The organism is Corynebacterium sp. MSK032, assembly GCF_030232065.1.
Taxonomy (GTDB): domain Bacteria; phylum Actinomycetota; class Actinomycetes; order Mycobacteriales; family Mycobacteriaceae; genus Corynebacterium; species Corynebacterium jeikeium_D.
This window is the reverse complement of sequence record NZ_JASPJR010000013.1, coordinates 1-57,671: the sequence shown is the minus strand read 5'-3', so window position 1 is coordinate 57,671 and position 57,671 is coordinate 1. Positions and strand designations below refer to the sequence as shown.

At 59.9% G+C, this 57,671-nt stretch carries 52 protein-coding genes (1 of these 52 running past the window's edge); 12 read left to right on the top strand and 40 right to left on the bottom strand.

Annotated elements, in window-relative coordinates; translation table 11 throughout:
• Window positions 1-66 carry the 5' end (the start) of a YkvI family membrane protein gene (locus tag QP995_RS08480; RefSeq protein ID WP_016422008.1) on the bottom strand. It extends 1,116 nt beyond the left edge of the window, so only the first 66 of its 1,182 coding nucleotides appear in the window; the start codon lies at window positions 64-66; its stop codon lies off the left edge, out of view.
• Between the two features lie 99 nt (window positions 67-165).
• Window positions 166-822, bottom strand: coding sequence for a peptide-methionine (S)-S-oxide reductase MsrA (gene msrA / locus QP995_RS08475; RefSeq protein ID WP_016422007.1), 657 nt, complete (start codon window positions 820-822; stop codon window positions 166-168).
• Between the two features lie 102 nt (window positions 823-924).
• Here msrA and menE point away from each other — a divergent pair, with 102 nt between their 5' ends.
• Genes menE through QP995_RS08460 form a run of 3 tightly spaced genes read left to right on the top strand, consistent with a single transcriptional unit; the run spans window position 925 to window position 4,196 of the window.
• Window positions 925-2,073: an o-succinylbenzoate--CoA ligase gene (gene menE, locus QP995_RS08470; protein ID WP_016422006.1), complete on the top strand. Its 1,149-nt coding sequence runs from the start codon at window positions 925-927 to the stop codon at window positions 2,071-2,073.
• 56 nt (window positions 2,074-2,129) lie between these two features.
• The gene (locus QP995_RS08465) at window positions 2,130-3,026 is read left to right on the top strand and encodes a 1,4-dihydroxy-2-naphthoate polyprenyltransferase (RefSeq protein ID WP_016422005.1); all 897 of its coding nucleotides are present in this window, start codon (window positions 2,130-2,132) and stop codon (window positions 3,024-3,026) included.
• 9 nt (window positions 3,027-3,035) lie between these two features.
• Complete coding sequence (locus QP995_RS08460; protein ID WP_016422004.1) at window positions 3,036-4,196, top strand: alpha/beta fold hydrolase; 1,161 nt, start codon at window positions 3,036-3,038, stop codon at window positions 4,194-4,196.
• Here QP995_RS08460 and QP995_RS08455 read toward each other — a convergent pair.
• Entirely contained in the window at window positions 4,193-4,552 is a 360-nt protein-coding gene (locus QP995_RS08455; protein WP_016422003.1) for a DUF4229 domain-containing protein, read from the bottom strand. The two genes, QP995_RS08460 and QP995_RS08455, sit on opposite strands and share 4 nt — an antisense overlap.
• Before the next feature lie 193 nt (window positions 4,553-4,745).
• Here QP995_RS08455 and QP995_RS08450 point away from each other — a divergent pair, with 193 nt between their 5' ends.
• A complete protein-coding gene (locus QP995_RS08450; protein ID WP_016422002.1) occupies window positions 4,746-5,012 on the top strand; it encodes a hypothetical protein in 267 nt (88 codons plus the stop codon).
• Here QP995_RS08450 and rfbA read toward each other — a convergent pair.
• The 17 genes from rfbA to QP995_RS08365 all read right to left on the bottom strand — a co-directional run bounded on the left by rfbA (window position 5,009) and on the right by QP995_RS08365 (window position 23,795).
• Window positions 5,009-5,884, bottom strand: a complete 876-nt coding sequence (gene rfbA, locus QP995_RS08445) for a glucose-1-phosphate thymidylyltransferase RfbA (protein WP_016422001.1) — start codon at window positions 5,882-5,884, stop codon at window positions 5,009-5,011. The genes QP995_RS08450 and rfbA overlap by 4 nt on opposite strands.
• A gap of 20 nt (window positions 5,885-5,904) precedes the next feature.
• The gene (locus tag QP995_RS08440) at window positions 5,905-6,594 is read right to left on the bottom strand and encodes a dTDP-4-dehydrorhamnose 3,5-epimerase family protein (protein WP_016422000.1); all 690 of its coding nucleotides are present in this window, start codon (window positions 6,592-6,594) and stop codon (window positions 5,905-5,907) included.
• A 102-nt stretch (window positions 6,595-6,696) separates the two neighbouring features.
• On the bottom strand, window positions 6,697-7,689 hold the full coding sequence (gene rfbB, locus QP995_RS08435) for a dTDP-glucose 4,6-dehydratase (protein ID WP_284853103.1): 993 nt from the start codon (window positions 7,687-7,689) through the stop codon (window positions 6,697-6,699).
• A gap of 52 nt (window positions 7,690-7,741) precedes the next feature.
• On the bottom strand, window positions 7,742-8,752 hold the full coding sequence (gene ccsB / locus QP995_RS08430) for a c-type cytochrome biogenesis protein CcsB (RefSeq protein WP_016421998.1): 1,011 nt from the start codon (window positions 8,750-8,752) through the stop codon (window positions 7,742-7,744).
• A 172-nt stretch (window positions 8,753-8,924) separates the two neighbouring features.
• On the bottom strand, window positions 8,925-10,613 hold the full coding sequence (gene resB / locus QP995_RS08425; RefSeq protein ID WP_016421997.1) for a cytochrome c biogenesis protein ResB: 1,689 nt from the start codon (window positions 10,611-10,613) through the stop codon (window positions 8,925-8,927).
• A gap of 14 nt (window positions 10,614-10,627) precedes the next feature.
• On the bottom strand, window positions 10,628-11,488 hold the full coding sequence (locus QP995_RS08420) for a cytochrome c biogenesis CcdA family protein (RefSeq protein WP_042389096.1): 861 nt from the start codon (window positions 11,486-11,488) through the stop codon (window positions 10,628-10,630).
• A gap of 23 nt (window positions 11,489-11,511) precedes the next feature.
• Window positions 11,512-12,126, bottom strand: a complete 615-nt coding sequence (locus QP995_RS08415) for a TlpA disulfide reductase family protein (protein ID WP_016421995.1) — start codon at window positions 12,124-12,126, stop codon at window positions 11,512-11,514.
• Window positions 12,127-12,181: 55 nt separating this feature from the next.
• Complete coding sequence (locus QP995_RS08410; protein WP_016421994.1) at window positions 12,182-12,892, bottom strand: histidine phosphatase family protein; 711 nt, start codon at window positions 12,890-12,892, stop codon at window positions 12,182-12,184.
• 7 nt (window positions 12,893-12,899) lie between these two features.
• Window positions 12,900-14,246 carry a glutamate-1-semialdehyde 2,1-aminomutase gene (hemL, locus tag QP995_RS08405; RefSeq protein ID WP_284853102.1) on the bottom strand — a complete coding sequence of 449 codons (1,347 nt, stop codon included), beginning with the start codon at window positions 14,244-14,246 and terminating at the stop codon, window positions 12,900-12,902.
• A gap of 35 nt (window positions 14,247-14,281) precedes the next feature.
• Entirely contained in the window at window positions 14,282-16,873 is a 2,592-nt protein-coding gene (locus tag QP995_RS08400; RefSeq protein WP_016421992.1) for a heavy metal translocating P-type ATPase, read from the bottom strand.
• Window positions 16,874-16,892: 19 nt separating this feature from the next.
• Entirely contained in the window at window positions 16,893-17,273 is a 381-nt protein-coding gene (locus tag QP995_RS08395) for a hypothetical protein (protein WP_016421991.1), read from the bottom strand.
• Entirely contained in the window at window positions 17,270-17,914 is a 645-nt protein-coding gene (locus QP995_RS08390; protein ID WP_016421990.1) for a hypothetical protein, read from the bottom strand. Before QP995_RS08390 ends, QP995_RS08395 begins: the two co-directional genes overlap by 4 nt.
• Before the next feature lie 45 nt (window positions 17,915-17,959).
• Complete coding sequence (gene hemB, locus QP995_RS08385; protein ID WP_049172406.1) at window positions 17,960-19,018, bottom strand: porphobilinogen synthase; 1,059 nt, start codon at window positions 19,016-19,018, stop codon at window positions 17,960-17,962.
• A gap of 47 nt (window positions 19,019-19,065) precedes the next feature.
• A complete protein-coding gene (locus tag QP995_RS08380; RefSeq protein WP_259803913.1) occupies window positions 19,066-20,733 on the bottom strand; it encodes a bifunctional uroporphyrinogen-III C-methyltransferase/uroporphyrinogen-III synthase in 1,668 nt (555 codons plus the stop codon).
• A 204-nt stretch (window positions 20,734-20,937) separates the two neighbouring features.
• Window positions 20,938-21,870: a hydroxymethylbilane synthase gene (hemC, locus tag QP995_RS08375; protein ID WP_049190547.1), complete on the bottom strand. Its 933-nt coding sequence runs from the start codon at window positions 21,868-21,870 to the stop codon at window positions 20,938-20,940.
• Window positions 21,871-21,885: 15 nt separating this feature from the next.
• Window positions 21,886-23,328, bottom strand: coding sequence for a glutamyl-tRNA reductase (locus tag QP995_RS08370; protein WP_350309319.1), 1,443 nt, complete (start codon window positions 23,326-23,328; stop codon window positions 21,886-21,888).
• Window positions 23,329-23,552: 224 nt separating this feature from the next.
• Window positions 23,553-23,795 carry a glutaredoxin family protein gene (locus QP995_RS08365; protein ID WP_016421985.1) on the bottom strand — a complete coding sequence of 81 codons (243 nt, stop codon included), beginning with the start codon at window positions 23,793-23,795 and terminating at the stop codon, window positions 23,553-23,555.
• 164 nt (window positions 23,796-23,959) lie between these two features.
• On the opposite strand from QP995_RS08365, the gene QP995_RS08360 reads away from it, so the two are divergent.
• Window positions 23,960-25,084 (top strand): HAD family hydrolase, encoded by a 1,125-nt coding sequence (locus QP995_RS08360; RefSeq protein WP_016421984.1) that lies wholly within the window; start codon window positions 23,960-23,962, stop codon window positions 25,082-25,084.
• A gap of 238 nt (window positions 25,085-25,322) precedes the next feature.
• Here the strand turns inward: QP995_RS08360 and QP995_RS08355 are convergent, their stop codons facing one another.
• The 5 genes from QP995_RS08355 to QP995_RS08335 form a co-directional block, all read right to left on the bottom strand.
• A complete protein-coding gene (locus QP995_RS08355; protein WP_003855542.1) occupies window positions 25,323-25,424 on the bottom strand; it encodes a 30S ribosomal protein bS22 in 102 nt (33 codons plus the stop codon).
• Between the two features lie 242 nt (window positions 25,425-25,666).
• Window positions 25,667-25,858, bottom strand: a complete 192-nt coding sequence (locus QP995_RS08350; protein ID WP_005509751.1) for a helix-turn-helix domain-containing protein — start codon at window positions 25,856-25,858, stop codon at window positions 25,667-25,669.
• Between the two features lie 263 nt (window positions 25,859-26,121).
• The gene (gene proC, locus QP995_RS08345; protein WP_016421983.1) at window positions 26,122-26,931 is read right to left on the bottom strand and encodes a pyrroline-5-carboxylate reductase; all 810 of its coding nucleotides are present in this window, start codon (window positions 26,929-26,931) and stop codon (window positions 26,122-26,124) included.
• A 102-nt stretch (window positions 26,932-27,033) separates the two neighbouring features.
• The gene (locus QP995_RS08340) at window positions 27,034-28,437 is read right to left on the bottom strand and encodes an Rv0497 family membrane protein (RefSeq protein WP_016421982.1); all 1,404 of its coding nucleotides are present in this window, start codon (window positions 28,435-28,437) and stop codon (window positions 27,034-27,036) included.
• Window position 28,438: 1 nt separating this feature from the next.
• Complete coding sequence (locus tag QP995_RS08335; RefSeq protein ID WP_161798518.1) at window positions 28,439-29,377, bottom strand: Ppx/GppA family phosphatase; 939 nt, start codon at window positions 29,375-29,377, stop codon at window positions 28,439-28,441.
• Window positions 29,378-29,411: 34 nt separating this feature from the next.
• Here QP995_RS08335 and QP995_RS08330 point away from each other — a divergent pair, with 34 nt between their 5' ends.
• A complete protein-coding gene (locus QP995_RS08330) occupies window positions 29,412-30,344 on the top strand; it encodes a DUF3109 family protein (RefSeq protein ID WP_016421980.1) in 933 nt (310 codons plus the stop codon).
• Between the two features lie 51 nt (window positions 30,345-30,395).
• Here the strand turns inward: QP995_RS08330 and QP995_RS08325 are convergent, their stop codons facing one another.
• The 5 genes from QP995_RS08325 to mshA all read right to left on the bottom strand — a co-directional run bounded on the left by QP995_RS08325 (window position 30,396) and on the right by mshA (window position 35,158).
• Complete coding sequence (locus tag QP995_RS08325) at window positions 30,396-31,091, bottom strand: response regulator transcription factor (protein ID WP_016421979.1); 696 nt, start codon at window positions 31,089-31,091, stop codon at window positions 30,396-30,398.
• A 3-nt stretch (window positions 31,092-31,094) separates the two neighbouring features.
• On the bottom strand, window positions 31,095-32,402 hold the full coding sequence (locus QP995_RS08320) for a sensor histidine kinase (RefSeq protein WP_016421978.1): 1,308 nt from the start codon (window positions 32,400-32,402) through the stop codon (window positions 31,095-31,097).
• Window positions 32,403-32,532: 130 nt separating this feature from the next.
• Complete coding sequence (locus tag QP995_RS08315) at window positions 32,533-33,279, bottom strand: phosphoglyceromutase (RefSeq protein ID WP_016421977.1); 747 nt, start codon at window positions 33,277-33,279, stop codon at window positions 32,533-32,535.
• A gap of 71 nt (window positions 33,280-33,350) precedes the next feature.
• Window positions 33,351-33,836, bottom strand: a complete 486-nt coding sequence (locus QP995_RS08310) for a type III secretion system chaperone family protein (protein WP_048732346.1) — start codon at window positions 33,834-33,836, stop codon at window positions 33,351-33,353.
• Between the two features lie 59 nt (window positions 33,837-33,895).
• Window positions 33,896-35,158, bottom strand: coding sequence for a D-inositol-3-phosphate glycosyltransferase (gene mshA, locus QP995_RS08305; protein WP_172620248.1), 1,263 nt, complete (start codon window positions 35,156-35,158; stop codon window positions 33,896-33,898).
• Window positions 35,159-35,417: 259 nt separating this feature from the next.
• On the opposite strand from mshA, the gene QP995_RS08300 reads away from it, so the two are divergent.
• A complete protein-coding gene (locus QP995_RS08300) occupies window positions 35,418-37,253 on the top strand; it encodes a long-chain-fatty-acid--CoA ligase (RefSeq protein WP_083295712.1) in 1,836 nt (611 codons plus the stop codon).
• Window positions 37,254-37,566: 313 nt separating this feature from the next.
• On the opposite strand, the gene QP995_RS08295 is transcribed toward QP995_RS08300, so the two are convergent.
• Entirely contained in the window at window positions 37,567-38,742 is a 1,176-nt protein-coding gene (locus tag QP995_RS08295) for a UDP-N-acetylmuramate dehydrogenase (protein ID WP_070549788.1), read from the bottom strand.
• Window positions 38,743-38,827: 85 nt separating this feature from the next.
• Here QP995_RS08295 and QP995_RS08290 point away from each other — a divergent pair, with 85 nt between their 5' ends.
• The 3 genes from QP995_RS08290 (at window position 38,828) to purU (ending at window position 41,122) form a co-directional block, all read left to right on the top strand.
• Entirely contained in the window at window positions 38,828-39,325 is a 498-nt protein-coding gene (locus QP995_RS08290) for a DUF2505 domain-containing protein (protein WP_049189515.1), read from the top strand.
• A gap of 103 nt (window positions 39,326-39,428) precedes the next feature.
• Window positions 39,429-40,199 (top strand): LmeA family phospholipid-binding protein, encoded by a 771-nt coding sequence (locus tag QP995_RS08285; RefSeq protein ID WP_049189514.1) that lies wholly within the window; start codon window positions 39,429-39,431, stop codon window positions 40,197-40,199.
• Window positions 40,200-40,216: 17 nt separating this feature from the next.
• Window positions 40,217-41,122 (top strand): formyltetrahydrofolate deformylase, encoded by a 906-nt coding sequence (purU, locus tag QP995_RS08280; RefSeq protein WP_284853101.1) that lies wholly within the window; start codon window positions 40,217-40,219, stop codon window positions 41,120-41,122.
• 180 nt (window positions 41,123-41,302) lie between these two features.
• On the opposite strand, the gene QP995_RS08275 is transcribed toward purU, so the two are convergent.
• The 9 genes from QP995_RS08275 to QP995_RS08235 form a co-directional block, all read right to left on the bottom strand.
• Complete coding sequence (locus QP995_RS08275; protein ID WP_016421969.1) at window positions 41,303-41,659, bottom strand: DUF2516 family protein; 357 nt, start codon at window positions 41,657-41,659, stop codon at window positions 41,303-41,305.
• Window positions 41,660-41,738: 79 nt separating this feature from the next.
• Window positions 41,739-43,088 carry a DUF445 domain-containing protein gene (locus QP995_RS08270; protein ID WP_070549781.1) on the bottom strand — a complete coding sequence of 450 codons (1,350 nt, stop codon included), beginning with the start codon at window positions 43,086-43,088 and terminating at the stop codon, window positions 41,739-41,741.
• Window positions 43,089-43,278: 190 nt separating this feature from the next.
• Window positions 43,279-43,677, bottom strand: a complete 399-nt coding sequence (locus QP995_RS08265) for a hypothetical protein (RefSeq protein WP_016421967.1) — start codon at window positions 43,675-43,677, stop codon at window positions 43,279-43,281.
• Between the two features lie 40 nt (window positions 43,678-43,717).
• Window positions 43,718-44,467 (bottom strand): succinate dehydrogenase/fumarate reductase iron-sulfur subunit, encoded by a 750-nt coding sequence (locus QP995_RS08260; protein WP_016421966.1) that lies wholly within the window; start codon window positions 44,465-44,467, stop codon window positions 43,718-43,720.
• On the bottom strand, window positions 44,467-46,485 hold the full coding sequence (locus tag QP995_RS08255; protein ID WP_016421965.1) for a fumarate reductase/succinate dehydrogenase flavoprotein subunit: 2,019 nt from the start codon (window positions 46,483-46,485) through the stop codon (window positions 44,467-44,469). Before QP995_RS08255 ends, QP995_RS08260 begins: the two co-directional genes overlap by 1 nt.
• A 19-nt stretch (window positions 46,486-46,504) precedes the next feature.
• Entirely contained in the window at window positions 46,505-47,245 is a 741-nt protein-coding gene (locus tag QP995_RS08250; protein ID WP_049189509.1) for a succinate dehydrogenase cytochrome b subunit, read from the bottom strand.
• 414 nt (window positions 47,246-47,659) lie between these two features.
• Entirely contained in the window at window positions 47,660-50,275 is a 2,616-nt protein-coding gene (locus tag QP995_RS08245; RefSeq protein WP_070604907.1) for a glycoside hydrolase family 65 protein, read from the bottom strand.
• A gap of 15 nt (window positions 50,276-50,290) precedes the next feature.
• A complete protein-coding gene (locus tag QP995_RS08240) occupies window positions 50,291-51,064 on the bottom strand; it encodes an HAD family hydrolase (RefSeq protein ID WP_179078196.1) in 774 nt (257 codons plus the stop codon).
• Between the two features lie 272 nt (window positions 51,065-51,336).
• Window positions 51,337-53,547: a malate synthase G gene (locus QP995_RS08235; RefSeq protein WP_049192971.1), complete on the bottom strand. Its 2,211-nt coding sequence runs from the start codon at window positions 53,545-53,547 to the stop codon at window positions 51,337-51,339.
• 1,015 nt (window positions 53,548-54,562) lie between these two features.
• Between QP995_RS08235 and aceA the strand changes: the two genes are divergently transcribed.
• Window positions 54,563-55,855, top strand: a complete 1,293-nt coding sequence (gene aceA / locus QP995_RS08230) for an isocitrate lyase (RefSeq protein WP_016421960.1) — start codon at window positions 54,563-54,565, stop codon at window positions 55,853-55,855.
• A 214-nt stretch (window positions 55,856-56,069) separates the two neighbouring features.
• The gene (ramB, locus tag QP995_RS08225) at window positions 56,070-57,494 is read left to right on the top strand and encodes an acetate metabolism transcriptional regulator RamB (protein ID WP_038629316.1); all 1,425 of its coding nucleotides are present in this window, start codon (window positions 56,070-56,072) and stop codon (window positions 57,492-57,494) included.
• Window positions 57,495-57,671 lie beyond the last annotated feature (177 nt).

Here is a 57,671-nt window from a genome sequence, read left to right as displayed (position 1 = left end):
CGCAAAGCCCGCGCCGACGACCACGCCGACGAAGGCAAATGCAACGCGCAGTACTTGCTTCACCACAAGGGTTCACTCCTATTCGACTATCTGATTGATATAACCACCTTACTTTTCTCAGTGAGTTTTACTAATCGCGACTGACCGTTCTAAAAAGCTTCGCCTTTAAATTCCGCAGGCCACGCCGGTCGAATGCACTGGGCAGTAGCCGTTCGGATTCTTAAACAAGTACTGCTGATGCTCATCCTCGGCTCGGTAGTACTCCCCTGCCGGAGTCTCCGCGAGTGGCTTAATCTCCGTGGTGATGGCCCCCAGGCCAGCGTCGGCAAGCTTCGGCGCGTAGGCATCGGCGATCTCCTGTGCCCGGCGCGCTTGCTCGGGCGTCGTCGTGTAGATCGCGGAACGGTACTGCGTGCCGACATCATTACCCTGGCGGTAGCCCTGCGTGGGATCGTGGGCTTCGAAGGCCTTGGCGATCAGCTGGTCGAAGCTAATCTGCTCCGGGTCGTAGACGACCTCCACAATCTCGGTGTGGTTGGTGCGTCCGGTGCAGGACTCGCGGTAGGTGGGATTTGGCGTCACGCCACCGGCGAACCCGACCGATGTGCTGAGCACGCCCGGTGTTTCCCAAAACAGCTTCTCAGCGCCCCAGTAACAGCCAATCCCGATGTAGACGACCTCCTGGCCTTCCTCCCATGGGCCGGTGATCGGCGTGCCGAGCACCGCATGCGGCTTCGGATTTTCCAACACCGGGTGCGAGCCGCCCTTGAGCGCCTCATCTTCCGGCACCAGCTCTGCGGACCTGCCAAAAATCCAACCCATCTTCTACGCCTTTCTATCTATGACTGTCTTTGGTCTGCGCAACGCGCCCGAGGCCACGATTGTTCCGACCTCGCCACCAGAAACTACGGCACAACACGGGCTATGGTTTGGGTTGTGCGTACGCTCAGCCTGCTTTCCGTCAATCCCCACGACCCGACCGCCATCCTGCCCGACCTCCGCGCCGCGCTGGACGGTGAGGTCTCTCTTCTTCCCGTTCCGCTTCACGACGGCACGCGCGCCTCAATCTTGCGGAACTCGCAACGCGCAGGTGAGCCGATTGATGAGTCCATCGCGCTTGTTGTCGGCACTTCCGGTTCCACCGGCACACCGAAGGGTGCACAGCTGACGGTGGATAACTTGGTCTCCTCTGCTACCGCTACACATCAGTGGCTCGGCGGTGAAGGACAGTGGATGCTGGCGATGCCGGCCTACCATATCGCTGGCCTGCAGGTTCTCATTCGTTCGCTGCTCGCTGGCACGGATCCGGTGTGTGTGGATGTGACCGACGGTTTTGATGTTGCCGCATTCGCCGACGGCGCCGAGGCCCTCACCAGCGACCGTGCCTACACCTCGCTGGCTCCGATGCAGCTGGCCAAGGCCATGGAAGAACCCTTTGGCGCGGCAGCCCTGCGCCTGTTTGATGCTGTCCTTGTCGGCGGCGCAGCCTTGAACCCGCAGGTGGCAGCGCGCGCCGAAGAACTCGGCATCAACGTCGTGACCACCTATGGTTCCTCCGAGACAGCCGGCGGCTGCGTCTATGACGGACAGCCCATCGAAGGTGCACAGGTCGCCATCGAAAATGGTCGCGTTTGGCTGGGCGGACCGATGATTGCACACGGTTACCGCAACGCGCCCAGTCACGAGGCTTTCCATAAACCAGGTTGGTTCGCCACCTCCGATGCGGGCGAGATCCACGATGGCCGACTAGTCATTACGGGACGCCTGGACACCATCATCGACTCCGGCGGGTTGAAGCTGCACCCCGAAGTCCTCGAACGTGAACTGCTCGCCATCGATGGAGTTACGGGAGCCTGCGTGGTCGGTGTGCCACACCCAAGGCTCGGCCACGCTATCGTCGCAGCGTATGAAGGCATCGCTGAGCTCGGCGATGTCATGGACGGGCTCGGCGATGCTGAAGACGCCGGGCGAATCAATCACTGGATGATTCCCAAGGACCTGCGTCGCGTGGAGGTCCTGCCACTGATTGGTCCGGGCAAGGTCGACCGGAAGAAAGTCGCGGCGCTCTTTTAGCTCATTCAGACACGCATTAGTTCAAGGCATTTGGTGTCACGTCCTATTATTAATTCATGTCTGAAGCACCAAAGAGTCCTGCAACGGCGTCGTTAAGCGATTGGCTGGAAGGCGCGCGCCCCCATACCTGGGCGAATGCGTTTGCGCCGGTCATCGTCGGTGTCGGAGCGGCATCGACGCACGCGCCGATTATCTGGGGACGTGCGGTGCTCGCGCTGGTTGTCGCGTGGGCGTTGATTGTGGGCGTGAACTTCGCCAACGACTACTCCGATGGCATCCGCGGCACTGACGATGACCGCTCGGGCCCGCTGCGCCTGACGGGTTCTGGTCTGGTCGAGCCGAAGGTTGTGAAGTACGCGGCGTTCGGTTCCTTTGGTGTCGCCGGTCTTGCCGGTGTGGCGCTGTCCCTGATGAGCGCGTGGTGGCTCATTCTGGTCGGTGCACTGTGCATCGCGGCTGCGTGGTTCTACACCGGCGGTAAAAATCCCTACGGTTATCGCGGACTTGGCGAGGTCTCGGTCTTCGTCTTTTTCGGTCTCGTCGCGGTGCTCGGCACGGAATTCACCCAGACGGGCTCGCTGTCTTGGGTCGGCCTGGCCTGCGCAATTGGTATTGGTTCGGTGTCTTCTGCCGTGAACCTGGCGAACAACTTGCGCGACATCCCCACCGACGCCGCTACCGGCAAGATCACCTTGGCAGTTCGCCTGGGCGACTTCCGCACCCGCATCGTCTGGCAGATTCTCTCCCTCATGCCCGCGCTGGCCAGCAGCTTTATCGCTTTCTGGCGCCCATGGGCGCTGGTGGGTCTGCTCATCGTGCCGCTGTGGGTGAAGGCCTCCGAGCCAATTCGCATGCATAAGAAGGGCAAGGAGCTCATCCCGGTACTGGGGCTTACCGGCAAGATGATGCTTGCCTGGTCCGTCATTACGGCACTCGCACTCGCGCTCAGCTAGGGGGTACCGATGGACTTCCGCACACTGACGCACAAGGCGCTTGACGACGTCCAGGAGGCCGCAACCCGAGTTGGCGACACAGCAGCCAAGGCTCCAGCTTTCGCCCGCAGCGCTGCTCTGCGTTTGACCAAATCGGGACGCCGCCGACTGGCGCTGGAGCACGGTGCGCTGCATTCGCAGACCCGTGAACCGGGACTCACCGATCTCACGTCAACCGGCGTGGTGCATATCAAGACCGCACCGGTCACGGCCGAGATTGCGGCCAAGGACGACGAGCGGAAGGCCAGCGACAAGCCGGATGCTGTCACCACCGATATTCCGGTGCACTGGTACGAGGTTGAACCTAGCGAACCCGCCAAAGAACCCGTGACCATCGTCTTCGTCCACGGCTTCACCCTGGCTGGTGAGTCCTGGTACCGGCAGTTCAACGCGCTGCGCAAGTCGCACCCGGAAGCACGCCTGTTGACTATGGATCTGCGCGGCCACGGCCTGACCGGAGCGGTTCCGGCTTCACTCTGCACGGTCGAAGGGGCTGCGGCCGATGCGCTGGCCGTGATCGCCGAGCGTGCCGCGACCGGAAAACTCATCGTGGTTGGGCATTCGCTAGGCGGTTTGATTGCACTGCACATGGTGCGGGCTGCCGAGGAAAGCATTCGCCGTCGGATAGCAGGCGTAGTGTTGATTTCCACGTCTATCGACAAGCTGGCCGCCCAGGGTGTGCCGCAGATTCTGGCGTCCCCGGTGGCGGATGCGGCGCGCAATGCAATTGAGTCCTCGCCGAAGGAGATTCGCAAGTTCCGCGAGGCAATCGCGTCACTGATGGCGCCGTCGTTGGCGGTGGCGGTGTTCGCCCGGCGCACGGACTACGAGATCATCGAGTTCCACGCGGCCATGATTAATGAAACACCGCTGGAAACTTTCGTGGGATATCTCGACGACCTGCAGGATCACGACGAGTTCGCATCCGGGCCTTACTTGGAGGGCTTGCCAGGAGCGGTACTGGTGGGCACGAAGGACGATGTCACTCCGCGCAAGCAAGCAGACCTAATTATGGAAAAGTGGCCGGACGCCGAACTGGTTGAAGTCGACGGGGCCGGCCACATGTTGCCGCTCGAGGCTCCGGAAGCGGTGAACCGGGCTATCGAGCGGGCCCTGGAGAAGGTGCGCTAGTTTTCCTCGCGGTCCTTAATCTGCTGCGCAATGTATTCCTTGTGCGCGCGGCGGTTCTCCGACCACACTGCAACAGACTCATTGGCCTGGACGCGCAGCTTCGGGAACACAAAAACCGACAGCGGCATCGCAATAATCAGTGCGAACACAGCCGTAATTGCAGCCGGAATCTGCACATTAACGAGGTAGATAATCACGAGCAGAATGAAGAACAGCACTAGGAATAGCAGCAGACGAGCAAGGCCGTACCAGAACAGCCCCTTCATGGCATTGCCGCGACCAGCATTCTTGGTCACCGGAGCTGCTGGCATCTGAGCCTCAGAAGCCAACTTGTCCTGCTCTGCTGGATTGGTCATTAAACCCTCACCTCTACGTGTTACGCGTGTGCTGTGCCCGGGCGTTGCTAGCGTCCATGGCTGTTCGTGTCCAACGTTCCTTTGTACCCTAACGAACTCTGTACGCCGTACCGCATGCAGTGCGATACCCCTCGTGGGCACTACGGGACTCGTTGCGTATTCTAGTCGGTAAATCCAGGAGGTTAGCTATTACATGGGTCGGCTCATTCTGCTGCTGTTCATCATCCTTGTCGTAGTCATGCTGTGGAAGGCATTTGGCCCCGGCAGTCGCGGCAACGGCATGCGACGTATTTCCGCTCCGCAACCGGAACCCCGTCCGCTCGCTCCCGACGATGATCCGGAGTTTCTCTGGAAGCTCAAGAAGGCCGAATTCGATCGCCGTAAACGTGAGCAGGAGCTGCAGGAGCGGCGCGAACGGGAGCAGGACGACAACCCCGATAATCCCGGCGAAACTGACTAAACGTCCTTGCCACGCAGCAACAACTGCTGTAGATATTCCCCGTAGCCACTGGCGCTGAGGGCGTCGGCACGCGCGCTAAGCGCAGCATCGTCAATGAATCCCATGCGCCACGCCACCTCTTCCGGCGAGCCAATCTTTAGCCCCTGCCGCTGCTCAATCGTGCGCACGAAATCACCCGCGGCCATCAGATTGTCCACCGTGCCCGTGTCCAGCCATGCCGTGCCGCGCGGCAGCACCTCTACCTGCAGTTTCCCGCGCTCCAAGTAGGCGCGGTTAACATCCGTGATTTCCAATTCGCCGCGTGACGACGGTTGCAGCGAGCGAGCTATCTCAACAACCTCGGCATCATAGAAGTACAAACCAGGCACCGCGAAATGGCTGCGTGGTTTCTTCGGTTTCTCCTGGATCGCCACGGCTTTGCCGCTTTGGTCGAAGTCCACGACTCCATAGGCTGTGGGATCTGCGACCCAGTAGGCGAAGATCGCTCCGCCATCGACGTTATGGAAGCGGCGCAGCTGCGTGCCCAAGCCAGCACCGTAAAAGATGTTGTCGCCGAGGATGAGGGCAACGGAGTCATCGCCGATGTGGTCCGCACCGATGATGAACGCTTCAGCGAGACCACGGGGCTCGTCTTGGGTGGCAAAGGTGAGGGTGAGGCCCCACTGCGAGCCGTCGCCAAGCAAGCGTTCAAACTGCGGGGCATCATGTGGCGTGGTGATGACGAGGATGTCCCTGATTCCCGCTAGCATCAGCGTGCTCAGCGGGTAGTAGATCATCGGCTTGTCATAGACGGGAACCAGCTGCTTGCTTACGCCAAGTGTGATGGGAAACAGCCGAGAGCCCGTACCACCTGCGAGGATGATGCCCTTCATAGTGCTCGCGCCTTTCTGCCTTACTGCCCGGCCGCTTCGTTGGCGATTGCCCACTCGTCGCGAGCCATGTTCTCAAGATCCTTGCAGTCAAACTCACTGGGGAGCTTATTGCCCTCGGCCTCGAACTGCTCGATAGTCGGAGCCTTCTGATCGCGCTCGGAGAGAATCATGTCCGCGTCGGTGAGACCACCCTTGGCCAGCAGCGCAGCCAGGTCAATTCCGAGAGTCGGGTCCTGGATGCTAACAGCACGCTCTGCCTCCGGGTTGTAACCGGTGGAAGTGAGGTAAGTGAGCACAGAGTCGTCGGCAAGCGAGACGAAGCCATGTCCGATGCCGTTGGGCAGATAGACCACTCGGCGGGTCTTGCTGTCGAGCTCGAAAACCTCGACCTTGCCGAAGGTATCGGAGCCGCGACGCAGGTCAACCGCAATGTCGAGGATGTGGCCCGCGGGACAAGTAACCAGCTTCGCCTGGCCGGGGTGGCCATCTGGCGCGGTGCTGACGTCAGCGAAGTGCAGGCCACGGACAACGCCTGCGGCGGAGACACTCATGTTGGCCTGCTCCGGGAAGAACGGGTAGCCCGTGGCCTCGGCGAATGCGTCGAGGCGATACCACTCGTGGAAACTACCGCGGCTGTCGCCGTGGATGACCGGTTCGAAGGTGAAAACGCCGTCGATAGAAGTGGGCTGGAATGTGCTCTTAGGGCTCATGGGTAACAAGTGTAGACGGGGCGCCCGGGCTGAGGCTGTGGCACGCGTTGAGTGTGCACTGAGTGTGCGTTGAGGGTTCGCTAGGCATGCCCCAGCAGCGAACTACAACTCCTGCTCGCGCTCCGCGTAGCCAGCCTCAGCGGCATCGTAGGCCGCCGCCCACCAGGACTCGTTGGCGCGATACCAGTCGATGGTCTCGGCGAGCCCCGCGGAAAAGTCTTGGTAGCGCGGCTGCCAGCCAAGGCTGCGGATGGATGCGGGGTCAATCGCATAACGACGGTCATGCCCCGGGCGGTCAGTGACATGGACAAAGTCGGACCGCTCACGACCGAAGCCCTCCAGGATGTCTCCGACCACGTCGAGGTTGGAACGCTCGCCATCGGCACCAATCAGGTAGGTCTCCCCCACCTCGCCAGAATCCAAGATTGCCCAGACCGCGTCGTTGTGGTCATCGACGTGAATCCAGTCCCGAACATTCTCGCCAGTGCCGTACACGCGAGGGCTACGACCGCGCAACAGACCACAGATCTGGCGGGGAATCAGCTTCTCCGGATGCTGCCTCGGCCCGTAGTTGTTCGAGCAGTTACTAATCGTCGCAACCAACCCGAAGCTGCGCACCCACGCCCGGACAAAGTGATCCGCTGAAGCCTTGGAGGCCGAGTAGGGGCTGGAGGGTTTGTACGCGGTGGCCGTCGTAAAGCGTGCTGGATCGTCGAGAGCGAGATCGCCGAAGACCTCGTCGGTGGAGATGTGGTGAAGGCGGACGTCGTGGGTGGCGCAAGCCTTGGCCAGATTCACGGTGCCCATGACATTAGTGGTGACGAAGGGATCGGCATCCACCAGCGAATTGTCGTTATGGCTCTCTGCGGCGAAGTGGACGACCACGTCGAAGCGGGGCACGAGGCGATCGATCAGCTCCGCGTCACGAACAACGCCGCGGATGATTTCACAGTCCGCGCCATCCAAGCTCGCAGGGTTCGCGGCATAGGTGAAAGCGTCCAGCACCGTGACATTCACATCGGGCCGTGTAGCCAGAGTGCGGAGAACGAAGTTGGAACCAATAAAGCCGGCACCACCGGTGACGAGAACGCGCATGGAAGCGATTCTAGTTCACCCGGCGATGCCGGCTTTGTACAAGTGTGAAGACTTAGTTCAGACCAGCGTAGGAGTGCAGGCCCGAAACCACCTGGTTGATGAAGAAGAGGTTGAACACCATGGTGGCAAAACCGAAGATGTTGATCCACGCGGCCTTGGTATTACGCCAACCCGAAGTCGCGCGAGCGTGCAGGTACAGGGCGTAGATAATCCAGGTAATCAGCGCCGTGGTCTCCTTCGGGTCCCAGCCCCAGTAACGACCCCATGCGGACTCGGCCCAGATAGCGCCCAGCACAATGCCCAGACCGAACAGTGGGAAGGACCAAATAGCGGTGCGGTAAGCAATCGCATCCAGCTTTTGAGCATCCGGCAGCGGCGCGACCAGTTTGCCCAGGAAGCCCTTTTCCTTGCCCTCGCGGTTGTACATCCGCAGCATGTAGAGAATCGAGGCAACACCGGAAATCAGTGCGATACTGCACCCGATAGAAATAATCGAGACGTGAACCGGAATCCAAATCGACTGCAGTGCCGGCACCACCGGAGCAGCCTCAACATATAGGTTCTTACCACCGTAAAACATCAGCGCCAGAATCGGAGCCAACAGCCACGGCCAGAACACACGCATGGTTTCACGATGCAGTACGCCAGCTGCAATTGCCATAGCAAAGAGGATTGAAACTGATACGTACTCGTAGAGGTTGCCCCACGGGAAACGCTGCACGGCCAGGCCACGCAGCAGCACCGATGCAAAGTGCACGGCCACCCCGACGTAAATCAGCATTTCCGTCACAACGCCGAGTCGGTTCGTCAGCACCTGGTTCTTAGGCTCGCTTGCCGACGACTTCGTCGCCGACTCCCCAGAGTCAGCAACACTAGCGGTGGTAGCTCCCTCACCCGCACCGGCGGCTACCAGCTCGCGTTCCGCAACCTGGCTTTTCGCTTCAGCGGCCGCGATACGACGACTGTAGTAGGCAATGGAAATAACAAAGGCCACAAGATAAAAGGCGAAGGCCGTGAAGTACGACCAGTCCGAAAACTGCGCCAGTGTCTTATTGACGAGCATGTACTTGGCTCCAAAGTGTGGAATTAGCGGAATACTTCTTCAAACCCTAGTACTAAAGCAGGACTAAGCAAAAGGGGACCGGGGACACGGGGGACGCAAAAATGCGCGGAGGCGCAATTCTCGCCCCCGCGCATTCACCCTGCAGTAATGATGGACCAGACTTAGTGGTCAGTTAGCTTTTGTCCTTGTCGTCCGCGCTCTCGTCGGTCGCAGCATTGTTGTCAGCAGCATCCTCGTCATCACTGTCACGTTCCAGGATGTCATCTACGATGTACTGGAACTCCTCGCCCCAACCTGCCTTGTCGGTGCGGGCAAGGCCACCGAACTCAACGCGAGTGCGGCCATCTTCCAGCGGGAACATGCGCACCCAAACACGTCGGCGCTTAATGCCCAACGAAAGAACCATGCCCGCCAGTGCGGCCACAGTTGCCACCAGCACCCAGAACTGCGTGGGATCGTGCGAAACCTGCAAGTTGACGAATTCCTTCGCACCGAGGAATTCAATCTTGGTGCCGTCGGCAAGCTCGGTGGATTCGCCCTGCTTGAGGTTGACGCGGGCTTCCTTAGCCAGCTGACCCGAGTGCATCAGATCGCGGTCGAGGGAAAACAGCCCCTGCGAACGACCGGTGTCCAAGCCCGCGTCGCCGCGGTAGATGTCGACAGCCACGGCCGGGTCTTGCATCGCCGGGTAAGAGGACTGCAGCAGAGCACCCTTTTCACCAGTAAACTCCGCGGTCGGAGCGAACAGTCCCTCGATTGCAATCTGGTTCTGGCGGCGCTCGAACAAGTCCGGGTACATGCCTGCTGGTGGGTCGAAGCGCAGCGCACCAGAGGACAGGAAGAAGGTCGGATCATCCGGACGGAACTGGACAATCGACGTACGCGACTCGCCATTCGGCCAGGTCACCTTAAAGGCCGGGGCAAAGCCGTGCCCCTGCAGGTACACACGGTCACCGGCGACGCGCAGCGGATGGTTGACCTGCAGCGTGGTCTTTTCCCACTCATCGACCGGCTTGCGCATATCCTCTTCTTCTGCGAATCGGATATGAGAGGTAAACATCTTGGCCTGACCGTTCGGCAGGTAATCGGCGAAGAAGTCATCGACCTGAATACAGAACGGGTTCAGAGTTGTACCGTCGAAGGTGTTGCCAGCACGCAGCGAGTCATAGTTCGCAGCAGCGGTGTTACAGAACGGAACGCCCACCGCGCTATTGACGTTGTCGTCAGAAATCTCGGTGCCGGTGTTGGTCAGCAAAATGACCTGACCCTCGTAATAGATCATGCGGCCCAAGCCGACGATGATAATCAGCAGCGCAATGCCCAGGTGGAACACCAGGTTGCCAAACTCACGCAGGTATCCCTTCTCCGCGGAAAAGGATCGTGCCCCAGCGCGATCTTCATCTGCTGGAGTCTCGGTCAACGCCCACTTGTTCAGGCGCTCACGCACCCGCTTAGAAACTTCATCCGCAGAGGCATCGACCACGGCTTCGTCGTGAAGCGGAAGACGCGCCAACCGTTTCGGCGCCTTGGCCGGTGGCGTCTTCATGGCCTTGTAGTGGTCGATGGTGCGCGGAATAATGCAGCCAACCAGGGAAATCAGCAGCAATGCCACGATGGCGACGAACCAGACGGACGAGAAGACATCGAAAAGCTGCAGCTTATCCATGATCTCGGCGGTCTTGCCGTTGGCGGCTAGATACTGGTCGACCTTGTCCTTATTCAGCGAGCGCTGTGGCAACAGGGCGCCCGGAACCGCTGCGAAAGCGAGGATGAACAGCAGAATCAGCGCTGTGCGCATGCTGGTCAACCAGTTCCAGACCTGCTGGAAGGGCTGTCGTACCTTATTCCAATTCACCGACATCGAAAAATCTTTCACTAAATTGGCGTTACCGTATCAGTAATAAAAGCGGCCTGAACCCAGGCAACAAAAACATCCCACAGTCCCGTGACCAGGGCAATTCCGACCAGCACCAGCGCCACACCACCGATGAGCTGAATAGTTCGCGAGTGCTTACGCAGGAAGTCCACTCCACGCATCGCGCGTGCCGACCCCAGCGCCACCAAAATGAACGGCAGCCCCAGCCCCAGGCAGTAAGCGATAATCAGCGCCACTCCCCTGGCCGCGGTCATACCCTGCGTGCCCGCGGACACCGAAATAATTGCAGTCAGCGTCGGGCCCAGACACGGCGTCCACCCCAGCGCGAACACCGCGCCAAGCAGTGGCGCTCCCAGCCACGTGGTCCAGCGCTTCGGCGCCATGCGGGTGTCCTTCTGCAGCGCCGGCACCATGCCCATGAAGGCGAGTCCCATCACGATGGTCACCACGCCACCGACAATCGTCAGCGTGCGCGCCTGCAGACGCAGCGTGGACACGAGCCCGAAAATTGAGGCCGACCCCAGCACGAAAATGACAGTGAAGCCCAGCACGAACAGCAACGCAGCCAGGCCGACGCGGGCAGTTGCGGAACGCTTGCCACGCCCTCCATCGCCGTCACGCTTATCGACGGCGGTTGCGTCCGCAGTGCCCGTCGTCAAGCCCTGGCCCTGCGCCCCCGATGCTCCGGAAATACCGGTGAGATACGAGACGTAACCGGGCACGAGCGGAATGACGCACGGGCTGGCAAACGAGACGAGACCAGCCAGCGCAGCAGCGAGCAGGCCTAATAGGATGGGACCGCCGGTGGCGGCGTCGGCGAACTGCTGGCCGATGCCATCGGCAAGATAAATCGTGTCCATGGCAAGAGTTCCCATGCTGGGGCCTAGCCCTCCGCCTTCACTTCATTAACAGCCTTCATCAGCATGGTGTGATCGACCTCGCGGAGGAAGACCTTGGCCGGGCGGTGCTGCTTGTCCAGAATGATGGTTGTCGGAATCACCGAAGCCGGGATGCCGCCGAGTGCGCTGGCGTTGACGAAGGCCGGGTCATAGATGGACGGGTAGGTGATGCCGTTGTCCTTCACAAAGTCGATGGGAGCCTGGCGGACATTGTCGCGGACGTTGATGCCGAGAACGGTGCCGATACCTTGCTCTTCCATCTGTTCCTGGACATACTGCAGGTCATCCGATTCGGATCGGCACGGTGCGCACCACTGCCCCCAGGCGTTTAGGACCACAATCTGGTCCTTGAAGTCATCGAGGGAGATTTTCTTGTCGTCGTCCTCTAGAGAAGGACCGAACACCTTGCCGACCGGTTTGCGCTCCTCGGGTGCGTAGTCAATGATCTGCTGACCCCCTGGAGAAACAAACTCGAACTGACCGCCGACGGCAACGGCATCGTGTCCCACTGAATCTCCGGGGTTACATGCTGCGAGCGACAGAGACAGAGTTGCTGCCGCTAGCGTTGCTGCAATTCGGGACGATGAGACCTTGGCCACTTGGGGTGCCACCTTCCGGGGGTCAGTGAAACTTCAACAAAACTATTTATTCACCTTACAGGTGACCGGCCGGTTCACTGTAGCGCACGTCGACAATGGTGTCGCCGACGAAGACCAAGGAGGTCACGCTGGCCAGATCGCACTGCCTAGTTGCCGGGTTGTGGGCGAGCTTCAAGTACCGCGCACGACGCTGAGCTGCAATGATGCACAGCTGGTGTGTCACCAGCACCGCTTCCGCTCCCTCGGCGGCCTCGCGGGCTCGCTCGATGGCGTGGAACATACGGTCCGCGATCTCCTCGTAGGGCTCGCCCCAGCTGGGCACGCTCGGACGACGCAGTCGTGGCCAGTACTTCGGATTCCACAGTGCGGAGTCAATGCCCTTGATGTGCAAACCCTCAAAGGAGTTGCCAGCCTCCAGCAAATCTTCATCCAGGGTCGGCTTCATGCCGATTACCTCGGTGAAGGGCCGTGAGGTTTCCTGCGTGCGCTGCAGCGGAGAGCAGGCGAAGTAGCGGATGTCGTGGCCTTCGAAGGACGCGGCCGTGGCCGCTGCCTGACGCTGACCGCGCTCAGACAGGTGCCAGCCGGGCAGGCGACCGTAGAGAATCTTATCCGGGTTATAAACCTCGCCGTGGCGGACGAGATGTACGACCGTGGTCTTGGCGTGCTTTGTTGCACGCTTAGACGCCTGGTTTTCCGGCGGTGTCGGCTGCGATTCCTGCTGTGCTGCCTGCTGCTCGGCCTGCGAATTGGTCTTGTTCGACACGTGTCACCTACTCCGGCTTGGCGGCTGCCGCCGCCTCGGCCGCGCGGGCTGCTGCACGCTCGATGATTTCGAAGTCGGCGTCGGTCAGCGCAGCGGAGACGAACCAGGTCTCGTAGCAAGAAGCCGGCGGGTAGACACCATTGGCCAGTAGGGCGTGGAAGAAAGCCGGGTAGCGGAAAGTATCCGCTGCCTGCATCTGCTCAAAGTTATGGCCCTCGCCCTCAGCGAAGCGTGGCGAGAGCATCGTGCCCGCACGCTGAATGTGGTGGGCCACGCCCTGCTTGGTCAGGGCGTCGGACAGAATCGTGGCCAGGCGATCTGCGTTGGCTGCGACGGTGTCATAGACATCCTTCGTGGCATTTTCCAGGTTGGCCAGTCCAGCTGCCATAGCGACCGGGTTACCGGAGAGTGTGCCTGCCTGGTACACCGGACCGTTCGGAGCCAAGTACTCCATGACGTCGCGGCGACCACCGAAGGCAGCTGCCGGCAGACCACCGGAGACGACCTTGCCGAAGGTGGTCAGGTCACCGGCCACACCATCAATGCCGTACCAGCCGTTGCAGGAAGCGCGGAAGCCAGTCATGACCTCATCGAGAATCAGCAGTGCGCCGTCTGCGTGGCAGACTTCCTTCAACTTCGCGTTGAAGTTGTCCTGCGGTGCGACGGTACCCATGTTGCCCGCTGCCGCCTCAGTGATGACACAGGCAATCTCGCCCGGGTTCTCAGCGAATGCGGCCTTGACGGCCTCAATGTCGTTATAAGGAACAACAATGGTGTCGGCAGCCGATGCACCGGTGACACCCGGCGAATCCGGCAGACCAAAAGTAGCGACACCGGAACCGGCCGATGCCAGCAGCGCGTCCACGTGACCGTGGTAGCAGCCGGCGAACTTGATGATCTTGGAACGGCCAGTGAAACCGCGAGCCAGGCGTACTGCGGACATAGTGGCCTCAGTGCCGGAGTTGACCAGACGCACCTCATCTACCGACGTGCGCTCAACGATGTGACGAGCCAGGTCGGTCTCAGCCGTCGTCGGAGCGCCGAAAGACAAACCGCGAGTGGCGGCGCTCTGAACGGCCTCCACCACTGCCGGGTGCGCGTGGCCCAGAATCATTGGACCCCACGAGCAGACCAAGTCCACATATTCGTTGCCATCAACATCCACGAGACGAGAGCCCGCGGCGTGGTCAATGAAACGTGGGGTGCCACCGACGGAACCGAAGGCGCGGACCGGCGAGTTCACGCCACCCGGCGTCACTGCCTGAGCCTGCGTAAAGAACTCTGCCGAACGATCGGTGAGCTCAACGTTTTCTGGGACATGAGGAGCATTAATGTCTTGAGTCACGGTGACCATCGTAGACGGCCACTCGGATGAAGGGCTACCCTGCCCTACCAACGTCCCAGCTTCACCCTGAATAGATGCTTGCGGCGAGAGGACACTCGACGGGATCGCCAGTCGATCCACAAGCTGGAGAAAATCATCAAAAGCGATGCCAGCAGCGGGTGAATCATACCGGTCATACCCAGCAGGATGACCGCAACGTTGTAGAACCACGCAAAGTAGATGTTGGAGTCCATCATCCGCACCACAGCACGTGCGATTTCAATGGCCTCCGGAATCGACAACACGTTGTTACGCAGTGCCACGACATCGGCGTAATCAACATCAAGATTCTGATTGCCTTCGGTGTTGTCCATCAAAACACCCACGTCAGCGGCACGCAGAGAGTCCCGGATGTCCTTGTCGCCAACCATCACGACAGTCTCGCCGTCACTGTGGACCGAACGCACCGCAATGGCCTTGCGGGAGGCAATGATGCCCGCGAATACTCGTGAGATATTCAGCCGGTCAGCAAAACGACGGGCTACTGGATACGGATCTCGCGTGATCATCATGGTGTCCACGCCCATATCCTCAAGCTGGTCAATGCTCTCGACCGCATCGGGCTTAATGTCCTCACCAATGGTGATGACACCACGGACCTTGCCACGCCACGACACCACCATCGGAGTACCGCCACTGAGCGCAGCCACGGCCATTTTCTCGCTGAGTGCAGTGAGATCACGCGGACGCCAAACACGCCCCTCAACAAAGCGCATCTCCAACTTGTCGTCCGAGTCCTTCACCGGGATCTCTACCTGGCCAACGAACGCACCGTCTTCCGCAATTGCGACGTGTACAGTCTCAATCCAGTGCGGCACCTCGCCACCGCCGGAACCGGCGTCGCGGGATACACGGCACGCGCGCACGATTGCCGCTGATGCCGGGTGGTTGCTCTCCATCATGAGAGCGCCCGCCACACGCAGAACCAGATCCGGATTTTCATTGCGCTCAGCGGCGACACCGAGCACGTGGGTGTCACCCTCGGTCAGCGTTCCAACTCGGTTAAAAATCACCACATCGGCAGCGGCCAGCTTTCGGAAAGTCTCATTGCCACGAATCAAGATTCCGTTACTAGCACCGGCCAGAATCCCGATGCGCTGCACGGTCGACGTAGACATTGCCAATGCCACCGGCGCGATGCCCGAGAGCATAGCCAGCGCCACCGCGAGGGCACCGCTCATCGTGCCAGTCGCCAGCCACCAGCCGCAAAAAGCCACGCCCGCCAACGACAGCGTCCATGGCACCAGCTCTGATGCCGAGTGCACTGCGGTCTGGTGCATCACCGTTTCTTCTCGAACCGCTTGACGAAGCCAGCGCGCTATCGATGACGCCCGGGTCTTGAAACCGGTGCGTTCCACGCGCACCTTGAGCTCCGAATCCAGGTTGATTGCACCGGCCCAAACCTTGGAATTGACCTTGACCTTCTGCGGTTCAACGCCGATACCGAGTAGCTGCGCATCCATCGTGGACGCACCACCGATGACTGAGCCATCAACCGGAATCACCGAGTGCGGTGGAACCACGATGTCATCACCGATATTGAGCTCCGCGACCGTCACCTCCACCCGTTTCGGCTCCGCGGATTTAGCGCTCTTGCGCACGACTGTCACGTTTCGCTCAGCTGGAATGCGCAGGTTGCGCAAGATTTGTCCAGTACGCACCTTGTTGTAGCGCGTAAACATGCGACCTGTTAGCAACAGCACAGTCAGGCCGCACGCAACGTCGAAAAACACCTCTGCCGAGGCGCTTTCCCGGTAGTTGAAAGCAAACCAAGTGGGCGCAGTGGTATATCCAATCTGTCCCGCGGGACCAAAGATAAGCTGCGCTAGCGACCACAGCCACGCCAGCAGGATGGCAATGGAGCTCGCCCCATCCAGCGCCGACATCCGCCGACGCAGGGACGCCGCCATTGCCCGGTGGAACGGCCAACCACCCCACCACACCACAATCGTGGTCAGCACAAGACACATCCACTGCCAACCCGGGAACTGCCAGTTGACGTTCAACGACGTCACCAGCACCGGAATCGATAGGAACAGGCTTCCCCAAAAGCGTTGCTTGGTCACCAGTTCACGCGCCGTGAACAGTACTTCCGCGCCACCGCCGCTTCGGCGCAAGGCCGCTTCACGACGGCGAATGCGCTCCTCCTCATTCTGTTGAGCGGCAGCCGGAACAGCGGGACGGCGATGTTGTGACACATCCAGCCGAGTTGCACGACGCCGAAGCGTGCTGCGCGTGAGGTACGACTCGACCCCAATTTCGCGGAGAGCTTCGATGAACTGATTCGGATCGATGGTATCGGGCGCGGTAATCCACGCGCGTCCGGGCTTGTAGACCACAGAGGCGGTCACATCTGGAAAGGATTCCAAAACATGCTCAGCACGCTCAGCGCTCTCGGCGTTTTCCAAGTTTTCCAGGATGAGTGCGAAAGCTGTGTTGGACTGGCCTCTGCGGTGTGCAAGCCGCTGATGGGCACTTTCTTCGTCGATGTCCTGACGGCTTCGTGGCAATGCCTTACGAGCAGCGACCTTGGCATCCACAATCGCTTGTTCAACGCGATTGTCCAGAGAGAAATCAAACTCACCGGTGTCACTCATGGCCTTTGAAACTTTCCGTCTAATCCTGTGGCTGGTTGGCGCGCGTGAGCGCTAATTCACGATAGAGCAACAGTAGTCCACACGCCATCGCCAGGCTGGGCGCGATAACCCATACAGTCAGCGCTCCAGCCATAATGGCAAAGAACATGGCGAGAGCCGTGATAATCACCATGATGAGCAGGCAGTTCCGGGAGAGTTTGAACTCAGTGGCCGTCGGCAAGCAGCCGCTACCAATAAGCGAGCAGACCAGCGTCACACCGGCGACGATGTAGATATCGCGGCCAACGGCGGCGGGAGCCTGCGAATAGTCGCCGGTGACCAGTATCAAGCTCAGGACAATCTGGGCGATGAGCGCGACGAAGAGCACCCACTGCCAGGGCCGACTCGGCAGGGACATCATCGCTTGGACTCCTCAGGCTGCTTGGATTGCTTGGGCTGTGACTGGCCCAGCTGCTGTTGCCGCTTTGGATCAGCGCCATGCTTCGACGCTCTCGGCAGATGCGATTCCGGAGCGGACGGGGTCCACGGTTTCGACGGGCGCTGATGATCGAAGTAGTCCTTGGATTCCTTCGAAGCGGCGAGCACTAGACCCGCTACCGCGGCAGTGGCCGAGGCGATTCGCACAATTCCGCTGATAAGAACGAGGGATGCCGGCACTCCCGATTCTGAAGCCGTAGAAGAGAAGAAGGACATCAGCGCCGACAGTGCCAGGTAAAGCGAGCCGATAACCAGCACGGTGCGAGCACCTTCGCTCCCCTTGCGCATTCGCTCGATAATGGCGAAGAACGCGATGCAAAGCCCCACTGCGAAAAAGAACGCGATAACGATAGTCGCCTTCATGGCAGCATCAATCTGGCCCTCGCTGAAACCCGGGAAATTCTCCTTAGCGGTTGAGGGGCTCATCAGCATTTCCGGATGCAGCCAGTAGGTCACCGTAGCTACCGCAGCGACGAGCAGCTGCAACACGGCCGTAACCCGCCACGCCTGCCTAGCTCCCTCGACCTGCTCGGGAATTGCGGGCTTCTTCTCTTCTTTAGTCATCCGTCCACTTCTCGATATTTGCTACTGCACGTTCACCCGAGCGAATTAGAACTGGGCGCGCAGCTTCTTCGCCAAGTCCACCGCTGCGTAGGTCAAAATCTGCTCCGCACCGGCACGGCGAATGCTCAGTACTGCCTCCATCATCGCAGCATCCAGGTCAATCCACCCGTTGGCGGCAGCGGCGTGAATCATCGCGTACTCACCAGAGACCTGGTAGGCGGCAACCGGCACCGGCGACATATCCGCGACCTCGCGCAGAATGTCCAGGTAGCTCATGGCCGGCTTGACCATCACCATGTCCGCACCTTCGTCAACGTCGAGCTGCACTTCAAGCAGGGACTCACGACGGTTTGCAGGATCCTGCTGGTAGGTACGGCGATCACCCTGCAGCGAGCTGCCCACAGCTTCACGGAATGGACCGTAGAAGGCGGAGGCGTACTTTGCCGAGTACGCCATGATGGAGACATCCTCATGGCCAGCGGCATCCAAGCCCTCGCGAATTGCGGCAATCTGGCCGTCCATCATGCCCGAAGGGGACACGATATGGGCACCGGCGTCGGCCTGCGCAACGGCCATCTTGATGTAGTTAATCAGCGTGCGGTCATTCTCAACGACCGTGTTGCCGAAGCGGTCCTTGCCCAGCACACCACAGTGGCCGTGGTCAGTGAACTCATCCAGGCAGGTGTCGGCCATAATCAAAATGTCATTCCCGAACTCGTCGCGGAGACGACGCAGGGCACGGTTGAGTACGCCCTCCGGATTCCAGGACTCAGAGCCCTCGCCGTCCTTGTCCGCATCCAGCGGGACACCGAAGAGGTCAACTGCCGAGATACCTGCCTCAACAGCCTCGCGCACAGCTTCTACCAGGGAGTCCTCGGTATGCTGCACTACCCCGGGCAGGGAGCTGATTGGCTTCGGCTCATCAATCCCATCTGCAACAAACATGGGCAGGATGAGATTTTTCGGAGTCAGTGTCGTCTCCGCCGTCATCGCACGCATCACCGGGTTGGTGCGCAGCCTGCGTGGGCGACGAATCGGGAGAGGAAATCCAAACTGTTCGAGATCGATTTCGCGGGATGATTCAGAAGCTCCAGATGTAGTCATAAAGACAACCTTAATCAAAACGCGAACTCGCTCCGGTACGCCCCTGCTCAGTCCTTGGTTTTACGCGAACGACGACGCTTCTTGCGCGGTGGTGGCAGCTGCCCTGCCGCCCGCAGTTGCGCAACATGCTCTGCCAGCGCATCCACCAGCTCCGGGATGCTTGCGCGCTCCGGCACGACATCTACCCGCAGGCCGTACTCGCGAGCCGTGGCTGCGGCCATCGGCCCGATGCAGGCAATGATGGTGCGAGCATGCGGCTTACCCGCGATGCCGACCAGGTTCTTCACCGTCGACCCCGAGGTGAAGCACACTGCGTCGAAGCCACCGGACTTAATCATGTCGCGGATATCCGCACTCGGTGGCGCTGCCCGCACGGTACGGTAAGCGACCACATCATCAACTTCCCAGCCCAGGTCAATCAGACCGTCGACAAGCACATCGGTGCCGATATCGGCGCGCGGCAGCAGCACGCGGTTGACCGGATCGAGATCCTCGATGTACTCCGGGAACACGTCGACAATGCCCGCGGCATTTTGACGAGTGTCATCCGGAAGCAGCTCCGGAGTGATGCCGAGATCGCGGATGGCAGCGGCGGTGCGATGGCCGACGGCTGCGATGCGGACCCCAGCGAAGGAGCGCGCGTCCAAGCCGAATTCCTGGAACTTCTCCCACACTGCGGTGACGGCGTTGACGGAAGTGAAGACAACCCACTGGTAACGGCCGTCGACAAGCCCCTTGATGGCGCGTTCCATCTGCGCCGGGCTGCGCGGTGGCTCGATTGAGATGGTCGGGACCTCAATCGGGATGGCGCCGTGCGCAACGAGACGGGCACTCATCGGCCCTGCCTGCGCCTTGGCACGTGGGACCAGCACCTTCCATCCGTAGAGAGCGCGGTTTTCCCACCATGAGTACTTCGAACGATTGTCCACACCCTTGCCAAGCGTGACCACCAGCGGACCGGTCAGGTCACCCGAGAGCTGCGCCAAGGTGCCCAGCGTGACGTCGTAGGTGCGCTGCAGACGAGTCGTACCGTTGACAGTCACCGACACCGGCAACGACGACGGCAGACCGCGTTCACCGAGTTCGGAGGCAATGGCGGACAGGTCGTCCTGCACGGCCTGCAGTACCAGCGGCTGCGGTGCCTGGGCCAGCTCGTCCCAGTCCACATCGGCGCGACCGAGATCGGTCTCCGTGTACGTCGAGCCCAACGCGATACCGGCAAATGCCGGGACGGTGGAGGGCACGGACATGCCAGGGACGATCTGGAACTCAACATCGGCGTGCGAGACCTCGTTGATTTCGGCCAGCAGCGAATCGTTGGTCAGCGGATTGCCTGCCACCAAACGCACCACGTCATTGCCTTTAGCGGCTTCCTCGACGAGCAATTCTGCCATCTTCTTGGGATCGTCGATAGGCGTGCGCAGATCTGCGGCGGTCGGTGGTGCCGGACGCGGCGGCTTACGACGAGATCCCTTGGCCTTGGCTGCGGCGCACATGCGCTCGTACTCTTCCTCGGCTTCCTTCAGCAGCTCGGGAGGAACAGGCACATCGGTTGCGACGAGCTCTCGAACCCCCGGCATGACATCGGCGTCGACGTAGGCGATAGCGGTGTCTGCGAGAATCTCACGGGCGCGAAGCGTCAGCAGGTCGGGATTTCCAGGACCAGCGCCGACGAACAGGATGCGTCCCGTTGCTGAGGGGAGGGAGGTGTTCATCGTTGCGGAGTGATTTCTTTTCTATTGGTTGTTCACTTTTCGTGCCGATGAGTCTCTAAGGAAGAAAGCGGACATGCGCCAACGCATGTGAGGGGCAGGTAGATACCTGAATCTCACATGCGAGCACACGAAGGAAACCCTTATCCCAACGGCATGCATACAGGCCTATTAGCATAAAGGGTTTGAGCCAAATTAACTAACCGGCTACTTTTGAGATTCCCGCAGGGTATCGCCCATTACCTCATGAGCACCCCGTTCGAGCAGGGCCGCCGCAACCTTCCGGCCAAGCTCATCGGCCTTATCCACGTTTGCGGTAGCGGTCTCGAGCAACTGACGCGAACCGTCGAGTGCGAACACCCCCGCCTGCAGGGTGAGTTCACCACTGTCGCTCACGGTTGAGTAGGCCGCGACCGGAGCGGTACAGCCCGCTTCCAGCTCATTGAGTACCGCGCGCTCAGCGACAGCGCGGGCATGGGACACCGGGTGGTCAATCTTGCGCAGAATATCCACAATTTCGCGGTCAGCAGTGCGGCACTCCAGCGCCAGGGCGCCCTGAGCCGGGGCCGGCATGAGGACGTCCACGTCCAGGGATTCCGCAATCTCTCCGAGGCGACCCGTGCGCTCCAGTCCGGCGCGAGCCAGAATGACAGCGTCCAAGTCCTCAGAGACGCGCCCCATGCGGGTTTCGATGTTTCCACGCAGTGGTACAAGTTCCAGGTCGGAGCGCAGCGCACGCAACTGAGAGACACGACGCGGCGCGGAGGTACCCACTCGAGCACCCTCAGGCAGGTCCATCAGCGGCGTAGCATCACGGGAAATCAGCGCCTCTCGCGGATCGACGCGCTCCGGCACAGCTGCGACCATCATGTCGTCTTCCGGCAGGGTCGGCAGGTCCTTAAACGAGTGCACGATAATGTCGCACACCCCCTCGCGGAGTGCATGACGCAGCGCCTGGGTGAAGACACCGATGCCAATCTTTTCCACCGGGTCGTGGCGGTTATGGTCACCGGCGGTCTTTACAATCACCAGCTCTGCAGGCTGTCCCAGCTCAATCAGTGCATCACGGACGTGACCGGCCTGTGTCGTGGCCAGTTCCGAGCCCCTGGTACCGATACGAATAGTCGCTGGGTCAGGCATGTTTCCCTCCGGGTGTTAATTTTTGGTGGTTTCAGCAACGCCTTCAATGATGGCACTACTGTCAAGACCATACTGCTCAAATCCCTGCATCCGCCCAATTCGGCCCTCTACCATGAGATCTGCGGGGATATCGGTGTCAGCATACAGGCCAGAGGGGGTGGATAGGGGCAGGTCGAAGAGCTTCTGCAGGGCAAGCGCGTAGTTGCCACCACCCTGCTGGCTAGAAAGCTTCTTGACCTGCACCGTTGGCGCGTGCAAGAGCTTATCGACGACGCGGCGAACCGTGGACTCGACCTCGCGACGTTCCTTTTGAGTAAGACCCGGTGTCTTCGCCTCCAGGCGAGCGAGCTCAGCCGCCGCCACATCCGCCGCGCGCTCACGCAGAGCGCGAACAGTCGGTGCTACCTCGCTTGCGCGCTGCGCCGTGAGGTAGGACTCCAACTCTTCGGCCACAATGTCGCGCGCTGCAGCCTCATCATCACGACCCGGAACCTCCGTGCGAGTCATCTGCAGCAATTCGATGTTGAAGAGTGCGATCCCCTCAAGCCCGGAGACATCCTCCGCGACGTCGCGAGGCATAGACAAATCGACGATGGCGAGCGGGCCGTGGTCGATGACATCGGCAGCTGAGACCACTGGAGTCATGGCTCCGGTGGCACTGACGAGAATGTCCACATCATCGAGGACATCAGCGAAATCATGCAACGCAATAGCAGTAGCGGGGATGCCCGCTTCGATCGAGTGGTTAGCCAGGTTCTGCGCCCGGTCAACGGTGCGGTTGGCAATAATCAGACGATCAATGCCGCAGCGTCCCAGGTAGCTAGCGGCCAGCGAACTCATCGCACCGGCGCCGAGGATAAGGGCCGAACGTCCGGCCAGAATATCGGTACCCTCAGCGACGTCAACACCAGAGTTGAACCCAGGATGCAGCGCAGCAATCGCCTCGTCGATGGCCACGGAGACCATCGATGCGCCCGCATTATCGATCAGTGTTTCGCTGTGGACTCGCTTGCCTGTGTGCAGCGCCTTCTGCGCCAAGTCATGCAGCATGCGACCGACGGTGCCGGCTTCATCCGCTTCCTGGTAAGCATTGCGAAGCTGACCGATAATCTGCTGTTCCCCCAGCACCATCGAGTCAAGACCAGCACACACCGAGAAGGCATGCTCCGCTGCGGCCTGTGCGTACCGCACATAGAGGTGCGGTGTCAGTTCATCGAGTTCGAGCCCAGTACGACCGACAATTTCACGGACCACGGCCGATAGGCCAGAGTGGAAGCCGTTGGCCACCACGTAGTACTCAACGCGGTTACAGGTCGACAACAGCATCGCTTCGCTGATCGCTTCATCCGCGACCAGCCGAGCCAAAATGGCCTCTCGCTCAGTTTCACCGACGGAGACCTTTTCAAGAAGGGTCACCGGTGCAGACCGGTACGACATTCCGACGAGAAGCACACTCACCGCTCAATCACCGCTCTATTGCTCCTTCACAGGCCCCGCTACGGGCTTTTTCACACAGCTATGACTGTTAACGCTAGACAACTCTGCCATCTCGTCACAACAAAGGCATACTTTACTTAGTCTCTACCTCGATGTTCGCAGCACTCCCCTACTTCTTTGCCGCTACTCCACATTCTGCCATGTCTCCGCAGCTCCTAGCAGTTCGGCAGAGTTGTCTCCCGAACTTATTCGGCCTCCGCTATCGCTTCCAGGAGTTCATCATCATCGATTTCCCAGCAAGCGATCTCCTCATCATTGACCAAAATCACCGGCACGCGATCGCCAAATTCCATGGCCAAGTTCGGATCGGTATCGACGTCTTCCACCTGGAACTGCGCATTTTGGTCCCGAACTAGCGGCTCAATCTGCGCAATCACTCGGGCGCACGAACCGCACGTCTTCCTACTCATCACCGTCACAGTCACCATAACGGCCAGTCTAAAGGTCGACTGTTTCGCTTTACGACGTCCCCCTCCCCACACTTCCCCTGCAAAAGTGACTCTTCTTATCCTTGCCCCATCCGCTCCTTGAATCTCAGCGCGCAGCTTTGCCTAAAGACCGGATACTATTCAACAAGAGCTTCCGATAACGGATGTCGGTTGCATACACCGTGGAAAGAGATTTTCGTGCCGTGAGTGAGTTCAGTGCCGACAACCGCTCCCCCTTCCCCATCGACATGCTGGGTGACCTTGCGTCCTCGCAGGGTAACGTCCGCAACTTCCTCGAGCAGGTAGTTCTCGCTCCGCTCAATGACGAAGCACAGGAGGAAGCTGGTGCTGCAGCGGCTGCCAATGCACTGGAAGCTCTCGGCGAAGTCTACGACGTCGGCGGCGAAGAACTGGCTACGGGATTTCGCAGTGTAGCTGGTGCCGAAGATGCCGCTGGCGGTGCCCGTGTGCTCTCGCAGCCCATTCCAGGTGTCGAACGCGATCAGGGCGCAGCCGCTTTCTTCGATGTGGACAACACGCTTGTCCAAGGCGCATCAATCTTCCTCTTTGCCATGGGTTTGGTCGAGCGCGGCTTCATCAAGAAGCGTGATTTGGCCGGCATGATTTGGAAGCAGCTGAAATTCCGAATCTCAGGCGCGGAAAACGCTGCCGACGTAGCTAAGGCCCGTGAACAGGCATTGGAGTTTTTCGCCGGCCACGATGTGAATGAAATGGTCAAACTCGGCGAAGAAATCTTTGAAGAAAAGATCAGCGACCGCGTTTACCAGGGCACCCGCGATCTGGCGGAACTACATATCCAGGCTGGCCAAGAGGTCTGGCTGGTCACCGCCACCCCGGTGCAGCTGGCCCAGGTTATCGCTAAGCACATCGGACTGACCGGCGCCCTTGGCACGGTCGCCGAGGTCAAAGATGGCAAGTTCACTGGCCGCCTGGTAGGCGATATTCTCCACGGCCCGGGTAAGAAGCACGCGGTGGCAGCTCTGGCAGCCTCTTCCGGGTTGGACATGTCTCGCTGCACGGCATACTCAGATTCCGCCAACGACATTCCCATGCTGTCCATGGTGGGCACCGCCGTGGCCATCAACCCGGACCGCAAGTTGCGGAATTACGCCCAGAAGATGGGGTGGACTATCTACGACTATCGCCACTTTCGCTCCGCAACCTTCGCCACGATGCGGTGGCTCTCGATCGGAGCACTGCTGGCAGGAGCTGTCGGGGGCGCGGGACTCGTCGGCAAGCGACTGTGGGACGCGAACAAGGAAAGTTAAACGCTGCTAGGCGCACTCGAGAGTTAGTGACTGCGTTTATGACAAAAATGGCTCGAAAAATGGCATGAAAGTGTCATAAACTCCTACAGTTTCACATTTGCAGCCCGTAATCGGCAGCCCGTGATTAGCCCCCAACGACAAAACCCGCCCTATCTCAACGAGACCGGGCGGGTTCTGCTTTTAAAACGTGTACGCGACGCAGCACGCGCGCTCCTGCGATAACGGCAGGAATGCTGGCTTACTTGCCGAGCTTACGACGCTGCACGCGGGTACGGCGAAGCATCTTGCGGTGCTTCTTCTTCGACATGCGCTTGCGACGCTTCTTAATGACGGAACCCATCGGCTCGACCTCGCTATTCGTTGACGGAAATTTCTTTTCTTGCACAATGGCGGCGTACTCAATGCGGCCTTACAACCGCCGAGATGTCACGCCCTTTTTCCTTCCGCCTTCACAGCTAGATACTTCATGACTTGAAGACGATAGGAAACAGGGGCGCAGCACAGCACCATGTACTAATCGGATTAATCATAGCGGGGACATATGCGTTCAGGTCAAACAGCCCCGCTTAAAGGCAGAAAAAATTAACCCGCGTTGTAGAAGGAGGAGTCCAGGTATTCCTTGACTGCGGACTCATGGACGCGGAAAGAACGGCCAACGCGCACTGCCGGCAGCTCGCCAGCGTGAACCAGGCGGTAGACGGTCATCTTGGATACGCGCATGATGTCAGCAACTTCTGCAACGGTCAGAAAGGTGCCTTTATCTGCATTCTGCATTAGTAAATATTCCCTTCAGCGCACGCGACGCGCTGCAGGCTTCCCCTCCTGCAGAAAATCGTGACACGCACGTGCTTTTCATATCCTACCGGTAGGCAAGGTGCCGGTGCGATTTTTGATAAAAAATAGGGGCATTGGCGAATGGTGTGACAGTTGTGACTAACCCATCGTCCCTGCGTATCGGATTAGCTACTGCCGCTGACCATTTCCAATGCCCCAAATATTGGGGTTACTTGTACACCCGCCTCTACTCGGCGAAATGCTTATTTACCCATCTCGTTGGCCTTGTCATAGCAAGCCTGCAGCGCACGATGCACCGCGCGACGAATGCCTTCTTCCTCGAAAACTCGGGTGGCCGCAGCGGTTGTACCGCCCGGAGAGGTGACATCGGCACGCAACGCAGTCGGGTCCGCGCCTTCCTGCATCATCATCTCGGCTGCACCAGCAGCCGTAGCCGACGCCAGACGCTTAGCCTGATCACGCTTGAGGCCCAGATTCACACCCGCGTCGGTCATCGCCTCGACGAACTGGAAGAAGTAAGCCGGACCGGAGCCCGAGACTGCAGTGACTGCAGACATCAGCGACTCATCGACAACCTCAACGCTGCCGACCTTCTTCAACAGTTCGACAACCTCGTCGGTCTGGCTCTCCGTGACAAAGCGGCCCGGCGCGACTGCACAGACCCCCTTGCCCACCAGCATCGGGGTATTCGGCATGACGCGGATCACCGGAGTACCGACAGCACAGACGCTTTCCATCTTGTCCAGCGTGATGCCAGCCGCCATCGACACCACAATGGTGTCGACCTCAGAGTCATCGAGCACGTCGGCAATCTGCTCGAGCATGTCGATAATCAAGTACGGTTTTACGCACAAGAACACCACGTCGGCACCGTCGACGGCCCCTACTGGGTCGTCGGCATCGACAATGCCGTAGGTCTCCTTCAGACCGGCCAGGCTCTCCTTGGTGCGCCCCACCACATAAATCGAGGAGGGCGAGACACCACCGTCGATGAGACCACCGACGAGTGCGCTACCAATCTTTCCGCCACCAATTACAGCAATTCTTGTCATGGACGCTAAGTGTGCCAAAACTGGCCCACACATGCGAATGCAGGGACCGGAAAACTACGCTTCCGACCCCTGCATCAGGTGATGATTATTCTGTTGACCCCACTACAACTGGAAGAGAATCCAGGGGCCAAATGTCAGCGCCAAACCGACAAGTCCTGCGAGAATCGGTGTCAGTTTGTCCTTCTCACGGCGCAGGTAGTTCGCCATTCCCGCGAAGCCACCAGCGACCACGAGAGCCATGATGACAACCACAATCTTTGGCAGCGACGACCAGGCCATGGTGAAGCCCAGGAACACCAATGCACCAGCAATCAGACCCACGAAGACCTGGATTAGCAGCAACGGCACCGAGAGGGAATTGTCCTCGGCGTAGCCATCGCGCGCGACGGCCTTGCCCTTGGAGCTCTTGGATTCTTCACGCTTAACGACGTCCCGGGGCTCCGCCTGCTTCTCGTCAGCTGCGGCCTGGGTCGGTGTGGTCTCGACCTGTGCAGCCTCAGTGGGGGCGTCCTCGGCCTGCTCGATATCGGCCTGTGCGTCTTCTGCCTGTGCAACTTCAGGAGCGACAGCGGCTGCCACTGCCGCCTTGGAAGCGGCACCGGTATCGGCGTCAGCGTCGGCAGCCTCGAAGGTAGCGGTTTCCTGAGCAGCTTCAGCCTCAGCAAATTGTTCACCGTCGACGTCATCCGATTCAGCGGATGCCTCGGACTCTTCGTCGACATTGTCCTGGACAACCGGAATGGAGGCAGTCGGACGGTCGTCGTAAGCGTTGGAACCGGTGAGTACCGCACGAGCGACTGGCCCCGGCTCCCCAAGCTGCTGCGACTCGTCTGCCATGTCACGCAGTTCGGTGAAGGTGTAGGTAATCTCCGAACGCTCGGAGTTGACCATGACCGGACGGGGTTCCATCGGAATTGCCAATGGCACCGCAGGGGCTGCTGGCTGCGCAGTTGGTGTGCTCTGCGCGGCTTGCTCCTGCTGCGGAGCTGCCGGTGCAACCGGTGCAACCGGTTCTTCAGCAACTTCGGCAACCTCGTCAGCTTCGGCCTCAGCGACCTCGGCGTCAGCTACTTCGGCGTCAGCCTCAGCTAATTCCGACTCCTCTTCTTCCTGATCAGCAGCTTCAGCCTCGGCCTCAGCTTGAACCTCATGCTCCGACGAATCCGCCCCTTCAGCAACTACCACTGGCTCAGCGACAGCCTCCGAGTGCTCCGGAGCTTCTACCTCCGGTTCGGTTGCCTGCGCTTCTTCGGCGGCGTTGGCCGCAGCTTCGTCGGCAAGCAAATCACTCGTAGTCGTCTGATCGTCGTCTGCGTTGGAAAGAGCGTGAGCACCACGTCGCGGTTCGTCGGCCTTTACACGAGGGATTGAGCCGGTGAGCTCCTGAACAGACACACCGCCTTCTTCAAGGCTGCGTCGACGGCGGCGCCGCGGTGGTTCAGAGGGGGCTCCCTCCTTCTGCCGCCGCGCCAGCAGTTCGGCAACGGTGAGCTTTTCCTCGCTCATCTCAACCCTTTCCGTATAGGTCACTGTCCAGTCGTCGGAAGATAATGCCCTCACGCAGCGCCCAAGGACAAATCTCGACCTTCTCTAATCCCAATGCTCGCATACTAGCCTCTGCAACGAGAGCACCTGCGACAATTTGGTGAGAACGATTCGCACTAACACCCTCAAGTTCAGCACGGTCAGCCGCCGTCATGCGGGAAATAAACGCAATCAACTGGCGCAAACCAGCGGCAGTCAGAGTGCGCTTAACCCGGGGACCAGCAGCGGAAGGCGCCGCACCGGTCAGGCGAGCGAGAGTGCGGAAAGTCTTCGAGGTGGCGACAGCCAAGTCCGGCTCACCAAGCGTACGCAGATGACGAGCTGGCTCAGCGAGCTCAGCATCAATGTAATCGCGCAGCAGGTCAATCTTCTTGCGCTCCGGCGGATCGGTCTCGAACCACTCGTGGGTCAACCGTCCCGCACCGAGCAGCAGCGAGTACGCGGCCTCCGGATCTTCATCAGTACCCGACGTCAGCTCAAGAGAACCGCCACCGATATCCAGGTTGATTAGACGACCAGCAGACCAGCCGTACCAGCGCCGTACTGCCAAAAAGGTCAGACGAGCCTCATCCTCACCGGAGAGAATCTGCAGCTTAATGCCAGTTTCTTTCTCAACGTGGGCGAGAACCTCGTCCGCATTCGTGGCATCGCGAACAGCTGAAGTGGCGAAGCTAATCATCTCTTCGCACTTCATCTGCTCAACCAATTCCTTGGATTCAGCGACGTAGCCCGTCAGCTTGTCAATGCCCTTCTTGGACAGGTTGTTGTCCTTATCCAGGTACTCGACCAGCTTCATCGTCGACTTGGAATCGCTCATCGGAGTCGGATGTCCGCCCCGGCGGGCGTCCACCATCACCAAGTGGACGGTATTACTACCTACATCTAATACACCTAATCTCACTCTTAGTAGGTTAGACGGTCTACGGTGTATTGGTGTGAATCAACCCCACCCCCGCCCCGGTCGTGGACCGCAACCGTCTCCCGCTGAAGTCGCCTATGACTTTCCCCGCGAGTGGTTCGAGTTCGCCCACCCGGAGGACCCAGAACATATCATCACCTGCGACCTAACCTGGTTGATGAGCTCCTATCAATGCGCTTTCGGCACCTCCGCTTGCCAGGGCATCGACTCCGCGAACGCGGATGTCGGATGCTGTGGCCATGGCGCCTTTATCACCGACGAAGAAGACCGCGAGAGGGTTATTGACGTCGTAAAGCGAATGGAAGGCGACTCCGCAGAGCCCCAGTGGTGGCAGAACCGCCCCGAACAAACTCTGAAGTGGCTTGAAACCTACGAAACCGACCCCTCCGAACCGTTGGAACCGTGGTTAGTGTGGGACGAGCTTGACGACGAAAACGGAGAGCCTGAGCCTGCTCTGAAAACGAAGGTCGTGAAGAATGCCTGCATTTTTGCCAACCGTGACGGATGGCGCAATGGTGCGGGCTGTGCCATCCACCAATGGGCGATGGCCAACGACATTGACCCCGTAAAGGTCAAGCCGGATGTGTGTTGGCAGGTGCCGCTGCGCCGACTGGAGGACTGGGAGGAACGCCCGGACGGCCAGGAGATTCTGCGCACGACCATTACCGAATACGATCGTCGTGCCTGGGGCGATGGCGGCGAGGACTTTGAATGGTTCTGCACGGGCGCGCCGGCCACACATACCGGTGGCGAGCCGGTGTGGCGCACGCACAAGTCCGAGCTAATAGAGCTCATCGGCGAAGAGTGCTACGAAATTCTGGCGGAGCACTGCCGTGCCCGAGAAATAGCGGGCGCGGCCAAGGCTTTCGGGCCGAGTGGCTACCCACTGCTGGCGATTCACCCGGCCACACGCGCAGCGGCCGAGGGGCTGGCGCCGGACGAGGTTTAAGTCGGGGTTTCTCAGACCGACGGCGGAGATTGTCGGCAGCAGTCTGCTGAGCTAGTCCTCGAACTTGTAACCCAAGCCGCGAACGGTGACCAGGAACTCCGGCGAGGAAGGATTGCGCTCGATCTTGGAGCGCAGGCGCTTGATGTGTACGTCCAGCGTCTTGGTGTCGCCGACGTAGTCGGAGCCCCAGACGCGGTCGATGAGCTGGCCACGGGTTAGCACACGACCACGGTTGCGCAGCAAGTACTCCAGCAGGTCGAATTCCTTGAGCGGCATTGCGACATCATCGCCGTCAACGGTGACTACATGGCGCTCGACGTCCAGCACGACCGGGCCGCCGCGCAAGACCTCCTCGTAGATATCCTCGACATCGTCGGAGTCGTCGTGGCGACCGCGGCGCAGCACAGCCCGGATACGGGCAATAAGTTCCCGAGAGGAATACGGCTTGGTCACATAGTCATCCGCACCAATTTCGAGGCCGACGACCTTGTCAATCTCAGTGTCACGGGCGGTCACCATAATCACTGGGACAGAGGACTTTAAGCGGATGTTTTTGCAGACCTCGGTGCCACTCATACCTGGCAGCATGAGGTCCAGCAGCACAATGTCCGGTTCTGCCTTGGAGAATTCTGCAAGTGCTTCCTGGCCGTCAGCGGCCATCCGCACCTCGAATCCTTCGCGCTGCAGCAGAAACGCAAGCGGCTCCGCCAAAGCCGTCTCGTCTTCGACAATAAGTACCTCAGTCACGGATTACTTCATTCCTTCCTTGGAATCCTTGTTCTGGGAATCCTTATCCTTGCCACGGGTTTTGCCCGTACCGCGCTGCGCGTTTTTCTTAGCCGCAATTTTACCCGCAGGCTGGGTGTGGCCGATTGGCAAACGTGCAGATACATCGCCATCATTCGACGCGGAACCGTTCTTTTCCATCAGCGGGAGCTCAATGGTGAAGGTCGATCCTGTGCCCAGCCGACTCCACAGCTTCACGGTTCCCTTGTGATTCGCTGCGACGTGCTTAACAATTGCCAAGCCCAGACCGGTACCGCCTGTCGCCCGCGAGCGTGCCTTATCCGCACGGAAGAAGCGCTCGAAGATACGCTTCTGATTCGCCTGGGAAATGCCGATACCGCGGTCAGTGACGCGGATAGCGACGGTGTCGTTATCCTCCTTGACCGCAGTCACAGATACAGGCGTGGCCTCTGGCGAGTAGTTGATCGCATTTGAAATCAGGTTGGACACCGCGGTGATCAGCAGGCTGCGTTCACCTTCAACCACCAAATCCGGCTCACAGTCAACGGTGATTTCAATACCCGCCTGCTCCGAGAGCATCTGGTTACGACGCACAGCTCCTTGGACAATCTCTTCAACCTTCACGGGAGACATGTCCGGCAGCGGCTCTGCCCCCTGCAGCTTCGACAGCGAGATGAGTTCCGTAATCATGGTCGACATCCGCTTGGACTCCTGCGTCAGGCTCTCACTAAAGTGACGCACGGCAACCGGGTCGTCGGTAGCTTCATTCAGCGCCTCGACCAAGAGGCTGATGGCCCCCACCGGAGTCTTGAGCTCGTGGGAAACGTTAGCCACAAAGTCACGTCGCGCGGCCTCCATACGGGCCTGTTCGGAGACATCCGCCGCATAAATCACCACAAAACGGTCGTCCACCAGTGACAACGGAGTTAGCTGACAGCGGACAATTGTGTCCGGCGCCCCCGCCCGGCGCGACGGCAGCACCAGCGTTAGCTCCTGGTCCTCCTGCGAGTCAAAGACCTTGAGCGCAGCTTCCCAGCCCACGTCATTGAGGCGGCGCTCATAGACCAGCCCTAACTTGTGCGCCATGGAGTTCGACAAAATCAAATCACGTGAGATGTCAACGACCACCACACCCGTCGGAGACTTCTGAATGGCCAGGTGCATGACCTGCGCCATGGTGGTTATTGAACTTTCCTCGTCGCTCTTCTGACGCCGAGCGGCGTTATAGGCACCCGAGACAACTCCACCAAGAATCAGCACAGCTGCCATAACCGCAGCACCTAATAGAGCGGCGATAATGATTTTTGACACGGGTCTTACCCTAAGCTCTTTTCACAATCCGCGCGCGCTGAAAATCAGTGCGCTAGCTAGCTCTAAATAGACCAAGGAGCACAGCCCCACTTGGCTGCGCCCCTTATCGGCCTATCAAACACCTACATTTTTACTTGTTGCCCTGAGCAGCAACAGCAGCAGCACCTGCAGCTGCAGCTTCCGGATCCAGGTAGGTGCCACCCGGGTTCAAAACCTTGCCCTCAGCATCAAAGTCGTAAACCAGCGGGATACCGGTCGGGATGTTCAGAGCGGCAATGTCCTCGTCCGAGATGTTGTCCAGGTGCTTGACCAGTGCACGCAGGGAGTTACCGTGAGCTGCCACCATGACAGTCTCACCGGCCTTCAGACGCGGCAGGATTTCCTCTTCAAAGTAAGGAATGAAACGCTTCACGACGTCCAGGAGGCACTCCGTGCGCGGAACCTCATCCAGGTTGGCGTAACGCGGGTCATTAGCCTGCGAGAACTCGCTGTCATCCGACAGCTCCGGCGGCGGAGTGTCGTAGGAGCGACGCCAGGACATGAACTGGTCCTCGCCGTACTTCTCCTTGGTCTCTGCCTTGTTCAGACCCTGCAGAGCACCATAGTGGCGCTCGTTCAGACGCCAGTCACGGATAACCGGAATCCACAACAGGTCAGCGGTATCCAGGGCAATGTGTGCGGTGTTAATTGCGCGACGCAGCAGCGACGTGTAGAGAACCTGCGGCTTCAGGCCTGCCTCTACGAGCATCTCACCGGCACGTACTGCCTCAGCGCGGCCCTTGTCGGTCAGTGCAACGTCGACCCAGCCCGTGAACTGGTTGGATGCGTTCCACTCACTCTGGCCATGACGGACAAGAATCAGTTTTCCATTGCTCATACCCCTAATTGTGCCCCAAAACGGGAAAGCCCGCCGTTCGTTGCCCCGCTATGTGGGTTGCTACCCCCCGGCTACTCAACCATGTGGCGGAACTGCTCCAGATTGGCCAGGTTTTCCCCACGGTCAACCCGCCACTCCCACTCACGCTTAATTGCCGATGCAAAGCCGCGTTCGAGGATCTGGTTGAAGTCCCCATCGGCCGTCTCCAGCAGCTGACCGAGGAGACGGTCGAGGTCATCGTCGGAAAGCTCAGCGGGCAGTTGACCGACCAGGTAGATGTCGCCGGCGGCATCGATGGTGTAACCGATGCCGAACAGACGACGGTTGCGCTGTAGCAACCACTTGTAAACGGCCTCGTGGTTTTCTTCGACCGCGCGACAGACGAAGGCTTCAACACGCAGGGAGTCCGGCGCCGGGATGAGGCCGACGATAGTCTTGAGCTTCTTCTTACCAGGCAGGACCACCACGGCGGCATTGTCTGCAATACCATGCTCGACACCGAGGCGTTCCAGCTGCTCACCGAGGGATTTCAGCTGTACTTGGATGTCCGTGCTCATCGTGAATCATCTCCCTGCTTTTGTGGCTACGGCTCTGGCGGTACTGAAGCTAACGAAACCTACCGGGAGCCGCCCGCATCCCGGATAGAGCCGGGACAATTTTCCTTTTGGAGTTCGGTTCGATGATAGACATCGGCCAACCGATCCACGGTCTTTTGCCAGGAAAACTCCAAGGAGTGCTCACGCGCCTGGGTGGCCAACTTAATGCGCAGCTCGTCGTCCTCCACCAGGCGACCGAGGGCATCGGCCCAGGCTGCGGGCTCGTGACCGTCGACAAGCAAACCGCTGACCCCATCGTCGACAGCGATGGAGAGCCCGCCGACATTCGCCGCGACAACGGGAGTGCCAGTGGCCTGAGCCTCCATCGCCACCAACCCGAAAGTTTCGTTGTAACTGGGCACGGCGACAATATCTGCGGCCTGGTAGAGCTTCGCCAGGTCCTGCGGCGGGCGCGGGGGCATGAAACGGACCAGGTGGTCGATCCCCTCTTCCGCGGCGAGATTGGTGAATTCGTCGGGCGCATGCAGCCCAGAACCGGAAAGTCCACCGCAGATAATCACTCGGACATTAGTGGCGGGATGGCGACGCATGAGCTCACCGACACCCCGCAGCAATACCTGCGGGCCTTTCAGCCGCTGCAGCCTACCGACGAACAAAATGACCTTAGTGTGCAACGGGATGCCCAGCTCACGACGGGACCGCTCGGTGGCACGATCACTGCCCGGCGAAAAGAGCTCCACGTCCACCCCGGGCGGCACGACATTGATGCGCCACGGGTCGGCATCGTGGAGATCCGCGAGCTGCTTAGCCTCGGCATCTGTGTTGACGATGAGCCGGCACGCATTGTCCACAATCTGCTGCTCACAGATACGCCGAGACTCCGGCTCCGGCGTATCTCCCTCCGCCAGATGGAGATTCTTCACTGCCGCCAGCGTGTGCGCCGTGTGCACAAACGGAATGTCAAGCAAATCCGACAGCAGCCACCCCACCTGGCCAGAGAGCCAGTAGTGCGAATGGATCAGGTCGTATTCAATCCCCTGTTTGCGGGCGAATTCAATGACCCCACCGGCAAAGGCCGGCATCTGCGTAGCCAGGTCTGACTTCTCTAACCCCTCATAGGGACCAGCCACAATGTTGATGACGCGGAAGTTCTCACTGACCTGAATCACCGGCCCATCGCTGGAACGCGTGGCGCGGGTGAAAACATCCACCTTCACACCGCGTCGCGCCAGCTCCTCGCAGGTGCGCAGCACGTAGACATTCATGCCACCAGCGTCACCGATGCCCGGTTGCTCCAGCGGAGAGGTATGCATGGAGATCATCGCGATGCGGTTCGGCCACGCCGGGGTGTTAGAGGTGGCCGCGTCTGCGCCCGCCGTTGCCGCCGGAAATGTTTCGCTCATACTGCCCAGAGTGCCTATGCCAGGGGCAACCCCGCAAATGAGTACCTCAAATACGTGTATTGGAATTCCGGCATCGCAGTGCGACGTACGGCACAATAGAGGTCGATACCTACTACGTCGTAGGTTATTATCACCTCACGACATAGTCAGGTGCTAAACAAAAACCTAGGAGGACCCCATGGCCGATACATCCAGCTCACACGCTGCAAATGACTCCGCCCCAGCTCACGGTTCCACACCCAACGCTGCGGCCTCCAAGGCCTGGCTGAACCTGTATCCGGAGTGGACCCCACCCCACATCGACTACAACTTCGACACCCTCCTAGACGTCTACCGCCACACTCTGAGCAACCACCCGCGCCGCAAGGCATTGACCTTCTTCGGTCGCTCCACCTCCTACGCCGAGCTAGATGCCAAGGTTCGCAGCGTTGCCGCCGGCCTGCGCGCACTTGGCGTACGCAAAGGCGATCGCGTGGCACTGCTCATGCCGAACTGCCCGCAGCACGTCATCGCCTACTGGGCAGTTCTGCACCTCGGCGCTGTTGCCGTAGAGCACAACCCCCTCTACACCGCCCACGAACTGCGCCACCCATTCAACGACCACGGCGCCCGCTTTGCCATCTGCTGGGACAAGATCGTCCCCGTACTTGAAGACCTCCGCAACAACACCCCGCTCGAGACCATCATCGCGGTCAATATGCTGCAGGACCTGCCGTTTGTCATGCGCACCGCCCTGTCGATCCCGCTGCCGAAACTCCGCGCCGCCCGCGCTAAGCTGCACTCCTCCGCACCGCAGGTCATGGGTTTTGACGCTTTGCTTCACGACGCCGTCGGCGGAGACGGCCACGACCTCCAGGCCGATGAGTCCATCACTGCCGATGACACTGCAGTGATGATGTACACCTCTGGCACCACGGGCTCGCCAAAGGGCGCACAGTTGAGTCACCAGGGGTTGGTAGCGAACATTCTGCAGGGCAAGGCCTGGGTGCCGGGCCTTGGCAAGGAGCGGGAAATCTCCCTCGGCGTTCTGCCGATGTTCCATGCCTACGGCCTGACCATTGTCACCAACTTGTCCATGCTGATTGGCGCTGAACTGGTGCTGGTGCCGGCACCGGAGATTCCGCTGATTATGAAGGTGATGAAGAACAATCGCCCGACATGGGTGCCTGGTGTGCCGACTCTCTACGAGAAGATTGTCGAAGCCGCCGAGCGCGATAATGTCGACCTCTCCGGCGTGAAGTTCGCCTTCTGCGGTGCTGCTACCCTGCCGGTTTCCCTTGTGCAGAAGTGGGAGAAACTCACTGGCGGGCGTCTTGTCGAAGGCTACGGCCTCACCGAAACGTCACCGATTATCGTCGGCAACCCGATGGACGGCAACCGCCGCCCGGGCTACGTTGGCCTGCCATTCCCTGACACCGAGGTCGCCATCGTTGACCCCGAAGATCCCACCAAGCTCCGCGCTGACGGCGAGGAGGGCGAGGTCATCGTCCGAGGCCCACAGGTTTTCGCCGGTTATCTCAACCTCCCGGAGGCAACGGAGAAGTCCTTCACCGATGGGCCTGCTGAGCTTCCCGCTGGCGATCGTTGGTACCGCACCGGCGATGTCGGAGTCATGGAGTCGGACGGCTTCATCAAGCTGGTTGCCCGCATCAAGGAGGTCATCATCACCGGTGGCTTCAATGTCTACCCGGCCGAGGTCGAGGAAGTACTGCTCTCCCACCCAGACATCACCGATGCCACGGTCGTCGGCCTCCCGAAGAGTGACGGCTCCGAGATGGTCGTGGCCGCCATCACCCTTGCTGACTACGCCCGACTGGATTCCGACGCCTACCGCGACCACTGCTACGACAACCTGACCCGGTACAAGGTGCCGCGCGCATTCTTCCACCTGGAGGAACTTCCTCGCGACCAGATGGGCAAGGTCCGCCGCCGCGATGTCCGCGACGTGCTGCTCACGCAGCTGGAGCAGAAGGGCCAGAGCGTCGATTCGCTTTCCCACCGCAAGCACCATTAGTTCACGGTGGTTTTGTAGTTGGGATAGGGGCCTGAGTAGAGCGGGCTCCTATCCCTTTAAGGCGGACCCCGGCTCCCCCCCCAGACTTAGTGACTAGGTTTATGACAAAAAACTGAGGGTGAATAATATTCACATGTCATAAACCTAGTCACTTTCTCTATCCCCGACCCTGAGAGAAGGCCCGGGAGCGCAAGCTGAGGACTACTCAGCGGCTCCAGCGACTCCAGCGCCCCCCCATCAAGCCCGCCAGCCCCATCAGGCACGCCAGCCTCTCCAGTCCGCCCCCACTGGCCATCAGCCACCCGCCGCGGGCCTAATCGATGCTCACGCCGACCCACACCGGCTCGGGCACCAGGGTCACGCCGAAGGCCTTTTCCACGCCAGCGCGCACATCGCGCGCCAAAGCCACCAAGTCGGCGGCGGTCGTAGGCGTACCGTCGCCGGACTCCCCGCGGTTGGTCAGGGCAAGAGTGTGCTTAGTCGACAGTCGTGCGGGCGCACCGTCACCGGGGTAGCCCTTCGGGAACCCGGCGCGCTCGATAAGCCACGCCGCCGAGAGCTTCACGGCTCCCTCGTGGCCGGGGCCAGCGGGGAATGCGGGCATATTCGCGGCCTCATCGGCCCCACGCAGCGCGGCAACCTTTGCACGCACGGCCTCCACCGAGTTCTCCGGAATGATCGGGTTGGTAAAGAAAGAACCCGCCGACCAGGTATCGCGGTCAGCATCTTCGAGCACCATGCCCTTGCCCCGGCGCAGCTCAAGCACCTTTTCGCGCACCAACTCAGCCGGCCTGCGAATCTCGCCAGCCGCAGCCTCGGCCTCGTCGACGCCCAGGCGCCGCGCCAGTTCGCCATAGCGAAGTGGCGCGGACATGCCATCCACACTGAGCTCGAACCGCACGGCCAGCACCACTGCCCGTGCGGTGAACTTCAGGTTCGAGTAGCGGTAGGAAAGGTCGAGAGACTCCGGTTCCACCCACTCGACCGAGCCGGTTGCGCGATCGTAAAGCTGCACCGAGTCCAGGACCTGCGACACCTCAGCACCGTAGGCGCCAACGTTCTGCACCGGAGTGGCTCCGGCCGATCCCGGAATACCCGACAGGCATTCAAGGCCGCCAAAACCTGCGTCGACACTCATCTCCACGACCTCGTCCCAGACCGCACCGGCCTCGGCCTCCACGATTGCCGACACGGACTCCAGCCCGTGTCCGCGAGTGCTCATGGTCACGTTGTCGGCCTCGATCACCACGGCCACCAGCGGCTCGAGTTCATCGGCTACCACCAGGTTGGATCCGCCTCCCACGATGAGGAGGGGCACGTTAGCGTCGTCAAGCGCGCGTACAACATCGACCACAGCGTCCGTCGTGCTACACCGGACGACGGCACGCGGCACCCCGCCGAGGCGGAGCGTCGTCAAATCCGCGAAAGCGGTATGCGTGCTGAGCTCCACCCCCTCTAGCCCCGCAAGCCCATCGATGGCTTCTTCCATGTCGGAGGTCAGGTGAATTGGGTTCGGCGATTGGTCGAGATTTTCCACGCCCCTAGCGTAGTGCAAATTACGTATCATCAAGCGCATGACTACGACTAACACGCACACCGTCAACTTCGACCAGCCGATTGAGAAGGTTTACGAGGCCCTCACCGACGCCGGTTTCTGGGAGAAGGTCGCAAACCGTTTCTCGGCGGCTGACGGCAAGGTGGAAAAGTTCGAGACCACCGACGCTGGCACCACCGTCGTGATTCGCCAGACCGTCTCTGCTGACAAGATTCCGGCGCAGGCACAGAAGTTCGTCAAGTCCGGGGTCGGCATGACGCGCACGTTCGTCATCAGCCCGCTTAACGACGACGGCGCGACCTCCACCGTGACCACAGAAGCTTCGGGCGTACCGGCGTCCTTCAGTGCGTCCCAGAAGCTCACCGCCCAGGGTGAAGGTTCAGTGCTGACCACCAACTCCGAGTTCTCCATCAACGTGCCGCTGCTCGGCGGCAAGCTCGAGGAGAAGGCAGCTCCGTACCTGGAACGCGTCCTCAACGCTGAGACCGCTGTGCTGGCGGACTACGTCGCTAAGTAGGTTGCGCACTGGGGGGGGGCACTCCGGGGCGACACCGAGGGGACGGATACCGGGCGAAGATAAGTGGTAGCGACGGAGCCGTCGTTAAGCAAGACTGGGAACCATGAGTTCTGCTAAACGCTCGTCGAGCGTCAAAGTCCTGCCCACCGTCCTCGGTGTCATCATCGTGGTGGCGCTCATTGCGATCGCCGGCGAAATCGGCGTCCGGATGTTCGTGAGCAAGGAGATTTCCGACGGCTACCGCACCTCCGCCGAAGAGCGTGGTGCGACGGTCACTGAAGACCCCAAGGTTTCTTTCGGCACCCGCCCGATACTGCTCGCCTTGGCCACCAAGTCAGTGCCCTCGATGGATCTGTCCACTCCGAACACACTGGAGGTCAAGAACCCGGAGGCGCTGGGTGGCGCACCGGAGATCAACGGTGACCCGGCAGCGGAAGTGCACCTGGAAAACGTGGATCTGAGCAATCGTGCGGATCCGACGGCAGAGTCGCTGCGAGTAGACGTCACAATCCCACCTCAACTGCTGCAGGCGCTAATTAACCGGGAAAGCGGTGTACGCGCTTCCACAATCACGCCGTTGCCGGACGAAGGCCTGTTCAACATTGAATTCGCCTCCGGATTTGCGACCTCCAAGTTCCGCCCGATTGCCAACGGCGGTCATATCGAAATCAACTTGGAGGGCGGCTCAATCCTCGGCTTAAACCTCGATGGCCTGGCCGGCTGGCTGGGAGAAGCGAGCGGTACGCTGTTGAGCTACGACATCGGCCACGGTATGCAGGTGGAGGAAGCGCACGTCACCGGGGAGGGCCTGGCGTTGACGCTGACGGGCGCAAATCTGCCTTTGTCGACCGTGAGCGAACTTACCTTTAGCTAGCAGGTAAGATACCGAGAATGACTCGCTCTCTCATCACCGCAAATAGCGGTACTCCCACCGAGCGCCAGTACATCTTCTCGCTCGGCTGTCCAGACCGTACCGGTATCGTTTCCACCCTGTCGACCTTCCTGTCCGACATAGGTGCGTGGATTACCGAGGCGGACTTCTTCTCCGACCCGGAGACCGGATGGTTTTTCACTCGCCAGGCGGTCCGCGCCGACGCTCTCGACCTGACGGTAGAAGAGCTGCGCGAGAAGTTCGCTGAGCTCGTCGGTGATTGGGGCCCTGAGGTCCGCTGGAAGGTCACCGACAACGCTGTCCCGAAGCGCGCTGTCATCCTGGTGACCAAGGAAGGCCACTGCCTGCAGGATCTGCTCGGCCGCGTCGCACAGTCCGACTATCCGATGGAAATCGCTGCAGTAATTGGTAACCACCGCGATCTGGAGCCACTGGTCGCAGCGTATGACATTCCCTTCCGCCACGTGCCCTTCCCCAAGGATGCCGTCGGCAAGCGTAAGGCATTCGATGAGGTCGCCGAGATTGTCGATGCCGAAAACCCGGATGCCATCGTGCTCGCACGTTTCATGCAGATTCTGCCGCCGGATCTGTGCGAGAAGTGGGAAGGCCGCGCAATCAATATCCACCACAGCTTCCTGCCGTCGTTCATGGGCGCGCGCCCGTACCTGCAGGCTTATCGACGTGGTGTGAAGCTCATCGGTGCCACCTGCCACTACGCCACTGAGGACCTCGACGACGGCCCGATTATTGAGCAGGACGTCATGCGTGTCTCCCACAAGTACACCGCTGCGGACATGCAGCGTGAGGGGCGCGATGCGGAGAAGCAGGTCCTCGCCCGCGGTTTGCGCTGGCACCTGGAGGACCGTGTGCAGGTCTACGGCAACCGCACCGTGGTGTTCCAGTAGGTTACCGTGGTGTTCCAGTAGGTTTTCGGGGAGCCAGACCTATCCCTATCCCCCCAAAAAAAGAAAGTGTCTGGGTTTATGACAAAATCACCGGGTTTTTCACCCAGAAACTGTCATAAACCCAGACACTTTCTCAGTTGTGCGGGCTAACACCCGCCCTGGACTAACACCCGCCCGGGACTAATAACCGCCCTGTGCGTTCGACAAAATGTCCTTGATCTGTGGGCGAACATCCAACCAGTAAATCCCCGTGATGACTAGTCCGGCAATCAGCGGGATGCCCAGCATTGCCCAGCCCAGCCACGGCAGGAGTAGGAAGATAGCCGAACCGACCAGCATGCCGGCCCAGACGTTGCGGCTCTTGCGGTCTGCAGCGTCAAAGGCATCCGCGCGGGTGGTGATGACAAGCACCGCACCGATTAGCGCCAAGATGCCGATGACAAACGGAATGGCGAACTGAAACAGGACGTCCACATAGACGGAAATTGCCATCAGCGGCGAATCCGCAAGACTGGGCAAAGATGGTAACAGGCGCACCGGGGGAACAACTCCTTTAACAGGGATGCATTGCTTTTTACATGCTAACGCACACGGTCTGATGTGCTGGGTTGTGCTGCTAAATAGCCCCAAACACCAAGGTCGACAGGGTGTAAATAGCCAAACCGGCCAGTGATCCGACAACAGTGCCGTTAACGCGAATGAACTGCAGATCGCGACCGACCATCAGTTCAATCTTGTCGGAAGCCTCATCGGCGTCCCAACGCTCGACGGTCTCGGAAATGATCGAGGTAATCTCGCCCGCGTAGTTCTCAGCGATGAAGACGACAGCCGCTTCCAGACGGCGGTCCATTCGTTTGCGCAACTCAGGATCGGACTGGATTCGCTCGCCGTAGCGGGCGGCCGTTTCCGAGACCTTCCGACGGAGCAGGGAGTCCGGGTCGCGGGCAGCGTCGACAAGCTTTGCGGATGTTGATGCCCAAATCTTCGCCGGTGCCTGTGTGACAGCGGCGGACGAAAGAATGTCAGTCTTAATTTCTTCGACCTTGGCGATGGTCTTCTCGTCGTTCTGCAAATCAACGGCGAGCTGCGTGAGGAAGCGGTGGAGCGCCAGGCGCGCGTCGTGCTTAGGGTCATGCTGCACCTGCCAGGTCCAATCAACCAGCTCGCGATAGACCTTGTCGCCGATGAGATCGTTGACAAAGCTCGGTGCCCAGGAGGGGGCGCGCTCTCCGACGAGTCGGTCGATAAGATTCTGCGAGCCCAGCGACTTCCGGTGCAGCCACTCAGCCATCTGCTGGACAATAGGCTCGGTGCGCCCTTCTTCGATCAGCTGCTCGAGAACCTTACCCGCTGGTGGCCCCCACTCCGGGGCTGCAACTTCGTCGATGACTGCTGACTTCAGCACTGCGGCGGCATCGTCAGGATTAATCGCCTCCAGCACATTTCCGGTGAACTTACCGACCTCTGCGGACACTTTGTCGGCGTTTCCCGGCGCTACCAGCCATTCGCCGATACGCTCAGGAATCTCGGCCTTACGCACCTTGTCCACAATCAAAGCGGGGTTCAGGAAGTTATCACCGACGAACTGCGCCAGGGACTCACCGACCTGGTCCTTCTTGCGGCGGACGATAGCGGTGTGTGGGATAGGAATGCCGAGCGGGTGGCGGAACAGAGCTACGACTGCGAACCAGTCGGCGAGGGCACCGACCATGCCAGCCTCAGAAGCAGCGCGAACGTAGCCCACCCACGCGGGCACAACTTCGCCTGCGGATAAGTGTGAAGACTCAATACCGCGGCATGTGAAATACACAGCGGTTGCGATGACCAGCAGCATCGTAGCGAAGGCCTTAGCCTTACGCAGTTGCGCACGTTTTTCCGCCTCAACCTCTGGTGATGGCCCGGGAACTTCGAGACGGTCCGAGACCGTATCTACAGCTGCCGGGAGCTTAGCGGGGTTGTTATCCATGTGTATAGATTAGGCGCCGAAAACGCGAAAATGCCACCGCGCCGCAGTCCGCTGTTGGTGAGAGAGGTACTTCTCAATACTTCCCTACCCCAGCGCACTGTGCACAGTGGCATCAACTGTGGAGGTGCTAGTTCAAAAGGCTAGCGTTGCATCCGCCTAGAGGCGAGCCCCTTTAAACTGGGGCAAGCCTTTAGTGGTGAGTGCCGAATTCCTTTCGGTAAGCCTTGTAGTCACGACGACCGATGGAGATGCAGGCCAGACCCGCAATAACCATAACCAGTCCGACTACCAGGCCAGCCCACATGAACACGCTGCCGTCGAAGTTCCAACCACCGGTGTAGTCGGTGTAGTTGGCGGCATCCTTAGCCAGGAAACCGTTGCTGTGAGAGGCAGCAGTCTGGTCGGCAAAAACGGTCGTTGCGAGACCGAAAATGAAGGTGCCCCAAGCCGCCAGAGAGGCGAGCATGAGTCCCATGCCAATCCAGGTAATGCTCTTGTGAAGCGAGGAGTATTCGGCATTCATGCTCTGAGGCACGTAACCGTCGACGAAGTGCTCTTCGCCCTGGTAACGCTTGACTGCATTCGCCATAATCTATGTCCCTTCTGGAAAACTCTAATCGAGAAAGAGTTTAGTCGTCCTTACCGCGGAAGAACGAACGAGCTCGTTCCTTGGTAACGGCGGCAACCGCAGTCAGCGGGATACCTGCCGGGCAGACGTCAGCACATTCACCATAGAGGGAGCACGGACCGAAGGTGCCTTCGACCTCGTCAACCATCTTGCGAGCACGCTTGCCACGCTCTTCCTTACCCAGCGGGACCAGGGAGAGGTGAACCAGCTTTGCGCCGGTGAACAGGTGTGCAGCACCGTTCGGGCAAGCTGCGACACAAGCACCACAGCCGATGCAGGCTGCGTGGTCAAGTGCGAACTCAGCCGTCTCGTGGTTCAGGTGCAGAGTATCTGCATCCGGAGCGGTACCAGCGTTGATGGAGACGTAGCCACCCTGCTCGAGGACACGGTCCAGAGCGGAGCGGTCAACGACCATGTCCTTGATGACCGGGTATGCGGCGGAGCGCATCGGCTCGATCTTCAGGGTGTCACCATCGCTGAACTGGTGCAGACGCTGCTGACAGGTCGGGGTGTTCTGGCCCGGGCCGTGCGGACGACCGTTGACGTTCAGACCACAGGTACCACAGATACCCTCACGGCAGTCAGATGCGAACGCGAACGGCTCCTTGCCGGACTCGACGTACTTGGAGTTGACGTGGTCAAGCAGCTCCAGGATCGACATCTCTGCGACGGCGTCGTCAACGTCAACGGATTCAAAGTGTCCCTCGACGTTCGGACCTGCTTGGCGCCAGATTTCAAGGTGCAGTTTCATTACTTGTAGTTCCTTGTCATGAGCGGGACGGCTTCGAAGGTGAGCGGCTCGGCGTGGCGAATGAATTCGTGACCGGACTGATCCCATGCAGGACCATTGTTGCCTCGCTCCCATGCGGAAACGAAGCACCAGTTAGCGTCATCGCGCTCTGCCTCGCCATCTTCGGAGATGTGGTCATCGCGGTAGTGAGCACCGCAGGACTCATCGCGGTCGAGGGCGTCGACACACATGAGCTCACCGAGGTCGATGTAGTCAGCAACGCGGTTAGCGTACTCGAGCTGCTGGTTCATCTCGTTCGGCTCACCCGGGATGAAAAGGTCAGACCAGAATGCTTTACGCAGTTCGCGGATCTCCTCGATACCGCGAGCCAGGTCTTCCTTGTTACGAGCCACACCACAGTCGCGGTAGAGAATCTCACCGAGCTGACGGTGGAAGTACTCAGCGCCGTGCTTACCCTGGATGCTCATCAGCTTGTCCAGGCGAGCCTGAGCGCGGTCCAGTGCTTCCTTGGCCTCCGGGGCATCCTCAGCCAGGCGGTCGGTACCGAGCAGCGGGCCGAGGTAGTTCGGAATGGTGAACGGCAGGGTGAACCAACCGTCGACCGAACCGGACAGCAGGGAGTTTGCACCAAGACGGTTTGCACCGTGGTAGGTCCAGGATGCCTCGCCACCGGTGAACAGACCCGGGATGGAGGTCATCTGGTTGAAGTCAGACCACAGGCCACCCATGGTGAAGTGGCAGGTCGGAGCAATACGCATCGGAACCTTGTACGGGTCCTCACCGATTGCCTCTTCGTACATCTGAATCAGGTTCGAGTAGCGTTCCTTGATGACCGGCTGGCCCAGGCGCTCAATTGCGTCACGCAGATCCAGGTAGACGGAGTTCTTCAGCGGGCCAACACCGTAGCCGGCGTTAATCTGCTGAGAGTTGGCACGGGAAGCGACGTCACGAGGGACGAGGTTACCGAATGCCGGGTAGCGACGCTCCAGGAAGTAGTCGCGCTCGTCCTCCGGGATGTCGTTGGCCGGGCGCTCGTCGCCCTTCTTCTTCGGGGTCCAAATACGTGCGTCGTTACGCAGGGACTCGGACATCAGAATGGTCTTCGACTGCCAGTGCGCGTTGACCGGAAGACCGGTCGGGTGGAACTGGATGAAGGACGGGGATGCGAAGTAAGCACCCTGGTCGTATGCACGCATGATGGCCGAAGCGTTGGAGTTCTTGGCCAGCGTGGACATGTGGTAGACGTTGCCGTAACCACCGGTAGCCAGAATGACTGCGTGAGCAGTGTGAACGGTCAGCTCACCATTGATGAGGTTACGCATGATGGCACCCTGGCAACGGCCGTCGGCGACGATGATGTCAACCAGCTCGTTGTGGGTGAAGATCTCGACGTTGCCGAGACCAATCTGACGCTGCAGAGCCGAGGTAGTCGACAGCTGCAGCTGCTGACCCGTCTGACCACGGGTGTAGTACGTACGGGAGACCTGCACACCACCGAAGGAACGGGTTGCCAGGGTACCGCCGTACTCGCGAGCGAACGGAGCACCGATCGCATTCAGGTGGTCGATGACGCGGACGGACTCGACAGCCAGACGCCAGCAGTCGTTCTCGCGGCAGCGGTAGTCGCCGCCCTTAACGGTGTCCTTGACGTGGCGGTAAGCGCCGTCGTTGTCGACCTTCTTACCGCGAGCGGAGTTGACACCACCCTGTGCAGCAATGGAGTGCGCACGGCGCGGAGCGTCGTGGTAGGTGAAAACCTGCACGTCGTAGCCGAGCTCACCGAGGGCAGCAGCGGCAGCGCCGCCAGCCAGGCCGGTACCGACGACCATGACGCGGAACTTACGACGGTTCAGCGGCGAAACCAGGTTGGCGTGATCCTTCTGGTACTGCCAGTGGTCCTTCATGGAGACCTTGTCACCCGGGGAGTTATCGGACAGAACCTTGCCGATCTTGACCCCGTCGACAGCGCTTTCCGGCGCGCGGAAGTCCGCAGCGACGGTTGCTTCAGTGTTAGTCATAGTAAATTTCCTCCTCGACCTACGAGACCAGACCGGTCAGGACGGCGACTGGGATGAAGATGTTGCCGACAACAACCAGCAGCGGCAGCAGGCCGGACAGGAACAGCAGAACCTTGCGCCAGCGCTTACCGGTGATACCGAGGTCGGAAGTAGCGGTCCACAGACCGTGGGACAGGTGCAGCAGCAGAGCGAGCTGCGCAATGATGTACCAAACAACAACACCCGGACGCGAGAAGGACGCAACCACGTTCTGGTATGCCTCACCGTGCTCGAAAGAAGACGGAGCAACGCCAGCACCGATGGTCAGGTCCAGCAGGTGGAAGATGATGAAGGCCAGCAGCACGATGCCGGTGATCACCATCGAACGTGCGGTAAAGGTGTTCCAGCTGGACACCATGCCCTGACGGCGGAACTTGCCGCGGGACTGCTTAGCACGTGCAGCCAGGGTGAGGCCACCGAAAATGTGCAGGACAATAGCTACCAGCAGGACAATGCGGAAAATCCACAGAATGCCCTCGTTCGGAACTGCCGGAGCACCGACAGTGCGCAGGAAGGTCGCGTATGCGTTGAAGTCTTCCTCGCCAGCGAAAATCTTCAGGTTACCCAGCATGTGGACAATAACGAAGAGACCAAACAGCACGCCAGTGACGGCCATGGTCAGCTTCAGAGCCCATGAAGGGTATTTGGGCTGCTCGCGCAGCGGTTCTACATTAATTTTGCCGTGCGCGATTGCGTCACGGTTTGAACTTTTAACAGTCATGGCACCTCCAGTGTCATATTCACTCTAAAGTCACACAGCGCCTGGTAAACATTTTTCCCCCTTTTGGGTGGGGATTTTCACAGGTTACCTAGGTCTTTTCTCCGCCTTTTCTCAGGTTATCGCATTTTAGCCACTTCTGACGTCGTCACTGCATAAACCCTCTCCCCCACCATAAAAACGCGCCTACCCCGACTTTTGCCGATTTTTCACCTGCCCTAACCAGCTAATAACGCAACATAAATAGCACGAAAATAAAAAACCGCCCACTTTTCTCAGGTGGACGGATTTAATACTCAATAATTATGTTGCGAAATTCTTTATTTTTACCCCTGCCGAATTCCCCAAAGGCCCAAACAACCACCCCCAACAGGCAATCCCCCCCCATTGGCGCCGTGTACGGCCGAAGCCGTCCGACTAATCCTCGCTCTGATCCGAGTTCGCCATCACCACGGTCAACGGCTCCGGGCCAATGATTACCTCATGGCCTGCGACCATAATCGGCCCAACCTGGTGGTCTCCCTCCTCCAGGACGACTTCCACCGTGCGCCCGCGCACCGTCACTCGGATACGACAACCACGAATAGTGACTCGGTACGTCAGACCACTCCAGTCCTCCGGCAGACGCGGGTCAATACTGTAGCGGCCGTCATGATCGCGGAAACCACCGAAGCCATAGACCAGGGACTGCCACACACCACCGGCAGATGCGACGTGGACACCATCGGCAGCGTTGCCATGCAAGTTCGCCAGGTCCACATAGAGTCCGCGGAGGAAGAAGTCCATTGCCTGCTCCTGCAAGCCCAACTCGGCCGCAACAATGGACTGCACAACGGCGGACAGCGAGGAATCACCGGTGGTGAGCGGATCGTAATACATGTAGTCTGCGCGCTTTTGTTCCGTCGTAAAGCGATTGCCCATGAGGAACAGTGCGAGGACGACGTCCGCCTGCTTAATGACCTGGTGCCGGTAAATCGTCAGCGGGTGGTAATGCAGCAGCAGCGGGCGCAGGGGTCCGACCTCGGGATCGTCGAGATTCCAGCGCTTACGCAGTAGGAACTGGTCATCCTGAGGGTGAATGCCGAGCTTCTCATCGAACGGGATGTACATCGCCTCAGCAGCCTGCTCCCATTCTTCAACCTCTCGCTCGGTGAGGTCGAAGCGGTTGGTCAGTTCGCGATAGGCAGCAGGGCGATCACGCTTCATCTGCTTGACGACGTCCGCAGCAACCCGCAGGTTATACTGCGCCATCACGTTGGTGTACAGGTTGTTGTTCACCACGGTGTTGTACTCATCCGGACCGGTGACGCTGTGAATTTGGAACTCTCGCTGTTCGGCATCGAAGAAGCCCAGCGACATCCAAAACCTGGCCGTGCCGAGCAGCAGATCCGTGCCCTCCTTGAGCAGGAACTCCTCATCGCCGGAGGCATAGACGTACTTCATCATCGCGTACACGATGTCCGCATCGATGTGGTACTGCGCCGTGCCGGCCTCAAAGTAGGCCGAGGACTCCTGACCATTGATAGTGCGCCACGGGAAGAGGGCACCGTCGTGCGCCAGTTCGTCGGCACGCGCCCACGCGGCTTCGAGCATGTCCCAGCGGAAACGCATGGCATTGCGCGAGAATTGCGGCGACGTATAGGTAAGGAATGGGGTCACGTAGATTTCCGTGTCCCAGAAGTAGTGGCCGCCGTAGCCGGTGCCGGTCATTCCCTTGGCCGGGACGCCTTGGAATTCGGCGCGGGCGGCGGCCTGGATAATCTGCCAAATGTTCCAGCGCACTGCCTGCTGAATCTCCGGCTGATTGTAAATGACCACGTCAGAGCGCTCCCAGAAGCGTTCGAGCCACTCCTCCTGGTTCTCCATCAGCCCCAGCATGCCGATGCGACCGACGCGGTTCAGGGTGCGTTCACAGCGGAATGCCAGCTCTTCAGCACGCACCTTACGGGAGGAGTGGTACGCGACCAGCTTCTCCAGGCGTATGACAGTGCCGACCGGCGCATCCAGGTTGAACAGGGAGCTGGCCACATCCGGCTCGGTCGACTGCGAAATCTCTACGAACGGCTCCGTGCCGTCGGGAGTGCGGACAGTAAAGGTGTGGTCCATGGAGGTAGCCACGGTCATACCGGAGTTCGCGCAGCGGTAGCCCAGCGTCGAGCGCTGCCCGTGCGCCGATTCCGACTGAAATGCCGGAATGAGAACGCGGTCTTCCAGCGCCTCGGCACGACGGGGATCCAGTTCGGTGCCCTGCGCCTTAGCGGCATCGTGGTATTCGTCCTCGCCGTCCTGGCGGTTGAGGATCTGCGAGTTAATCATCACCGCAGCATCCGCATCCAGCAGCTCGACTTCCAGACTCATCGCGGCGACATGCTTTTCCTGGAAAGACACCATGCGCTCAGAGGTGACGCGAACGCGCTTGCCACCCGGGGTGCGCCAAATGAACCGACGACGCAGCACACCCTCGCGGAAATCCAGGCTACGTTCGTAGTCGCTGACCTCAGCATTGCCGAGACGCAGGGGCTCATCGTCAATGTAGAGACGCATTGCCTTGGCGTCCGGAGCATTGGCAATCGTCTGCCCCTGACGGGCTAGGCCGTAGGCGTCCTCGGCGTGCCTAATCGGCCAGGTCTCATGCAGACCGTTGATATAAGTGCCGTGCTCACTGGAGTCACGGCCCTCCGGCGGGTTGCCACGCATGCCGATGTACCCGTTCGACAGCGCAAACAGCGTCTCGCCCAAACCGAGCGGGAGGCCGTTCGGCTTCGTCTCAATCAGACGCCACTCATCGACCGGAGTGATGTCTCGGTCCATGAGTCCCTCGGCATTTACAAGGTGGTGGTGCTTATCCGCACGATCCGCCGGGAAGTTACGACGCTGCTTACGACGAACTGGGGACACCGTCTCCTCCTGTTTTTCAGCCTCTGCGGTCTCCGCGTCGTGACCCTGCCCCTGCGGAATCACACGCTCGGTCTCGTCGACTGCTGCCGTGGTCGAATCGTTGGCCATGATGCCTTCCGGTTTTGTCTCAGCCATTTGTCACGAGCCAGCCTAGACGAGTGCCGCCAAGTCACTGACCACAACGTCGGCGCCCGCTCGGCGCAGCGCTTCCGCACCAGCACCGCGGTCAACACCAATGACCAGACCAAATGCGCCGGCTGCACCCGCTTGCACACCACTGATGGCATCCTCGACCACCACAGCATCGCGCGGCGCCACCCCCAGATTCTTCGCCGCGTACACGAAAGTATCGGCGGCTGGCTTACCCGGCAGGTTGTTCTCATGCGCCACCACGCCGTCAACAATCTCCACGAACCGCTCACGCAGCCCAGCGGCCGTCAGCACCGGCACCGCGTTCTTCGACGAGCTAACCACCGCCAACTGCGGTTTTTCGCTTGCCGACGAGTCCCCCGCGCCCTGTAACTCGTCGAGCAGCGCAACCGACCCCGGGTAGGCCTCAATTCCCCTCTCGACTCGCGCCAAGAAGTCATCATTTTTGCGCTTCCCGAGTCCGACAATCGTCTCGTCTTTCGCTGTGTCCTCATCGCTACCGTGCGGCAGCGAAATGCCGCGAGATTCCAGGATTGCTGCGATGCCCTCATCGCGGCGGCGGCCATCGAGGTAGGTGAAGTAGTCCTCCTCTGTGTAGGCCGAGACACCCTTGTGCTCGAAGTAGTCACTAAACATGTCCGCCCACGCCTGCTCGTGCACATCGGCGGTAGGGGTAATCACTCCGTCGAGGTCAAAGAGGATTGCGCCCGCGCTATGGAGGAATTCTTTGGCCTTAGCGAGGTTGGTAGCACTGTCGGTCGTGGAATTAGTCATGGGGGGGGGTCGCAGCTCCTTGGACGTTGCAGACTGCATTTTCTCAATTAACTTCCCAATCAACGCTAGCAACGTTGCCCCTACCCCGCTTGTGAACCCGGGTATCTCGAATCTGAGAATCATGGTGCGATTCCAACCCGAGCACCCAATGCGAGTGCTCCCGGCACAAGCTCGCCCTGCACGAAAAACAAAACTGCCGGCGCGCATGCGCGCCGGCAGTTTGGGTATCTATTTTGTTATTTCAGGCTCGGCAGCCGCAGCCCGACCAAGAATTAATCCTGGTCGATGCCCTCGCGCTTCTTGAACTCCAGGCGACGGCGGTGCAGGATCGGCTCGGTGTAACCGGACGGCTGGTTCACACCATCGAGGATGAGCTCCTTGGCAGCCTGGAAACCAATGGACTTGTCGAAGTCCGGAGCCATCGGCAGGTATGCCTCATCGCCCTCGTTCTGGCGGTCAACGACCTCGGCCATGCGCTCCAGCGAATCGATGATCTGCTCCTCGGTGACAACACCGTGCAGCAGCCAGTTAGCCAGAGTCTGGGAGGAAATACGCAGGGTAGCGCGGTCCTCCATCAGGTCAACATCGTTGATGTCCGGCACCTTGGAGCAGCCAACACCCTGCTCAACCCAGCGGATAACGTAGCCCAGGATGGACTGGCAGTTGTTATCCAGCTCGTTGGCCTTGTCCTCATCGGACCAGTCAGCGCCCGGCTCGCCAGCCTTAGCTGCCGCTACCGGGATGGTGAGCAGATCACCGAAGGTGTCGCGGCGACCGTCGGTAAGCAGCTTGTCCTGAACGCCGAAGACGTCAACCTCGTGGTAGTGGGTAGCGTGCAGGACACCACCGGTCGGGGACGGAACCCACGCGGTGGAAGCACCCTGCTTCGGCTGACCGATCTTCTGCTCCAGCAGCTCGGCCATCTGCTCGGTCATGGCCCACATGCCCTTACCAATCTGAGCCTTGCCCTGCAGGCCGTGTGCCAGACCGGAGTCGACGTTGTTGTCCTCGTAAGCCAGCATCCATGGAGCGGTCTTCTGGACAGCCTTGCGGAACATCGGACCAGCCTGGATGGAGGTGTGGATCTCATCACCAGTGCGGTCCATGAAGCCGGTGTTAATGAAGACGACACGCTCGGAAACAGCCTTGATGGCGGCGTCCAGGTTGACGGAGGTACGACGCTCCTCGTCCATCAGGCCGACCTTCAGGGTGTTGTGCGGAAGACCCAGCAGCTTCTCAACGTCTGCGAACAGCTCGTTGGTGAATGCAGCCTCATCCGGGCCGTGCTGCTTCGGCTTCACGATGTAGATCGAACCGGTACGGGAGTTCTTACGTGCGTTGTCCTGGTCCAGGCCCGGGATTGCACACACAGCGGTGACGACGGCATCCATGATGCCCTCGAAAATCTCCTCGCCGTCGCGGTCGAGGATGGCCGGGTTCTGCATCAGGTGGCCGACGTTACGGACCAGGTTCAGGGAACGACCGTGCAGGGTGACCTCGGAACCGTCAAGAGCGGTGTAGGTGCGGTCGTCGTTGATGGTACGGGACAGCTTCTTGCCGCCACGGGTGAACTCGACTGCGAGGTCACCGACGTTCAGGCCCAGCCAGTTGGTGTAACCCAGGGTCTTGTCTGCAGCGTCAACTGCGGCGACAGAGTCCTCGAGGTCCATGATGTTGGTGACAGCGGCTTCCAGGATGATGTCCTTGACGCCAGCCTTGTCGGTCTTGCCAACCGGGGACTCCGGGTCAATCAGCAGCTGGATGTGCAGACCGTTGTGCTTGAAGTAAATGGACTCCGGCGCGTCCTTATCACCGGTGTAGCCGACCAGGGTCTCCGGCTCGCGCAGACCGGAGGTAGCGCCACCTTCCAGGGTTGCCTGCAGGTGACCGTCGACGATGTCGTAAGAGGTGACGTCCGCGTGGGAACCGTCAACCAGCGGCAGAGCCTTGTCCAGGAAGTTACGACCCCATGCGATAACGCGGTCACCGCGGACCTTGTTGTAGCCCGGGGTGTCCTTCTCCGCACCGCCATCTTCAGGAATAGCGTTGGTGCCGTACAGCGCGTCGTAAAGCGAGCCCCAGCGTGCGTTCGCAGCGTTGATGGCGAAACGGGCGTTGAGGACCGGCACAACCAGCTGCGGGCCAGCGGTGGAAGTGATCTCGGTGTCGACGTTAGCGGTGGTGACCTGGAAGTCACCCGGGTTGTCAACGAGGTAGCCAATTTCCTTCAGGAATGCGACGTACTCATCCTGATTCTGCTCGCCCGGGTGTTCCTTGTACCAAGCGTCGAGCTTTTCCTGCAGCTCATCGCGCTTGACCAGCAGCTCGCGGTTGCGCGGAGTGTACTTAGCGACAATGTCACCGAAGCCGTTCCAGAACGCGTCCTTGTCCTCAATGCCGGCGGCGGGGAGTGCGGTGTCATTAACGAAGTCGTAAAGAACCTTCGCGACCTGCATTCCACCTGCCGAAATACGCTGTGCCATTGCTCTCCTCAAAACTATTGATTGCAATTTGCCCATCCAGCCATGGCCACGTCAGCGGCTCACACTGGATGCGTTGTTCCCCTACTGTATGTGATTCGGCGCACTTATGAACCGTCTTTTTCCATAACCGCCAACCGCCAGCCCGGTATAGCGCCGCTCACATTTGCCATTTCATTCGCTTTACGACGAGCACCCCGCGAACAGGCCCCACCCCTCCCCGATGACCATTCGGGCATTCAATCCTGACGCCACAACCAGCCCTCCCCCACCCGCATTGACCGCAGCATCCCCGGCGCTCTTTCCTCCAGCCACGGAACACCACACGCAATGGGAAAGTGTCGTGCCTCACAGGCATTTACTATTACGACCTGCACATCAACGGCCAGCGACCAATCACGTCGCTACAGTCTCCGCCTTCAAACCAGACCATAAAAGCGAGATGACAACCGAGACCCTGGCCACTACCCAGGGATGCTCCGGCGGGGTACTGACGGTGTAACGGCAGTGTATTTAGAAGCCCGTTTCTACCTTTGCGGCCGTAATTTCGGGGGTAGCGAAACACCCCCTAAACCCCAAACACTGTTAACGGCCAGCTTTGATAATTACCAAAATATAAATCACCCCAAAGCGGGGGGAACATTATTAGCGAGCCAGCCATAGGGAAATAACAGTACAAATGTACCGGCCGGTCACAGGCGAAAATTGTTAAAGCCAAGCTACACATCACAATGTTTGCAATCTTCACAAGTGTTATCCGTATTACATACTTGAATTCACATCGGAAGCTGCTTGACGAACGTAGCGCTATGCCCCAAAATGTGAGACATGGCACGCGGAAGCGGACATTGTTTTTGTTCGCGTGTTTGCGTGCAGGGGTACAGCATTTTGCTAGCGCCCCTGCATTCACGTGACACCGCGGTCACTATCGGGTCAGCCTGTAGATCGGTTCTGTCGGAATTGTTCTTAAGTCAGCACCCGGAGTTCAAAAAGCAAGCAAAAGGAAGTGACTCCGTTTATGTCTAACGTTGGTAAGGCACGTACCGCCGCCGAAATCCAGAAGGATTGGGACGAGAACCCGCGCTGGGAAGGTATCACCCGCGACTACACCGCTGAGCAGGTTGCTGAGCTCCAGGGCTCCGTCGTCGAGGAGAACACCCTCGCTCGCCGCGGCGCTGAGATCCTGTGGGAAGGCGTCAACGTTAAGGACGACTCCTACATCAACGCTCTGGGCGCACTGACCGGTAACATGGCCGTTCAGCAGGCTCGCGCTGGCCTGAAGGCTGTCTACCTCTCCGGTTGGCAGGTTGCTGGTGACGCTAACCTCTCCGGCCACACCTACCCGGACCAGTCCCTGTACCCGGCTAACTCCGTGCCGAACGTCGTTCGTCGCATCAACAACGCTCTGCTCCGCGCAGACGAGATCGCTCGCATCGAGGGCGACGACTCCGTCGACAACTGGCTGCTGCCGATCGTCGCTGACGGTGAGGCTGGCTTCGGTGGCGCTCTGAACGTCTACGAGCTGCAGAAGGCTATGATCAACGCTGGTGCCGCTGGTACCCACTGGGAGGACCAGCTCGCTTCTGAGAAGAAGTGTGGCCACCTGGGCGGCAAGGTCCTGATCCCGACCCAGCAGCACATCCGCACCCTGACCTCTGCTCGCCTGGCTGCTGACGTCTCCAACACCCCGACCGTCATCATCGCCCGCACCGACGCTGAGGCCGCTACCCTCATCACCTCCGATGTTGATGAGCGCGACCAGAAGTTCATCACCGGTGACCGCACCTCCGAGGGCTTCTACCACGTCCAGAACGGCCTGGAGCCGTGCATCGAGCGTGCAAAGTCCTACGCTCCGTACGCTGACATGATCTGGATGGAGACCGGTACTCCGGACCTCGAGCTGGCTAAGAAGTTCGCTGAGGGCGTCAAGGCTGAGTACCCGGACCAGCTCCTGGCTTACAACTGCTCCCCGTCCTTCAACTGGTCCGCTCACCTCGAGAAGGACGAAATCGCCAAGTTCCAGAACGAGCTGGGCAAGATGGGCTTCAAGTTCCAGTTCATCACCCTGGCTGGCTTCCACGCCCTGAACTACGGCATGTTCGACCTGGCTTACGGCTACGCTCGCGAGCAGATGTCCGCATTCGTCGACCTGCAGAACCGCGAGTTCGAGGCTGCCGAGAAGCGCGGCTTCACCGCTGTCAAGCACCAGCGCGAGGTTGGCGCTGGCTACTTCGACCGCATCGCCACCACCGTCGACCCGAACTCCTCCACCACCGCCCTGAAGGGCTCCACCGAGGAGGGTCAGTTCTAAGTCACTCGGCTTAGGGCTTAGGTCAAGGACCTAACTTCAACACCCAGCGAGGGTTGCACTTGCAGCCCTCGCTGGGTGTTTTTGTGTGTTCATCGACATGTCGACTCCGGGCCGTCGTGAAGCGTGCCTGAGAACCTCAGCACCTACACACGTAAGCAAAGGTTGCAACGGTTTTCTACACAAGTTCAGCAAAGCCCGCGATATGCTGGGCAGTATGTCGAAAACCTATGTCGGATCCCGCCTCCGCCAGCTACGCCGCGAGCGCGACCTCAGCCAGGCTGCGCTCGCACAGGCGTTGGGCCTCTCGGCTAGTTACGTCAACCAGATTGAGCACGACGTCCGCCCGCTGACTGTGCCCGTGCTGCTCCGCATCACGGACACATTCGGCGTTGACGCGACTTTCTTCTCCCGAGATGACGACTCCCGCCTCCTCGCTGAGGTCCAGGACGTGGTAATGGACAAGGAGATCGCTAAGTCTCCCATGGATCTGCAGGAGATCTCGGAAATGGTTCGCGACCACCCTGATATCGCCCGCATCATGGTGGACATTCACCGCCGCTACCGCAACGTCACGGACAAACTCTCTCTGGCCACCGAGGAGCGCAACTTCGGCAACAGCACCGACACCGCCTCCGGTTCACAGGCGCTGACCATGCCTCATGAGGAGGTCCGCGACTACTTCTACGCCCGCCAGAACTACATCGCTTCGGTCGACACCGCCGCTGAGGAGCTGGCCCGCGAGCTGCGCATCACCGACGAGACCACCGATGTGGTCTCTGTGCTGGCCGACAGGCTGTCCAACGACCATGGGATTCGGATTGCGCTGGAATCGTCGTTAGGCGATGTGCAGCACAGCCTTGATCGGCGGACGAAGACGCTCTACCTCGCGCGGCACCTCTCGCCGGGACAGCGGGCCTTCCGCATGGCCACGGAGCTGGGGTTTTTGGAGCAGGGCGAGACCATTTCCGAGGCCGTCGCGTCCGGGCATTTCATGTCGGAGGAGTCGCGGAAGCTGGCGCAGCGCGGAGTCGCGACGTATTACGCGGCGGCGCTGATTCTGCCGTATGAGTCGTTCCATGCGATGGCTGAGTCGAAGCGCTACGACATCGAGCTGTTGTCGCGCACTTACGGTGTCGGCTACGAGACCATCTGCCACCGATTGTCCACGATGCAACGCCCCAGCTTGCGCGGCATCCCGTGGACATTCGTGCGCGTCGACCGCGCGGGCAACATGTCCAAACGTCAATCCGCCACGGGCTTCCACTTCACGCATTCGGGCGGTACCTGCCCGCTGTGGAACGTCTACGAGACTTTCTCCTACCCCGGCAAGGTCATGCGGCAGGTCGCGCTCATGCCGGATGGTCGGCCGTACATGTGGATCTCGCGGACCGTGGAGCATCACGCGGCACGTTTCGGCAAGCCAGGTAAGGTTTTTGCCATCGGTTTGGGCTGCGAGGCCCGTCACGCTGAGCGCACCGTGTACGCCGATGGTCTCGATCTCGCGGACCTCGACGCCGCCACTCCAATCGGTGCCGGCTGCAGGGTCTGCTCCCGCGAGGCATGTCCGCAGCGCGCGTTCCCGCCGATCCATCGCGATATCGACATCAACATGCACCGCTCCACCGTCTCGCCGTACTAGTTCGCTTTACGACGGGCGCGGAGCCGGCCTGTTTGCGGGGGCTTGGTTCGCGCAGGATGCTCCCCCCCCCCAAAAAAAAAGGAAGACCCAAAAAGAAAGTGCGGGTTAAGTGACAAAAAGTGTGTCTGATTTTCAGCCTATTTGCTGGTCAGGCCGCATAAAACGGGCTTATATAAG

Bases quoted from the DNA above. Each gene is read 5' to 3' on its own strand.
- msrA (WP_016422007.1), bottom strand. From the start codon at position 822: ATGGGTTGGATTTTTGGCAGGTCCGCAGAGCTGGTGCCGGAAGATGAG.
- menE (WP_016422006.1), top strand. From the start codon at position 925: ATGGTTTGGGTTGTGCGTACGCTCAGCCTGCTTTCCGTCAATCCCCAC.
- QP995_RS08465 (WP_016422005.1), top strand. From the start codon at position 2,130: ATGTCTGAAGCACCAAAGAGTCCTGCAACGGCGTCGTTAAGCGATTGG.
- QP995_RS08460 (WP_016422004.1), top strand. From the start codon at position 3,036: ATGGACTTCCGCACACTGACGCACAAGGCGCTTGACGACGTCCAGGAG.
- QP995_RS08455 (WP_016422003.1), bottom strand. From the start codon at position 4,552: ATGACCAATCCAGCAGAGCAGGACAAGTTGGCTTCTGAGGCTCAGATG.
- QP995_RS08450 (WP_016422002.1), top strand. From the start codon at position 4,746: ATGGGTCGGCTCATTCTGCTGCTGTTCATCATCCTTGTCGTAGTCATG.
- rfbA (WP_016422001.1), bottom strand. From the start codon at position 5,884: ATGAAGGGCATCATCCTCGCAGGTGGTACGGGCTCTCGGCTGTTTCCC.
- QP995_RS08440 (WP_016422000.1), bottom strand. From the start codon at position 6,594: ATGAGCCCTAAGAGCACATTCCAGCCCACTTCTATCGACGGCGTTTTC.
- rfbB (WP_284853103.1), bottom strand. From the start codon at position 7,689: ATGCGCGTTCTCGTCACCGGTGGTGCCGGCTTTATTGGTTCCAACTTC.
- ccsB (WP_016421998.1), bottom strand. From the start codon at position 8,752: ATGCTCGTCAATAAGACACTGGCGCAGTTTTCGGACTGGTCGTACTTC.
- resB (WP_016421997.1), bottom strand. From the start codon at position 10,613: ATGTCGGTGAATTGGAATAAGGTACGACAGCCCTTCCAGCAGGTCTGG.
- QP995_RS08420 (WP_042389096.1), bottom strand. From the start codon at position 11,488: ATGGACACGATTTATCTTGCCGATGGCATCGGCCAGCAGTTCGCCGAC.
- hemL (WP_284853102.1), bottom strand. From the start codon at position 14,246: ATGGTCACCGTGACTCAAGACATTAATGCTCCTCATGTCCCAGAAAAC.
- QP995_RS08400 (WP_016421992.1), bottom strand. From the start codon at position 16,873: ATGAGTGACACCGGTGAGTTTGATTTCTCTCTGGACAATCGCGTTGAA.
- QP995_RS08395 (WP_016421991.1), bottom strand. From the start codon at position 17,273: ATGATGTCCCTGCCGAGTCGGCCCTGGCAGTGGGTGCTCTTCGTCGCG.
- QP995_RS08390 (WP_016421990.1), bottom strand. From the start codon at position 17,914: ATGACTAAAGAAGAGAAGAAGCCCGCAATTCCCGAGCAGGTCGAGGGA.
- hemB (WP_049172406.1), bottom strand. From the start codon at position 19,018: ATGACTACATCTGGAGCTTCTGAATCATCCCGCGAAATCGATCTCGAA.
- QP995_RS08380 (WP_259803913.1), bottom strand. From the start codon at position 20,733: ATGAACACCTCCCTCCCCTCAGCAACGGGACGCATCCTGTTCGTCGGC.
- hemC (WP_049190547.1), bottom strand. From the start codon at position 21,870: ATGCCTGACCCAGCGACTATTCGTATCGGTACCAGGGGCTCGGAACTG.
- QP995_RS08365 (WP_016421985.1), bottom strand. From the start codon at position 23,795: ATGGTGACTGTGACGGTGATGAGTAGGAAGACGTGCGGTTCGTGCGCC.
- QP995_RS08360 (WP_016421984.1), top strand. From the start codon at position 23,960: ATGTCGGTTGCATACACCGTGGAAAGAGATTTTCGTGCCGTGAGTGAG.
- QP995_RS08355 (WP_003855542.1), bottom strand. From the start codon at position 25,424: ATGGGTTCCGTCATTAAGAAGCGTCGCAAGCGCATGTCGAAGAAGAAG.
- QP995_RS08350 (WP_005509751.1), bottom strand. From the start codon at position 25,858: ATGCAGAATGCAGATAAAGGCACCTTTCTGACCGTTGCAGAAGTTGCT.
- proC (WP_016421983.1), bottom strand. From the start codon at position 26,931: ATGACAAGAATTGCTGTAATTGGTGGCGGAAAGATTGGTAGCGCACTC.
- QP995_RS08340 (WP_016421982.1), bottom strand. From the start codon at position 28,437: ATGAGCGAGGAAAAGCTCACCGTTGCCGAACTGCTGGCGCGGCGGCAG.
- QP995_RS08315 (WP_016421977.1), bottom strand. From the start codon at position 33,279: ATGAGCAATGGAAAACTGATTCTTGTCCGTCATGGCCAGAGTGAGTGG.
- QP995_RS08310 (WP_048732346.1), bottom strand. From the start codon at position 33,836: ATGAGCACGGACATCCAAGTACAGCTGAAATCCCTCGGTGAGCAGCTG.
- mshA (WP_172620248.1), bottom strand. From the start codon at position 35,158: ATGATCTCCATGCATACCTCTCCGCTGGAGCAACCGGGCATCGGTGAC.
- QP995_RS08300 (WP_083295712.1), top strand. From the start codon at position 35,418: ATGGCCGATACATCCAGCTCACACGCTGCAAATGACTCCGCCCCAGCT.
- QP995_RS08295 (WP_070549788.1), bottom strand. From the start codon at position 38,742: ATGGAAGAAGCCATCGATGGGCTTGCGGGGCTAGAGGGGGTGGAGCTC.
- QP995_RS08290 (WP_049189515.1), top strand. From the start codon at position 38,828: ATGACTACGACTAACACGCACACCGTCAACTTCGACCAGCCGATTGAG.
- QP995_RS08285 (WP_049189514.1), top strand. From the start codon at position 39,429: ATGAGTTCTGCTAAACGCTCGTCGAGCGTCAAAGTCCTGCCCACCGTC.
- purU (WP_284853101.1), top strand. From the start codon at position 40,217: ATGACTCGCTCTCTCATCACCGCAAATAGCGGTACTCCCACCGAGCGC.
- QP995_RS08270 (WP_070549781.1), bottom strand. From the start codon at position 43,088: ATGGATAACAACCCCGCTAAGCTCCCGGCAGCTGTAGATACGGTCTCG.
- QP995_RS08265 (WP_016421967.1), bottom strand. From the start codon at position 43,677: ATGGCGAATGCAGTCAAGCGTTACCAGGGCGAAGAGCACTTCGTCGAC.
- QP995_RS08260 (WP_016421966.1), bottom strand. From the start codon at position 44,467: ATGAAACTGCACCTTGAAATCTGGCGCCAAGCAGGTCCGAACGTCGAG.
- QP995_RS08255 (WP_016421965.1), bottom strand. From the start codon at position 46,485: ATGACTAACACTGAAGCAACCGTCGCTGCGGACTTCCGCGCGCCGGAA.
- QP995_RS08250 (WP_049189509.1), bottom strand. From the start codon at position 47,245: ATGACTGTTAAAAGTTCAAACCGTGACGCAATCGCGCACGGCAAAATT.
- QP995_RS08245 (WP_070604907.1), bottom strand. From the start codon at position 50,275: ATGGCTGAGACAAAACCGGAAGGCATCATGGCCAACGATTCGACCACG.
- QP995_RS08240 (WP_179078196.1), bottom strand. From the start codon at position 51,064: ATGACTAATTCCACGACCGACAGTGCTACCAACCTCGCTAAGGCCAAA.
- QP995_RS08235 (WP_049192971.1), bottom strand. From the start codon at position 53,547: ATGGCACAGCGTATTTCGGCAGGTGGAATGCAGGTCGCGAAGGTTCTT.
- aceA (WP_016421960.1), top strand. From the start codon at position 54,563: ATGTCTAACGTTGGTAAGGCACGTACCGCCGCCGAAATCCAGAAGGAT.
- ramB (WP_038629316.1), top strand. From the start codon at position 56,070: ATGTCGAAAACCTATGTCGGATCCCGCCTCCGCCAGCTACGCCGCGAG.